Annotated in this window: 54 protein-coding genes (1 of these 54 cut by a window edge); 20 read left to right on the top strand and 34 right to left on the bottom strand. The window is 65.6% G+C overall.

The genetic code is table 11. From position 1 onward, the window contains the following. The 7 genes from G3N62_RS02455 to G3N62_RS02425 all read right to left on the bottom strand — a co-directional run. Positions 1-892: protein-glutamate O-methyltransferase CheR (locus tag G3N62_RS02455; protein ID WP_206141136.1), on the bottom strand; the 892-nt coding region annotated here is incomplete at its 3' end. Further along, positions 889-1,401 carry a chemotaxis protein CheW gene (locus tag G3N62_RS02450; RefSeq protein WP_124668799.1) on the bottom strand — a complete coding sequence of 171 codons (513 nt, stop codon included), beginning with the start codon at positions 1,399-1,401 and terminating at the stop codon, positions 889-891. The genes G3N62_RS02450 and G3N62_RS02455, both read right to left, overlap by 4 nt. After that, positions 1,398-3,074, bottom strand: a complete 1,677-nt coding sequence (locus tag G3N62_RS02445; protein ID WP_034185666.1) for a methyl-accepting chemotaxis protein — start codon at positions 3,072-3,074, stop codon at positions 1,398-1,400. Before G3N62_RS02445 ends, G3N62_RS02450 begins: the two co-directional genes overlap by 4 nt. A gap of 126 nt (positions 3,075-3,200) precedes the next feature. Next, the gene (locus G3N62_RS02440) at positions 3,201-4,334 is read right to left on the bottom strand and encodes a hybrid sensor histidine kinase/response regulator (protein WP_034185665.1); all 1,134 of its coding nucleotides are present in this window, start codon (positions 4,332-4,334) and stop codon (positions 3,201-3,203) included. A gap of 476 nt (positions 4,335-4,810) precedes the next feature. After that, positions 4,811-6,394 carry a Na+/H+ antiporter gene (locus G3N62_RS02435; RefSeq protein ID WP_034185664.1) on the bottom strand — a complete coding sequence of 528 codons (1,584 nt, stop codon included), beginning with the start codon at positions 6,392-6,394 and terminating at the stop codon, positions 4,811-4,813. Positions 6,395-6,627: 233 nt separating this feature from the next. Then, a complete protein-coding gene (locus G3N62_RS02430; RefSeq protein WP_034185663.1) occupies positions 6,628-8,061 on the bottom strand; it encodes an aldehyde dehydrogenase family protein in 1,434 nt (477 codons plus the stop codon). A 29-nt stretch (positions 8,062-8,090) separates the two neighbouring features. Beyond that, positions 8,091-9,731, bottom strand: coding sequence for an acetolactate synthase large subunit (locus G3N62_RS02425; RefSeq protein ID WP_034185662.1), 1,641 nt, complete (start codon positions 9,729-9,731; stop codon positions 8,091-8,093). A 337-nt stretch (positions 9,732-10,068) separates the two neighbouring features. Here G3N62_RS02425 and G3N62_RS02420 point away from each other — a divergent pair, with 337 nt between their 5' ends. Together G3N62_RS02420 and G3N62_RS02415 are read left to right on the top strand one after the other, a co-directional pair. Next, positions 10,069-10,407 carry a type II toxin-antitoxin system RelE/ParE family toxin gene (locus tag G3N62_RS02420; RefSeq protein ID WP_124668798.1) on the top strand — a complete coding sequence of 113 codons (339 nt, stop codon included), beginning with the start codon at positions 10,069-10,071 and terminating at the stop codon, positions 10,405-10,407. A 3-nt stretch (positions 10,408-10,410) separates the two neighbouring features. After that, the gene (locus G3N62_RS02415) at positions 10,411-10,710 is read left to right on the top strand and encodes an addiction module antidote protein (RefSeq protein ID WP_124668797.1); all 300 of its coding nucleotides are present in this window, start codon (positions 10,411-10,413) and stop codon (positions 10,708-10,710) included. Between the two features lie 83 nt (positions 10,711-10,793). Here the strand turns inward: G3N62_RS02415 and G3N62_RS02410 are convergent, their stop codons facing one another. The 5 genes from G3N62_RS02410 to andAc all read right to left on the bottom strand — a co-directional run bounded on the left by G3N62_RS02410 (position 10,794) and on the right by andAc (position 15,506). Then, the gene (locus tag G3N62_RS02410; RefSeq protein ID WP_034185659.1) at positions 10,794-12,080 is read right to left on the bottom strand and encodes a DUF445 domain-containing protein; all 1,287 of its coding nucleotides are present in this window, start codon (positions 12,078-12,080) and stop codon (positions 10,794-10,796) included. A 109-nt stretch (positions 12,081-12,189) separates the two neighbouring features. Continuing rightward, the gene (gene andAa, locus G3N62_RS02405; protein ID WP_124668796.1) at positions 12,190-13,410 is read right to left on the bottom strand and encodes an anthranilate 1,2-dioxygenase system ferredoxin--NAD(+) reductase; all 1,221 of its coding nucleotides are present in this window, start codon (positions 13,408-13,410) and stop codon (positions 12,190-12,192) included. Beyond that, positions 13,400-13,726 (bottom strand): anthranilate 1,2-dioxygenase ferredoxin subunit AndAb, encoded by a 327-nt coding sequence (gene andAb, locus G3N62_RS02400; RefSeq protein ID WP_006479527.1) that lies wholly within the window; start codon positions 13,724-13,726, stop codon positions 13,400-13,402. Before andAb ends, andAa begins: the two co-directional genes overlap by 11 nt. Before the next feature lie 17 nt (positions 13,727-13,743). Beyond that, positions 13,744-14,220: an anthranilate 1,2-dioxygenase small subunit AndAd gene (gene andAd, locus G3N62_RS02395; RefSeq protein ID WP_206141135.1), complete on the bottom strand. Its 477-nt coding sequence runs from the start codon at positions 14,218-14,220 to the stop codon at positions 13,744-13,746. A 14-nt stretch (positions 14,221-14,234) separates the two neighbouring features. After that, a complete protein-coding gene (andAc, locus tag G3N62_RS02390; RefSeq protein ID WP_049029683.1) occupies positions 14,235-15,506 on the bottom strand; it encodes an anthranilate 1,2-dioxygenase large subunit AndAc in 1,272 nt (423 codons plus the stop codon). Between the two features lie 213 nt (positions 15,507-15,719). Between andAc and andR the strand changes: the two genes are divergently transcribed. Continuing rightward, positions 15,720-16,679 (top strand): anthranilate 1,2-dioxygenase regulatory protein AndR, encoded by a 960-nt coding sequence (gene andR, locus G3N62_RS02385; protein ID WP_034185657.1) that lies wholly within the window; start codon positions 15,720-15,722, stop codon positions 16,677-16,679. Between the two features lie 129 nt (positions 16,680-16,808). On the opposite strand, the gene G3N62_RS02380 is transcribed toward andR, so the two are convergent. Then, a complete protein-coding gene (locus tag G3N62_RS02380; protein ID WP_034185656.1) occupies positions 16,809-17,702 on the bottom strand; it encodes a LysR family transcriptional regulator in 894 nt (297 codons plus the stop codon). A gap of 91 nt (positions 17,703-17,793) precedes the next feature. On the opposite strand from G3N62_RS02380, the gene G3N62_RS02375 reads away from it, so the two are divergent. Genes G3N62_RS02375 through catC form a run of 3 tightly spaced genes read left to right on the top strand, consistent with a single transcriptional unit; the run spans position 17,794 to position 20,196 of the window. Next, complete coding sequence (locus G3N62_RS02375; RefSeq protein ID WP_034185655.1) at positions 17,794-18,927, top strand: muconate/chloromuconate family cycloisomerase; 1,134 nt, start codon at positions 17,794-17,796, stop codon at positions 18,925-18,927. Positions 18,928-18,959: 32 nt separating this feature from the next. Next, positions 18,960-19,862, top strand: a complete 903-nt coding sequence (gene catA, locus G3N62_RS02370) for a catechol 1,2-dioxygenase (RefSeq protein ID WP_034185654.1) — start codon at positions 18,960-18,962, stop codon at positions 19,860-19,862. 43 nt (positions 19,863-19,905) lie between these two features. After that, positions 19,906-20,196, top strand: a complete 291-nt coding sequence (catC, locus tag G3N62_RS02365; protein WP_034185653.1) for a muconolactone Delta-isomerase — start codon at positions 19,906-19,908, stop codon at positions 20,194-20,196. 139 nt (positions 20,197-20,335) lie between these two features. On the opposite strand, the gene G3N62_RS02360 is transcribed toward catC, so the two are convergent. Continuing rightward, entirely contained in the window at positions 20,336-21,115 is a 780-nt protein-coding gene (locus tag G3N62_RS02360; RefSeq protein WP_124609058.1) for an NAD(P)H-dependent oxidoreductase, read from the bottom strand. Between the two features lie 86 nt (positions 21,116-21,201). Between G3N62_RS02360 and G3N62_RS02355 the strand changes: the two genes are divergently transcribed. Both G3N62_RS02355 and G3N62_RS02350 read left to right on the top strand, forming a co-directional pair. Then, positions 21,202-22,095 carry a LysR family transcriptional regulator gene (locus G3N62_RS02355; RefSeq protein WP_034185652.1) on the top strand — a complete coding sequence of 298 codons (894 nt, stop codon included), beginning with the start codon at positions 21,202-21,204 and terminating at the stop codon, positions 22,093-22,095. Between the two features lie 138 nt (positions 22,096-22,233). Further along, on the top strand, positions 22,234-22,644 hold the full coding sequence (locus G3N62_RS02350) for a DUF2471 family protein (protein ID WP_049036155.1): 411 nt from the start codon (positions 22,234-22,236) through the stop codon (positions 22,642-22,644). A 24-nt stretch (positions 22,645-22,668) separates the two neighbouring features. On the opposite strand, the gene G3N62_RS02345 is transcribed toward G3N62_RS02350, so the two are convergent. Beyond that, positions 22,669-24,702: an NADPH-dependent 2,4-dienoyl-CoA reductase gene (locus G3N62_RS02345; protein WP_124668795.1), complete on the bottom strand. Its 2,034-nt coding sequence runs from the start codon at positions 24,700-24,702 to the stop codon at positions 22,669-22,671. 75 nt (positions 24,703-24,777) lie between these two features. On the opposite strand from G3N62_RS02345, the gene G3N62_RS02340 reads away from it, so the two are divergent. The 3 genes from G3N62_RS02340 to G3N62_RS02330 all read left to right on the top strand — a co-directional run bounded on the left by G3N62_RS02340 (position 24,778) and on the right by G3N62_RS02330 (position 27,088). Further along, positions 24,778-25,860: an AraC family transcriptional regulator gene (locus G3N62_RS02340; RefSeq protein WP_124668794.1), complete on the top strand. Its 1,083-nt coding sequence runs from the start codon at positions 24,778-24,780 to the stop codon at positions 25,858-25,860. An 83-nt stretch (positions 25,861-25,943) separates the two neighbouring features. Next, positions 25,944-26,489 carry a hypothetical protein gene (locus G3N62_RS02335; RefSeq protein ID WP_124668793.1) on the top strand — a complete coding sequence of 182 codons (546 nt, stop codon included), beginning with the start codon at positions 25,944-25,946 and terminating at the stop codon, positions 26,487-26,489. Positions 26,490-26,605: 116 nt separating this feature from the next. After that, a complete protein-coding gene (locus tag G3N62_RS02330) occupies positions 26,606-27,088 on the top strand; it encodes a hypothetical protein (protein ID WP_226193645.1) in 483 nt (160 codons plus the stop codon). A 20-nt stretch (positions 27,089-27,108) separates the two neighbouring features. Here G3N62_RS02330 and G3N62_RS02325 read toward each other — a convergent pair whose 3' ends face one another. The 3 genes from G3N62_RS02325 to G3N62_RS02315 all read right to left on the bottom strand — a co-directional run bounded on the left by G3N62_RS02325 (position 27,109) and on the right by G3N62_RS02315 (position 29,404). Continuing rightward, the gene (locus G3N62_RS02325) at positions 27,109-27,558 is read right to left on the bottom strand and encodes a DUF126 domain-containing protein (protein ID WP_124668792.1); all 450 of its coding nucleotides are present in this window, start codon (positions 27,556-27,558) and stop codon (positions 27,109-27,111) included. Then, on the bottom strand, positions 27,551-28,798 hold the full coding sequence (locus G3N62_RS02320; RefSeq protein WP_124668791.1) for an aconitase X: 1,248 nt from the start codon (positions 28,796-28,798) through the stop codon (positions 27,551-27,553). The genes G3N62_RS02325 and G3N62_RS02320 overlap by 8 nt, the downstream gene beginning before the upstream one ends. A gap of 177 nt (positions 28,799-28,975) precedes the next feature. Beyond that, the gene (locus G3N62_RS02315) at positions 28,976-29,404 is read right to left on the bottom strand and encodes a MarR family winged helix-turn-helix transcriptional regulator (protein WP_034185645.1); all 429 of its coding nucleotides are present in this window, start codon (positions 29,402-29,404) and stop codon (positions 28,976-28,978) included. Between the two features lie 91 nt (positions 29,405-29,495). Here G3N62_RS02315 and G3N62_RS02310 point away from each other — a divergent pair, with 91 nt between their 5' ends. From G3N62_RS02310 to G3N62_RS02290, 5 genes are all read left to right on the top strand, one after another. Next, positions 29,496-30,416 carry a LysR family transcriptional regulator gene (locus G3N62_RS02310; protein WP_034185644.1) on the top strand — a complete coding sequence of 307 codons (921 nt, stop codon included), beginning with the start codon at positions 29,496-29,498 and terminating at the stop codon, positions 30,414-30,416. 107 nt (positions 30,417-30,523) lie between these two features. Then, complete coding sequence (locus G3N62_RS02305) at positions 30,524-30,955, top strand: MarR family winged helix-turn-helix transcriptional regulator (protein ID WP_034185643.1); 432 nt, start codon at positions 30,524-30,526, stop codon at positions 30,953-30,955. A gap of 68 nt (positions 30,956-31,023) precedes the next feature. Next, on the top strand, positions 31,024-32,118 hold the full coding sequence (locus tag G3N62_RS02300; protein WP_034185642.1) for an HlyD family secretion protein: 1,095 nt from the start codon (positions 31,024-31,026) through the stop codon (positions 32,116-32,118). Positions 32,119-32,131: 13 nt separating this feature from the next. Continuing rightward, positions 32,132-33,706 carry a DHA2 family efflux MFS transporter permease subunit gene (locus G3N62_RS02295; protein ID WP_034185641.1) on the top strand — a complete coding sequence of 525 codons (1,575 nt, stop codon included), beginning with the start codon at positions 32,132-32,134 and terminating at the stop codon, positions 33,704-33,706. Between the two features lie 16 nt (positions 33,707-33,722). Next, on the top strand, positions 33,723-35,153 hold the full coding sequence (locus G3N62_RS02290; protein WP_124668790.1) for an efflux transporter outer membrane subunit: 1,431 nt from the start codon (positions 33,723-33,725) through the stop codon (positions 35,151-35,153). A 145-nt stretch (positions 35,154-35,298) separates the two neighbouring features. Here the strand turns inward: G3N62_RS02290 and G3N62_RS02285 are convergent, their stop codons facing one another. The 3 genes from G3N62_RS02285 to G3N62_RS02275 all read right to left on the bottom strand — a co-directional run bounded on the left by G3N62_RS02285 (position 35,299) and on the right by G3N62_RS02275 (position 36,687). Further along, on the bottom strand, positions 35,299-35,709 hold the full coding sequence (locus G3N62_RS02285; RefSeq protein WP_034185639.1) for a TIGR02594 family protein: 411 nt from the start codon (positions 35,707-35,709) through the stop codon (positions 35,299-35,301). Between the two features lie 270 nt (positions 35,710-35,979). Next, on the bottom strand, positions 35,980-36,204 hold the full coding sequence (locus G3N62_RS02280; protein ID WP_034185638.1) for a hypothetical protein: 225 nt from the start codon (positions 36,202-36,204) through the stop codon (positions 35,980-35,982). 279 nt (positions 36,205-36,483) lie between these two features. Beyond that, the gene (locus tag G3N62_RS02275; protein ID WP_034185637.1) at positions 36,484-36,687 is read right to left on the bottom strand and encodes a cold-shock protein; all 204 of its coding nucleotides are present in this window, start codon (positions 36,685-36,687) and stop codon (positions 36,484-36,486) included. A gap of 375 nt (positions 36,688-37,062) precedes the next feature. Here G3N62_RS02275 and G3N62_RS02270 point away from each other — a divergent pair, with 375 nt between their 5' ends. The 3 genes from G3N62_RS02270 (at position 37,063) to G3N62_RS02260 (ending at position 40,676) form a co-directional block, all read left to right on the top strand. Then, positions 37,063-37,974 carry a LysR substrate-binding domain-containing protein gene (locus G3N62_RS02270; RefSeq protein ID WP_069245868.1) on the top strand — a complete coding sequence of 304 codons (912 nt, stop codon included), beginning with the start codon at positions 37,063-37,065 and terminating at the stop codon, positions 37,972-37,974. A 131-nt stretch (positions 37,975-38,105) separates the two neighbouring features. Continuing rightward, entirely contained in the window at positions 38,106-39,422 is a 1,317-nt protein-coding gene (locus G3N62_RS02265) for an MFS transporter (RefSeq protein ID WP_124668789.1), read from the top strand. 12 nt (positions 39,423-39,434) lie between these two features. Further along, on the top strand, positions 39,435-40,676 hold the full coding sequence (locus tag G3N62_RS02260) for an amidohydrolase family protein (RefSeq protein WP_124668788.1): 1,242 nt from the start codon (positions 39,435-39,437) through the stop codon (positions 40,674-40,676). 166 nt (positions 40,677-40,842) lie between these two features. Here G3N62_RS02260 and G3N62_RS02255 read toward each other — a convergent pair whose 3' ends face one another. From G3N62_RS02255 to G3N62_RS02225, 7 genes are all read right to left on the bottom strand, one after another. Next, complete coding sequence (locus tag G3N62_RS02255; RefSeq protein WP_034185633.1) at positions 40,843-42,093, bottom strand: IS256 family transposase; 1,251 nt, start codon at positions 42,091-42,093, stop codon at positions 40,843-40,845. 192 nt (positions 42,094-42,285) lie between these two features. Next, positions 42,286-43,689: a hypothetical protein gene (locus G3N62_RS02250; protein ID WP_206141134.1), complete on the bottom strand. Its 1,404-nt coding sequence runs from the start codon at positions 43,687-43,689 to the stop codon at positions 42,286-42,288. A 434-nt stretch (positions 43,690-44,123) separates the two neighbouring features. Continuing rightward, positions 44,124-45,986, bottom strand: a complete 1,863-nt coding sequence (locus G3N62_RS02245; protein WP_124668994.1) for a methyl-accepting chemotaxis protein — start codon at positions 45,984-45,986, stop codon at positions 44,124-44,126. Between the two features lie 152 nt (positions 45,987-46,138). Then, on the bottom strand, positions 46,139-46,810 hold the full coding sequence (locus G3N62_RS02240; RefSeq protein WP_124609038.1) for an OmpA family protein: 672 nt from the start codon (positions 46,808-46,810) through the stop codon (positions 46,139-46,141). Between the two features lie 57 nt (positions 46,811-46,867). Next, the gene (locus tag G3N62_RS02235) at positions 46,868-47,632 is read right to left on the bottom strand and encodes a flagellar motor protein (RefSeq protein ID WP_034185630.1); all 765 of its coding nucleotides are present in this window, start codon (positions 47,630-47,632) and stop codon (positions 46,868-46,870) included. Positions 47,633-47,645: 13 nt separating this feature from the next. Then, positions 47,646-48,896, bottom strand: coding sequence for a cyclic nucleotide-binding domain-containing protein (locus G3N62_RS02230; protein WP_034185629.1), 1,251 nt, complete (start codon positions 48,894-48,896; stop codon positions 47,646-47,648). Between the two features lie 236 nt (positions 48,897-49,132). Continuing rightward, a complete protein-coding gene (locus tag G3N62_RS02225; RefSeq protein WP_124668786.1) occupies positions 49,133-49,795 on the bottom strand; it encodes a glutathione S-transferase family protein in 663 nt (220 codons plus the stop codon). Positions 49,796-50,082: 287 nt separating this feature from the next. Between G3N62_RS02225 and phaZ the strand changes: the two genes are divergently transcribed. Further along, positions 50,083-51,438, top strand: coding sequence for a polyhydroxyalkanoate depolymerase (gene phaZ, locus G3N62_RS02220; protein WP_049035779.1), 1,356 nt, complete (start codon positions 50,083-50,085; stop codon positions 51,436-51,438). Positions 51,439-51,546: 108 nt separating this feature from the next. Here the strand turns inward: phaZ and G3N62_RS02215 are convergent, their stop codons facing one another. The 6 genes from G3N62_RS02215 to G3N62_RS02190 form a co-directional block, all read right to left on the bottom strand. Continuing rightward, on the bottom strand, positions 51,547-52,011 hold the full coding sequence (locus G3N62_RS02215) for a DUF3761 domain-containing protein (RefSeq protein WP_034185626.1): 465 nt from the start codon (positions 52,009-52,011) through the stop codon (positions 51,547-51,549). A 62-nt stretch (positions 52,012-52,073) separates the two neighbouring features. Further along, on the bottom strand, positions 52,074-52,211 hold the full coding sequence (locus G3N62_RS02210; RefSeq protein WP_006488624.1) for an HHHH-motif protein: 138 nt from the start codon (positions 52,209-52,211) through the stop codon (positions 52,074-52,076). A gap of 304 nt (positions 52,212-52,515) precedes the next feature. Continuing rightward, positions 52,516-52,950: a cupin domain-containing protein gene (locus G3N62_RS02205; protein ID WP_049035781.1), complete on the bottom strand. Its 435-nt coding sequence runs from the start codon at positions 52,948-52,950 to the stop codon at positions 52,516-52,518. A gap of 24 nt (positions 52,951-52,974) precedes the next feature. Then, complete coding sequence (locus tag G3N62_RS02200) at positions 52,975-53,133, bottom strand: hypothetical protein (RefSeq protein WP_185733030.1); 159 nt, start codon at positions 53,131-53,133, stop codon at positions 52,975-52,977. A gap of 27 nt (positions 53,134-53,160) precedes the next feature. Next, on the bottom strand, positions 53,161-54,168 hold the full coding sequence (locus tag G3N62_RS02195; protein ID WP_241012823.1) for a glycine betaine ABC transporter substrate-binding protein: 1,008 nt from the start codon (positions 54,166-54,168) through the stop codon (positions 53,161-53,163). A 143-nt stretch (positions 54,169-54,311) separates the two neighbouring features. Next, positions 54,312-54,512: the end of a LysR substrate-binding domain-containing protein gene (locus tag G3N62_RS02190; protein ID WP_124668785.1), read on the bottom strand. 717 nt of this gene lie beyond the right edge of the window; the window shows 201 of its 918 coding nt (coding positions 718-918); its start codon lies beyond the right edge, outside the window; it ends in the stop codon at positions 54,312-54,314.

The raw sequence follows: 54,512 nt of genomic DNA, 5'->3' as shown, positions 1-54,512 counted from the left end.
GCCGGTACGGCGCCGCCGCAGCCGCAGCCGCGGCCGCGTCGGCCGCCGTGCCGGCCGGCTCGCGATGAAACGCGAATGCCAGCGGCACGCGCGCCGAGCGCATTCCGTGCCGCATCGCGACGCCCGTTTCGGCCGGCCCGACGAACAGCATGCCGTCGTCGACGAGCAGCGCGTCGAGCGAGCGGATCACGCGATCCTGCGCGTCGCGGTCGAAATAGATCAGCACGTTGCGGCAGAACACGAAATCGTAGCGAATGCCCGTATCCGCGGCCGGTTCGACGAGATTCGCGTGACGAAACTGCACGCAGGCGCGCACGCGCTCGTCGAGCAGCCAGCCGTCGCTGGCCGGCGTGAAATACCGTGAACGAAACTCCGTCGCCGTGCCGCGAAACGCGTTGCGTCCGTAACAGCCGAGCCGCGCGTACTCGATCGCGCGCGCACTGAGATCGATCGCGTCGATCGTGAAGCTGGCCGGCTCGAGCCCCGCGTCGAGCAGCGCCATCGCCGCCGAATACGGCTCCTCGCCCGTCGAGCACGGCGCGCTCAGCACGCGGATCACCCGGCCGGGCAGCGCGGCAAGCCGTTCGGCCGCCAGCCGCGCGAGCGTCGCGAACGCCTCGCGGTCGCGGAAGAACCACGTCTCGGGCACGACGAACAGCTCGATCAGCGCGCGCCGCTCGTCGGCCGATGCGTTCAACTGCTGCCAGTACGCGTCGAGCGCCTCCGGCGTGACCGGCGGCCGCGCCGCCGACGGCAGCCGCTCGCCGTCCGCCTGCAGCGCATGCACGCGCTCCGTCAGCGCCCGCGTCAGAAAATCGTTGCCGAGCGAATCGGGGTCGATGCCGGTCTCGCGCAACAGCCAGCCGCGAAATCGCGATTCGGACGCTTTCATGCGAACTCCCCCCCGTGGCCCGGCAGGCCATCGAACAGATACAGGTGCGCCACGTCATCGATCAGGTCGGACACCGACACCTGCTGCACGATGCCGTCAGGCGTATTGGCGACGTGCCCGAGCCAGCGCGTGCGCGCGGTCGAGATGCCGCTCGCGTGGAACGCCGCGCGGTCGATCCGCATCGTCTGCGTCGCACGTTCGACGATCAGGCCGAGCGTGCGCTCGACGCCGGCCTCGCCCGCGCGGTAGCGGACCATCACGAGCCGCGTCGAGCGCAGCGCGTGCGCGCGCCGCCCGAGCGCCAGCATCGGCACGTCGATCACCGGCACCGGCTGGCCGGCGCGCATCAACAGCCCGGCGATCCAGTCGGGCGCGCCGGGCACGGCCTTCGTGTCCGCGAGCGGCAACACCTCGTCGATGCCGGCCGCGTCGAGCGCATAACGCTCGCCGTCGAGCTCGAACATCAGGAACAGCGCCTGCGCGCCGTTCTGCGGATCGGCGCGCGTCACGCGTCGACCTTGAAGCGCGACACACTGGTGCGCAACTGGTTCGCCACCAGCGTCAGGTCGTCGATCGCCTGCGACGACTGGCGCAGCGACTCGGCCGTCTGCTGCGCGGCCTCCGACAGTTGCGACAGCGCCTGCGTGATCTGCTCGGCGCCGTTCGCCTGCGTCTGCATCCCCTCGTTGACCATCTGGAAGCGCGGTGCGAGCGTCTGCACCTCGGCGATGATCTGCGACAGCTGCCCGCCGACCTGCTGCACGTCGAGCATCCCGCGGCGCACTTCCTCGGAGAACTTGTCCATCCCCATCACGCCCGCCGACACGGCCGACTGGATTTCCTTCACCGTCTGCTCGATGTCGTAGGTCGCGACGGCCGTCTGGTCGGCCAGACGACGGATCTCGGTCGCGACGACCGCGAAGCCGCGGCCGTACTCGCCGGCCTTCTCGGCCTCGATCGCCGCGTTCAGCGACAGCAGGTTGGTCTGGTCGGCCACCTTGGTGATGGTCGCGACCACCTGGTTGATGTTCAGCGCCTTCTCGTTGAGGATCGCGAGCTTCGCGTTCACCGAGCCGGCCGCGTCCATCACGCTGCGCATCGTCTCGCCCATCCGCGTGAGCCCGCTCTGGCTCACGCCGGCGAGCGTCGCCGACTGCTCGGCCACGCCGGCCACCTCGTTCATCGTGCGCAGCAGGTCGCGCGAGGTCGCGAAGATCTCGCGCGAGGTCGCGCCGATCTCGGTCGTCGTCGCCGCGGTTTCGTTCGCGGTCGCCTGCTGCTCGCGCGACGTCGCCGCGATCTCGGCCACCGACGTGGTCACCTGCAGCGACGACTGCTGCGCGCGCGCGACGAGTTCGGTCAGCTCGTCGGCCATCCGGTTGAAGCCCGTCTCGAGCGTGCCGAATTCGTCGCGGCGACGCAGGTCGAGGCGGCGCGTGAGGTTGCCGGTGCGCATCACGTCGTGCACTTCCACCAGGCGCGCCATCGGCACGGTCACCGAACGGTACAGCACGTAGCCGAGCCCGAGCGCGGACAGCAGCACGAACGCGAGCGCGGTCGCGAGCACGACCTCGGTGTCCTGCACGGATTCGCGGATCAGCTTCGCGGACTGCTCGGCGAACTTGCGGTTCTCCTGGACCAGGACGTTGGCGTTGCGCACGACCTCGGCCCAGGCCGGTTGCGCCTTGGTGTACGCCGCGACCGCGTCGTCGTGCGACGCGCGGGTCTTCTGAATCGCGTCGCTCAGGAGCGGCAGGTAACGATCGTATGCGCCGCGGAACGCGGCGAACCGTTGCCGGTCGTCGTCGCGAAACGTCGTGGCCTGATAGTCGACCGACAGCGCCTCGACTTCCTTCATCGCGTCGGCGATCTTCGCGAGATCGCGATGCACGCTGTCGGGGTCGGTATCGACGAACGTTGCCTGCTGCAACAGCATGAACGATTCGTTGACCGAGCCGCGCAGCGATGACGCGAGGTACACGCCGGGCAGCGAGTCGCGCTCGATGCTGATGGCTTCGGCGTTGATCGCGCGCAGTCGCTCGTAGGACACGCCGGCTGTCACCAGCATCAGCACGAACAACACGCCGAAGCTGAGCAGGATGCGATTGCCGAGCGTCAGCCGGGCAGCGCCGATCGTCGGATGCAGGCTTTCATTGGTCGCGCGGGGCGTCACGGTGGCCATGTTCGTTATGGGCTTTCTAAAATCAGCGTTGAAAAAATCCGCGCCCGCCTGCGCGCCGGTCGGCGCGCCACGAGCGCATCGGGGTCGGATGCGGACGACGCGGCGCCGGCAGGCCGCGCCGCGAAATCACCGCTCCGCTTGCGCCGGCAGCCGAAGCGCGACCATGAAGCCGCGCGCCGTATTGCGCATCAGGATCTGGCCGCGATGCCGCGCCGCCGTCGCGCGCACGAACGCAAGCCCGAGGCCGAAGCCGCCGCGCGCCGCGCCGTTCACGGTTTCGAGCTGCACGAACGACTCGGTCGCGGCCGTGCGCTGCTCGGGCGCGATGCCGGCGCCGCCATCCTCGACGCCGATCAGCCAGGCGCCGTCCTCGCTGCTCAGCGTGCAGTGCACGTCCGTACCGGCCGGGCCGTACTTCAGTCCGTTGTCGATCAGGTTCGCGACCGCGCGCGTGAGCATCATGCGGTCGCCCATCGTCACGCACTCGGTGTCGGGCACGTGCGCGACGACCCGGCAGCCGAGCCCGGCCGCTTTCTCCCACAGCTGGTCGACGGCATCGACCACGATCTCGTTGAGGCTCAAGACCTCGTGCGCGCGGCGCTCGGACTGCGCGCGGGTCAGGTGGATGAAGCCGTCGGCAAGCGCCAGCGCACGCCGCGCATGGCCGGCGATGCGCTCCATGATCGCCGGCATGTCGCCGTGTTCGGCGCGGTAGACATCGAGCAGCGCGAGGATCGACGTCTGCGGGGAACGCATGTCGTGCGACAGGAAATCGAGCGCCTCGTCGCGCTGCCGGGACATCAGGTACGAATTCGAGTGATAGCGGATGCGCGCGGTCAGCTCCATCGCGTCGGGGAGCTTCACCAGATAGTCGTTCGCGCCGGCGATGAACGCCTCGCGCTTGACGATCGGCTCCTCCTTCGCGGACAGCACGATGATCGGCACCCGCGCGGTGCCGGCGTCGGCGCGCCACGCGCGGACGAGATCGAGGCCGTCGATCTCCGGCATCACGAGGTCCTGCAGGATCACCGTCGGCTTCACGTCGCGCGCGACCGCCATCGCCCGGTGCGCGTCGGTACACACGTGCAGATCGATGTCGTGCTCGCTGCGCAGCGCGCGGCGGATCACCTCGCCGACGAACGGTTGATCGTCGACCAGAAGGACCGATAACCCCGATTCAAGGCAATCCGAGGCATTATCACTGCTCGATTCTTTCATAAATACAGTTTCAAACGCCGAATCTCCAATCGATTCTTTCATAGGAGTTGTTTATCCGACTTGGACACTATCTTATTTTGGCGGTTGAAAAACCCGCCTGATTCCGCCGATTTGGCCTGTCGGCACTGCCTTGCGGGGCTTGAGACGCCGATTCCTTCCTCATCGGCAACCGCATTACCTCCGCATTCTTTCTCTCAATAAAGATAACCGGCTGATTCTAAATGAAATTAGAACACAGCATCTATCTCCTTCCGGTTTAGTTTTGCCAAATATGCAGAAAGAGACGGAATCAGATAAATCTGATCATTTCCGGATTCGAAAGACGATAACGTTTGCGAGACCGGCGCCATAAGGCTTGCATGGTCTGCAAGGCTGTTTGCCGGTGGTATTGAGGGCCGGATTCCGACAGGTCGAATCGGCTGGTGGGCGGGAGCAACATCGCGCGGCGGGGAAGGATCGGCCGCGCGCGGTGCAGGGCCGGCAGAACGCCGGCCCGTGGGATAGCGGGTCGCGCCCGCTTACCCGCGCGCGTGCTGCGCGGACACTTCCTGCAGGTCGAGATCGCGTTCGAGCGTGTGCAGCATCTCGTCGTGGATGCGCCCCGACCGATGCAGGCGCAACAGTTCGGCACGCCCGGCCCTGATCGCGGCCAGCACGACGTCGTAGTGCGCGGTGCGCACTTCCGCCGGGTACTCGGGTTCGTTCTTCGAGCGTTCGGTCAGCTCCGCGCGATACGTGTACTGCTCGAGCAGGCGCGGATGGATCACGACGCCGTGCTCGTCGCGCACGAGCGGCTGGATCGCCGCGAGCTGCGCGGCCTCGACGTGCGCCCACGTCTGCGGCTCGGTCAGATGGTGCGCGGCGCGCTCCTCGCGCTGCGGCAGGCGCAGCAGCCGGATCAACGGCCCGATCGTCGTGCCCTGCAGCAGCACGGTGACGAGGATCACCGCGAACGACGCGACCAGGATCACGTCGCGGCCGGGCAACGCCTCGGGCAGCGACAGCGCGATCGCGAGCGTCACGACCCCGCGCATCCCGGCCCAGCTCATGATCGTCGCGGCCTTCCAGTCGGGCGCTTCGCCGCGCCGTGCGATCCCGCGCACCGGCCACTTCAGCGCCTCGACCGCGTAGATCCACACGAAGCGCGACACGATCACCGCCGCCAGCACCGCGACCACCGGCGGCACCATCGTGGCAAGCACCTGCTCGAAACCGCCGAGCCGGTGAATCGCGCCGCGCAGCGACAGCCCGATCAGCACGAACACCATCGCTTCGAGCAGGAACACGATGACCTGCCAGAATGCGGTGCCGCGCGTGCGCACGGCGGCCGAGAACACCTCGTGCTGATGCCAGCCGATGATCATGCCGGCCGTGACCGTCGCGATCACGCCCGACACCTCGACCATTTCGCCCGCGATGTACGCGATCCAGCCGGCGATCACCGCGACGGTGATCACGAGATAGTCGTCGTCGAGCAGCTTCAGGAACCACACGACGAGCCGGCCGATCACGAAGCCGACCACCACGCCGCCGAGCCCGAGTTCCGCGAAACGCACGACCGCATGCTCGAGGCTGAACGCACCGGTGAGGGCGGCCGCGACCGCGAAGCGGAACAGCACGAGGCCGGCCGCGTCGTTCAGCAGGCTCTCGCCTTCGAGCAGCACCATCAGCCGGCGCGGCAGCGCGACACGTTCGAGCACGGCTTTCGCGGCGACCGCGTCGGGCGGCGACACGATCGCGCCGAGCGCGAAGCACGCGGCCCACGGCAGCGCCGGCACGACCCAGTGCACGGCGAAACCGACCGCGAACGTCGTGAAGACGACCGCGCCGATCGCGAGCATCAGGATACCGCCGACGTTACGCTTGAACTCTTCCCATACGGAGAAGTACGCGCCGTCCATCAGCAGCGGCGGCAGGAACACCAGCAGCACCAGCTCGGGATCGAGGTTGATCGGCGGCAGGCCGGGAATAAATGCGATCCCGATACCGCCGATCAGCAGCGCGGCCGCGGGCGGCAACCGCAACCGCTTGGCGATGCATTCGAGCGCGACGATCGCCAGGAATGACAACAGAACCAGCTTGAATGCCGAGACGGGGGACATGAATCGACCTCGTGAAGAATGAATTCGCGCTTTCCGGTGCCGTGCCCCGGTCCGCAGTTTGGCGCGATTACATCACGAGGCGAGGCCCGCAGTCGAGCGCGCTGCGGGCGGCCCGCCGCGCGGCGGTACGCGCGCGATGCCGGACCGATGCGCGCGGCGCAATGAAAACGGCACGCAAGCCGGCCCGATCGCCCGCCTGCGTGCCGTTGCGGACTGACGCCGCAGCCGGCGCGTTATCGGCGCCGCACGACCATCAGCCGCGGTTCGGTCATGTCCTCGATCGCGTAGCGGACCCCTTCGCGGCCGAGGCCCGAATCCTTCACGCCGCCGTACGGCATGTTGTCGACGCGGAACGACGGCACGTCGTTGATCACGACGCCGCCGACTTCCAGTTCATCCCACGCGCGCTGCGCATGCGTGAGCGAATCGGTGAACACGCCGGCCTGAAGCCCGAAGTCGCTGTCGTTCACGCGGGCGAGCGCATCGTCGAAGCGGTCGAACTTCTCGAGGATCGCGACCGGGCCGAATGCCTCCTTCCGGTACAGGTCCTGCTCGTGCCCGACGTTTTCCAGCAGCGTCGCCTCGAACATCGCGCCGTCGACCTTGCCGCCCGCGACGATCTTCGCGCCCGCCGCGACGGCCGCGTCCATCCAGCCCGACAGCCGGCGCGACTCCGATTCGGAGATCATCGGGCCGACGAACGTCGACGGATCCTTCGGGTCGCCCATCTTCAGCGAACGCGTCTTCGCGATCAGCTTCTCGCGCAGCGCGTCGTAAAGATCGGCATGCACGAGGATCCGCTGCACGCCGATGCAGCTCTGGCCCGACTGGTAGTACGCGCCGAACGCGAGACGCTCGACCACGTAGTCGAGCCGGTCGCGCTGATCCGCATCGACGATCGCGGCCGCGTTGCCGCCCAGTTCCAGCACGACTTTCTTCTTGCCCGCCTTCTCCTTCAGCGCCCAGCCGACGGCCGGCGAACCCGTGAACGACAGCAGCTTGAAACGCTCGTCGGTCGTAAACAGGTCGGCGCCGTCGCGATGCGCGGGCAGCACGGAGAACGCGCCCTTCGGCAGGTCGGTTTCCGCGAGCACCTCGCCGATGATCAACGCGCCGATCGGCGTGCGGCTCGCGGGCTTCAGCACGAACGGGCAGCCGGCCGCGAGCGCGGGCGCGACCTTGTGCGCGGCAAGGTTCAGCGGGAAGTTGAACGGCGAGATGAACGAACACGGGCCGATCGGCACGCGCTTCACGTACCCCGTATAACCCTGCGCACGCGCGGAAATTTCGAGGTTGACGATCTCGCCGTCGATCCGCACCGATTCCTCCGCGGCGACGCGGAACGTGTCGATCAGCCGCGTCACTTCGCCCTTCGAATCGTTGATCGGCTTGCCGGCCTCGATGCACAACGCCTCGGCCAGTTCGTCGAAGCGCTCGCGAAAGCGCGCGACGCAATGGTCGAGCACGGCCTGCCGCCTGAAGGCCGGCATCTCGCGCATCGGCTTCGCGGCGGCGACCGCCGCGCCGATCGCCGCATCGATCGCCTTCGCATCGGCCAGCGCGACGCGCGTCGCGACCTTGCCGCTGAACTTGTCCGTGACCTCCAGATCGGTGTTCGCGTAGACGGCTTCGTTGGCGAGGTAGTACGGATAGGTTTCCTTCAACATGGAACGACTCCTTCCGGTGAACGGGGTATTCAGAGCTGTGCCGACAGGCGCTTGATCTCGCGGTTCAGCACGCGCTCGTTGTCCGAGTAATCGATCGGCACGTCGATCACGTGCACGCCCGGCGACGAGAAGCACTCGCGCAGCAGCGGCTCGAGATCGTCGGCCGATTCGACACGATGCCCGTGCGCGCCGTAGCTTTGCGCATACGACACGAAATCGGGGTTCTGCAGCGTCATCGCGTAATCGGGGAAATTCATGTTCTCCTGCTTCCAGCGAATCATCCCGAACGCGTCGTCGCGCAGGATCATCACGACGAGGTCGAGCTTCAGCCGCACGGCCGTCTCGAGCTCCTGCGAATTCATCATGAAGCCGCCGTCGCCGCACACGGCGATCACCTTGCGCTGCGGATGCACGATCTTCGTCGCGATCGCCGACGGCAGGCCGGCGCCCATCGACGCGAGCGCGTTGTCGAGCAGCAGCGAATTCGGCTCGTGCGCACGCCAGTAGCGCGCGAACCAGATCTTGTACATCCCGTTGTCGAGACAGACGATGCCGTCGACCGGCAGCGCGTTGTACAGGTCGTTGACGATCCGCACCGGGTACATCGGGAAGCGCGGATCGTGCTGGCCCTTCTCCAGATGGGCGTCGAAATGCTCCTTGATCATCGCGAAGCGCGCGAAATCCCAGTGCGGCTGCGGCGACATGGCCTCTTTCATTTGCCACACGGCATTCGCGATGTCGCCGACCACTTCGATCTGCGGGAAATAGACGGGATCGACCTGCGCGCCGAGGAAGTTCACGTGGATCACCGTCTTGTCGTCGGTGCGCATGAAGAACGGCGGCTTCTCGATCACGTCGTGGCCGACGTTGATGATGCAGTCCGCATGCTCGATCGCGCGATGCACGAAATCGCCGTCGGACAGCGTCGCATTGCCGAGCCACAGCGGATGGGTCTCGTCGATCACGCCCTTGCCCATCTGCGTGGTGAAGAACGGGATGCCCGTCTTGTCGACGAATTCGAGCAGCATCTTGCAGGTGGTCTTGCGGTTGCCGCCCGCGCCGATCATCAGCAGCGGATGGCGGGCGGCCTGGATCGCGTCGACCGCACGCGCGACCGCCTTCTCCTCGGCCACCGGCCGCCGGCTGTAGCTGCGCGGGATCGGCTTGCCGTCGCCCTCCTCGTGCGCGATGTCTTCCGGCAATTCGAGGTGCGCCGCGCCCGGGCGCTCCTCCTCCGCGCGGCGGAACGCCTCGCGCACGGCCGACGGGATATTGCCGATCGACACGATCTGCCGCGTGAATTTCGTGAGCGGCTGCATCATGTCCACCACGTCGACGATCTGGAAGTGGCCCTGCTTGCTCGACTTGATCGGCTTCTGCCCGGTGATCATCAGCATCGGCATGCCGCCGAGCTGCGCATACGCGGCGGCCGTGACGAAGTTCGTCGCACCCGGCCCGAGCGTCGCGAGACACACGCCGGTGCGGCCCGTCAGGCGGCCGTAGGTGGCGGCCATGAACCCGGCCGCCTGCTCGTGCCGGGTCAGCACGAGCTTGATCTTCGATCGCCGCAGCGATTCGAGCAGATCGAGGTTTTCTTCGCCGGGAATACCGAACACGTACTCGACGCCTTCGGCTTCCAGCGCCTTCACGAACAGATCCGATGCTTTCATGGGGGACTCTCGGTTATGCCGCCTGCCCGGCCTACGGGCGCGCGGCGTACATGACGCGCGCCGGCCTACGGCACGCGGACGCTCTACCTACTGGACACAGACCACGGCACTTCCCGCCGCGCGACGAACGATGCGCGGCGGCGCCCCCGGATGTCGGAGGACGAACGGACCCACCCGTGCGCGACGAGCATGCACGAGCGGCAAGGATGTGTTTGATTGTAGACGGATTCGAAAGATTTCGACTTCGGCCGAACGGCCAATCGGCACCCAAGCGAGGCGGACGGCCCTACCGCAGCAGCCGCGAAACGACTTGCCACCCCCCTTTTTTCTGTGAACCATGGTTTACATACTGCCATCGGCGCCCTACCGTGCACCTACGTTCAGTGCCCGAACCAGCGACGTCTTCGACACCTGGTTTGCCGGCCGGCAGGATCGCGTCGCGAAGCGCCGCATCCAGGCTCGCATCGACCGCCTGTCGATGGGCAACCCCGGCGACTGGAAGTCCGCCGGCTCGCCGGTCGTCGAAATGCGGATCGATCATGGCCCCGGCTATCGCGTCTACTCCGTCCGGCGCGGACCGATCCGGGTCATCCTGCGCTGCGGCGGCGATCAATCGACGCAACAGGCCGACATACGCGCCGCGCACGCGATGCTCGCGCGCCTCGACATGGAGTGATCGATGGACAAGATCCGCACCCGGCCGTGGGATTCGGCCGAACCCCTGAAAACCGCAGACGACATGGCCGACTACTTCGAGGCCTGCCTGCAGGAAGCCGGCGACGATCCGGCCTTCATCGCGCACGCGCTCGGCGTGATCACACGCGCACGCGGCATGTCGCAGGTCGCGCGCGATGCGGGCCTGTCGCGCGAAGGGTTGTACAAGGCGCTGTCGCACGACGGCAATCCGAGCTTCGGCACGATCCTGAAAGTCATCAAGGCGCTCGGCCTGCAGCTGCACGGCGCGAAAGCGCACGCATGACAAAAAAAGCGCGTGCCCGGCATCGCGCCCGTTGTGCGGTGCTCGTGGCCGCGCCGGCGCCGCCGTTCAACGGCATGGGCGCGTCAAGGCAGCCACCCCGCCGCCCAGCGCGGCACCAGCGACACCAGATACAGCCCGAGCCCGATCAGCCCGCCGACCAGCGTGCCGTTGATGCGGATGTACTGCAGATCCTTGCCGATGTTCAATTCGATCTGCCGCGACATCTCGCGCGCATCCCAGTTGCGCACCGTATCGCGAATGTGGCGCATCAGGAAATCGGCGAAATCCGGCGCCATCTCGTGCACGGCCTTCTCGACATGCTCGTTCAGCGACGCGCGCAGCGCCGGGCTCTCCGACAGCCGCGCGCCGAGCCAGCCGCCCAGCGTCGCGGCCTGCCGGTGCAGCGCCGAATCGGCGCGGGCAAGATCGGCCTTCAGCCACGCGCGCAACTGGTCCCACAAGTCGCGCGCATACTCGTTGAATGCATCGCCGTCGCGGATATAGCGCTTGATCTCCTCGCCCTTCGCGACGAACGCCGGATCGTGCTTCAGCCGCTCGGTCAGTCGCGCGACCGTCCGGTCGAAGCGCTGCCGCAGCTCGTGCTCGGGGTCGGCCGCCACGCCTTCGAGCACGCGGCTCACCGCGCTCGCGAGCATCCGCGCGCCGTTCTCGCCGAACCATTGCGTCGGCATGATCTTCTCGACCTTCGGGTATTGCGTCTTCAGCCATTCGACGATGAAGCCCGCGATCACCTCGCGGTTCTCCTCCTTGTCGAGCACGTCCACCACCTGTTCGATCGCGTCGTCGAGCAGCGCCTGGTGGCGGCCGTCCTTCGTCAGCGTATCGAGGATCGCGCCGGCCGACTGCGACAGGTCGACCCGGTCGAGCACCGCGCGGAACGCGTCGTGCACGAACGTCTGGATCCGCGCGTCGTCGGTCATGTCGAGCGCGAAACTCATCAGCCTCGTCACGTAGCCGCCGAGCGCATCGGTGTTCGCCGGCTCGCCGAGCCACGCACCGAGTTTCCGCGCCGGATCGTGCTGGCGGATCTGCGCGGCGAGCGCGTCGGGGCCGAGGAACTTCTCGCGCACGAACACCGCGAGATTGTCGGCGATCTTGTCCTTGTTCTTCGGAATGATCTCGGTATGGCGCGACACGAACGGAATCGGCACGCGGCGGAACAGCGCGACGACCGCGAACCAGTCGGCGAGCGCGCCGACCATCGCGGCTTCGGCCACGGCCTTGAAGCCGTCGACCCACGGGCCGCGCGGCAGCAGGATCGTCGTGACGAACACCGCGACGGCGGCCAGCAGCAGCCACAGCGCGCGGCGCTTGCTGCGTTTCAGTTCGAGGGCTTTGTCTGGCGTCATGGCGGACCGGCGGATCGGCGATGCCGCTAATATCCCCGATTTCGCCGCAACCGACAAACGCGCGGGCCGCGCAGGCGCATGCGGTGCACGCACACCGCGCGCGCCGCCGTTACAGGAATGTCTTCAGGTTCACCGCCGGATCGGCCAGCTTCGCCGGGTCGGGCACCGCCCCTGCCGCGATCAGCCGGCGCGATGCGCCGATGTCGCGCCCGAGGTTCGCCGCGGCCACCGCGACGATCCTGCCGTCGTCGCCAAGCCCGAACACCGTGAACGGCCCGCTCGCCGGATCGCCGCGCACGACGATCGTGCGTTCGCCGCCGAACAGCCCGAGCATCTGCAGGTTGCAGTCGTACTGATCGGACCACAGCCACGGCAGCTCGCCATAGGTTTCGTCGGCACCGAGCAGGTTCGCCGCCGCGACGGCCGGCTGGTTTTCGGCCACCTGCCACGACTCGATCCGTACGTGGCGCCCCAGCAGCGGATTGAAGTGCATCGTCACCTCGCCCGCCGCGAAGATCGCCGGATCGGCCGTACGGCAACCCGCGTCGACGCGTATCCCGTTGTCGACGTCGAGCCCCGCCGCCTGCGCAAGCTCGACGTTCGGTACCACGCCGATGCCGACCACGACGATATCGGCCGGCACGTCGCCGCGATCGGTCTCGACGATCGCGCCGCCGCCCGGCGCGCGGCGGATCGCACGCGGCAGCGTCGCCATCCGGAACGCCACGCCACGCGCGTCGTGCAACCGACGCGCATACGCACCGACCACCTCCGGCAGCGCGCGCTGCAGCAAGCGCGGCGCCGGATCGATCACCGTCACGTCGCAGCCGAGCTGGCGTGCCGCCGCCGCGACCTCGAGGCCGATGAAGCCGCCGCCGAGCACCGCCACGCGGCGGCCCGGTGCCAGTCGTGCACGCAACGCACGCGCATCGTCGACCGTGCGAACGTAGTGCGGCACGACGCCTTCGTCGACCGCACCGCCGAACGTGCGCACGCGCGACCCCGTCGCGAGCACGAGCCGCGCGTATGGCAGCGTCGTGCCGTCGTCGAGCCGTACGCGCCGCGCCTCACGCTCGATCGCGTCGACGCGCGTGCCGAGCCGCAGCTCGATGCGCTGCGCGTCGTACCACGCCGCGTCGCGCACGAACGCACGCTGCTCGCCGCCGTCCGTCAGCAGCGCATCCTTCGACAGCGCCGGCCGGTCGTACGGCAGCGCGCGCTCCGCGCCGATCATCACGATGCGCGCCGCCGCATCGCGTTCGCGCAGCGCTTCGGCCGTGCGCCGCGCCGCATGGCCGGCGCCGACGATCACGAACGGATCAGCCGACATTGACTTCCACCTGCCCGTCGACGATCCGGATCGGATAGGTCCTTACCGGCTCGGTGATCGGCGCGCATTTCGGCGCACCGGTGCGGATGTCGATCAGCCCCTGGTGCAGCGGGCACTCGACGCAGCCGTCCTCCACGTAACCTTCGGACAGCCGCGCATGGCCGTGCGTGCAGAGGTCGTGCATCGCGAACAGTTCGTCGCCGATCCGGAACACGGCGATCGGCTTCTGGCCGGCGACGCGCGCCGCCGGTTCGTCTTCGGAGAATTCGTCGAAAGCGCCGAGCGGATGCCACTCGGCCAGCGTTGCTTCGGTCATGTCGTTTCCTTGCTTCGTCAGATCGGCGTCGCGAGCAGCGTCTGCACGCGCGACGTGTCGTAGATCACCCGCTTGGTCTTGTAGCGCAGCCCGTCGGGCGTGCGCACGACCGTGTCGTAGTACTTGCCGGCCTGGTACACGTTCGACTCGCCGTTGCTGCGCGTCTGCACGACGACGTAGTTGCTCTCGGTGTCGATCTCGCCGTCGCGTTCCGCGACGATCGTCAGGCCCGACGTCATGTGCCGGTACGTGTGCTCCTCGTAGATGTTCGCGTGCCGCAGCGACACCACGCGATCGCGCAGCATCCGCTGGTTCGTGCAGTGGACGATCCCGACCGGCAGCCCGAGATCGGCGTTCTCCTTCGGCACGATCTCGTACGTGCAGTCCTCGGTGAACATCTCCGGCCAGTGTTCGAGCCGGTCGTTGTCGAGGTGCCCGATATAGCGGTTCTGGAGTATGTAAATCTCGAACCAGGTCTTCATGTCTTCCGTCATTTTTCGCTCCCGCCTCAATAGCCCATCAGCTTCTGGTAGCCGACCCAGAACTTGCGGATCAGGCTTTCGGTGATCACCGTGTCCTGCTGGTCCGGATTGCCGCGCGACATCTCGATCACCGACGTCGCATCGGCATCGCGTATCGTGCCGCGCTGCACGAGTTCAGTCGCTTCGGTGTCTTCCATCGAGATGTAGCCGGCCGGCCCGACGAGGTTCGCCTGCTTGATGCGCAATGCGCGCAGCTCGGGCGTGTCGTCCGCGTACCCGAAGAAGTGAAAGATCAGCTCGAAGTTGTCGGGACCCTTCGGCAGGATCTGCCGCGCGACCAGCGTGTTGTGGATCTGCTGGATCACGAGCTGCGGGAAGATCGGCTGGATATGGTTGGTGCAGTCCTCGTCGTATTCCGACACGAGATCGAGGATCGATTCGTCCTCGAGATGGAAACCCTCGTCGAACGACCGGATGTTCTGCTGCTTGTACGCGGCCGACGTGTCGTCGTTCGTCTTCGTCACGGTGATGATGCTGTGCAGCCCGTGGTTCGCGTCCGGAATCGAACGCGCCTTCATCCCGACGCGGAAGATGTTGAAGGTCGTATGGAACAGGTGCAGCATGCTCGCGTGATACGGGTCCTTCACGTTCTCCATGTACAGCTTCCAGTTCGACTTCGAATACTGGCGCGTGCAGCCGAGATACTCGATCGGCTTGTGGAAGATCCGGTCGATCCACGGGCGCATCTGCTCGCCGAGATACTCGGGCAGCGGCGCGACGGCGTCGCTGAAGGTCGCGAACACGAGCCCGCGATAGCTGTCGACGCGCAGCTTGCGCAGCCCGTGCTGCTTCGGGTCGAAGTCGGCCGGCATCCCGGTCATCCCCTTCTGGCCGCGCCGGAACGGCACGCCGAGCAGGTTGCCCTGGCTGTCGAAGCTCCACTGGTGATACACGCACGTGTGCGAACTCGCGTTGCCGCGCGACTTGCGGCACACCTGCGCGCCGCGATGCGCGCAGCGGTTCACCCACGCCGAGAGCGTGCCGTCCTCGGCGCGCGTGACGACCACCGGCGTGTCGCCGACGAACGTGCTCTTGAAGTCGCCGGCCTTCGGGATTTCCGCTTCGAGCGCGACAAAGTTCCATGTCGGTCCGCGGAAGATGCGCTCCTGCTCGCGATCGTAGACCGCACGCGAGCTGAACACCTTGTACGGCACGCGCGAGCCGTCGTCGTGCGGAAAGGTCACATCGGATGCGTCGCCGCGCTCGGCGAAAACGACGGGCGATTCTGTCTGCTCCATGTCGGACTCCTTGTCGATCGATTTCGTTGAATGCATGGAGCCGATTTTTGAAAAGCTAATATTCGTCGTCTATCCGGAAAGTGCGATTGCGGCGGCGCAATATCCACTTTCGGCGGATTTCTGCGCTAGCATGACGGCACACGCGACCCGGCGCACGATCGCGACCCATTCGTCGGATCGAAGCGCGCGTCGCCCATACCAAGGCTGAGGCCCATGTCCCCAACGTCGTTCGAGCCGTCCGCGCTGCGCGCGCACCGGCTGTTCGAATCCCGCGATCTCGACGAGACGCGCGAGCGCATCTCGCGCGTGATGCAGCCGCATGCACTGCTGCCGAACGGCCGCGTGCACGGCGCGTCGCACATGGATTTCGTCAAGCTGGGCGGGCTCGGGATCGGCACGATCGCATTCGGCGACGCGATGCGCGTGCAGGTCGACGCGGTCGACGGCTATTACCTGCTGATGTTCTGCCTGTCCGGCCAGGCCGAGGTGCGCGCGATGGGGCGGCAGCTCGGCGTCGACGGCCAGACCGGCGTGCTGTGCGCGCCCGGCGAGCGCTTCGACGCGGTGCTGTCGGCCGATTGCGAGCAGTTCGTGCTGCGCATCGACGCGGCGACCGTCGGCGCACTGACCGGCGACCCGCGCGCGACGCTCGACCCCGTGCTGCACATCAGCGACGCCGCGCTTTCCGCGTGGCGCCAGCAACTGATGCTTGTCGCGCGATCGCCCGAACTGCTCGAGCGCGCGAACGCGAACCCGCGTGTCGCGTCGCAGCTCGAGCATTTGCTGATCGACCTGCTGATCGAAGGCCATCCGCCGTCGGTGCTGCGCGCGACGCACCGCGACCCCGCGCCGGGCTTCGTGCGGCGCGCGCAGGAGTTCGTGAACGCGCACTATGCGCAGCCGCTGCAGCTCGCCGATATCGTCCAGGCCGCCAACGTGCCCGAACGGACGCTGCGCGACGCTTTCCTGCAGTTCCGCGGCATGAGCCCGATGCAATACCTGCGCGCGACGCGGCTCGACCATGCGCGCGAGCTGCTGCGCGGCGCGGCGGCCGGCCGGCGGATCGCCGAAGTCGCGCTCGATTGCGGGTTTACGCACCTCGGACGCTTCGCGATCGCGTATCGGGAAAAGTTCGGCGAATCGCCGTCGGAGACGCTCGACGCGAAGCGGTAGCCGCGACCGCCAGGCTGGCCGGCCGGCTGTCGCGCGAGCCGCAACGGCATCGCGCCGCACCGCCCTCGCCCCATTCGGCGGCGCCCGCCCAAACAGACCGTTAGTTGCGATTCATCGCACCCACGGCGGTCATTGCGCCGCCGGCGCGATCATCTCCCGCGCAATCGCGCAGAACGCCGCCGTGGCCGCGCTTTCGCCGTGCAGCCGGCGACTCATGATGATCGGCGACGTCGCGGCCGGCTCCGGCAGCCGCCGGTAGACGACGCCCCGCACGCGCACGCCCTCCACACTCTCCGGCACCAGCGACACGCCGACCTGCGCGGCGACGAGCCCGAGCGCCGTCTGCAACTCGCGTACCTCGTGAACGGCCGCCGGCACGACCGCGCCGTCGCGCAGCGCGGACAGCTGCTGATCGGCGAAGCTCGGCCGCGGCGTGCTCGGGTAGACGATCATCGTCTCGTTCGCGATATCCGCGAGCGTCAGCGGCCGGGCCGGATCGGCGAGCGGATGCCCGACCGGCAGCGCCGCGATCAGCTTTTCCTCGATCAGCGCCTCGCGCACCAGCTGGTCGTCGTCGAAGCGCAGGCGGCCGAACCCGACGTCGATCCGCCCGCCCTTCAGCGCGCCGAGCTGTTCGAGCGTGAACATTTCGATCAGCGACAGCTCGACGTCCGGCTGCGCCTCGCGAAACGCGCGGATCACGTCCGGCAGCGCGCCGTACAGCGTCGACGGCACGAAGCCGATCACGATCCGCTCCGACAGCTGCGCAAGCCGCCGCGTCAGCGGGCCGAGCTCGTCGGCCTGGTCGACGAGGCGCTTCGCCTGCGCATAGAACACGCGCCCCGCATCGGTCAGCTTCAGCGGCCGCGCGCCGCGCTCGAACAGCGGCAACCCGATTTCGTCCTCGATCGCCTGGAGCTGGCGGCTCAGCGGCGGCTGCGTCATGTGCAGCCGCTCCGCCGCCCGCGTGATGTTCATTTCCTCGGCGACGGCGATGAAGTAGCGGAGCTGACGCAATTCCATTTCATGCCTCAAAGGTATGGAAGTAGTCGGAAAGAGTGTTGGACGACGCGGGGCGGGAATTCCTACCATGTGCACCAACAGGAGGAATCGCATGATAGCAACTGCCGCCACCATCGAACGCATCGACACGCTGCTCGTCGACGTGCCGACGATCCGGCCCCACAAACTGTCGGTCGCGACGATGAATTGCCAGACCCTCGTGCTGGTCCGGGTTCGATGCACGGACGGTATCGAAGGCGTCGGCGAGGCGACGACCATCGGCGGCCTCGCCTACGGCGAGGAGAGCCCCGAAAGCATCAAGGTCAACATCGACACCTACTTCGCGCCGCTGCTGCAGGGCATGGACGCGACACGCCCCGGCGCCGCGCTGGCGCGTGCGCGCAAGCTGTTCCAGGGCAACCGTTTCGCGAAGTGCGCGATCGAGACCGCGCTGTTCGACGCGCAGGCGCGGCGCCTCGGCGTGCCGCTGTCCGAGCTGTTCGGCGGCCGCCGGACCGATGCGGTCGATGTCGCCTGGACGCTCGCGAGCGGCGACACGCAGCGCGACATCGCGGAGGCCGAAGCGATGCTCGACGCGCGCCGCCATCGTGCGTTCAAGCTGAAGATCGGCTCGAACGCGGTTGCCGACGACGTGGCGCACGTGGTCGCGATCAAGCGTGCGCTCGGCGAGCGCGGCGACGTGCGCGTCGACGTGAACCAGGCCTGGAGCGAAACCGATGCGATCTGGGCCGGCGCGCGGCTGGCCGAAGCCGGCGTGAGCCTCGTCGAGCAGCCGATCGCCGCGACCAACCGCGCGGGGCTCAAACGCCTCACGCAGCTCGCGCAGGTGCCGATCATGGCCGACGAGGCGCTGCACGGCCCGGTCGACGCGTTCGCACTCGCGCAGGACCGCGCGGCCGACGTGTTCGCGGTGAAGATCGCGCAGTCGGGCGGCCTGCAGGGCGCGGCGAGCGTCGCGTCGATCGCCGCGGCGGCCGGCATCGAGCTGTACGGCGGCACGATGCTCGAAGGCGCGGCCGGCACGATGGCGTCCGCGCAGCTGTTCAGCACGTTCGATTCGCTGAAATGGGGCACCGAACTGTTCGGCCCGCTGCTGCTCACCGAGGAAATCCTCGTCGAGCCGCTGCGCTATCAGGATTTCAAGCTGCATCTGCCGGCCGCGCCCGGCCTCGGCATCACCTTCGACTGGGCCCGCATCGAACGGATGCGACGCGACGCCCGCTGATCCCCACACGACAACCGAAACCGGAGACACAGATGAACAAGCAAGCCATCGACGCACTGCTGAAGACCTTCGACGACGCCGCCGAGAAACCCGGCAACCCGCGCGTGCGCGCGATCGTCAACCGGATCGTGAAGGATATCTGCTACACGATCGAGGACTTCGACGTGCAGCCGAGCGAGTTCTGGACCGCGCTGAACTACCTGAACGAAGCCGGCCGCGAATTCGGGCTGATCGCCGCGGGCCTCGGCCTCGAGCGCTTCCTCGACGTGCGGATGGACGAGGCCGAGGAAAAGGCCGGCATCCAGGGCGGCACGCCGCGCACGATCGAAGGGCCGCTGTACGTCGCCGGTGCGCCGGAATCGGTCGGCCACGCGCGTCTCGACGACGGCACCGATCCGGGCCAGACGCTGATCATGCGCGGCCGGGTGCTCGGCGAGAACGGCGCGCCGCTCGCGAACGCGCTCGTCGAGGTGTGGCACGCGAACCATCTGGGCAACTACTCGTACTTCGATCAGTCGCAGCCCGCGTTCAACCTGCGCCGCTCGATCCGGACCGACGCCGACGGCCGCTACAGCTTCCGCAGCGTGCTGCCGGTCGGCTACAGCGTGCCGCCGGGCAGCAAGACCGAGCAGCTGCTCGACCAGCTCGGCCGCCACGGCCACCGTCCGGCGCACATTCACTTCTTCGTTTCGGCCGACGGTTATCGTAAGCTGACGACGCAGATCAACATCGACGGCGATCCGCATCTGTGGGACGACTTCGCGTTCGCGACGCGCGACGGGCTGATCCCGCCGGTCAAGCAGGCCGAAGGCGCGGAAGGCAAGCCGTATGGCGTCGACGGGCAGTTCGCGCTGATCGACTTCGATTTCTCGCTGCTCAAGGACAAGCAGCACGTGCCGGGCAGCGAAGTCGAGCGCGCACGCGCACAGGCCTGAGCGCGCGCCGCGTTCGACGCATCGATCATTCAAGGAGTGCAGGATGCTGTTTCATGTGGAAATGACCGTTCGTCTGCCGGCGGACATGGATCCGGTCAAGGCGGCCACGCTGAAGGCGGAAGAAAAGGCGATGTGCCAGCGGCTGATGAACGAAGGCGTCTGGCGGCATCTGTGGCGGATCGCCGGGCAGTACGCGAACGTCAGCATCTTCGACGTTGAAAGCGTGCAGCAGCTGCATGACCTGCTGAGCCAGTTGCCGCTGTTCCCGTACATGGAGATGGACGTGCGGGCGCTGTGCCGGCACCCTTCGTCGATCCGGGACGACGATCGCTGAGCCACGATGAATCGCGGCCGTGCCCCACGGCCGCGCGATCTACGACACGAGCGGCCGGTGAAGTCTCGCGGGCCGCTCGTGTCGCTTTGCGTTTGGGAACGGTCGTCCGTGTCGCCGCGCACGCGATGCGCGGCTGCCGTCATGCGGCCAGATGAACCGCGAATCCCGCCTGCCCCGGCGCGATGTCGTCCTTCAGCGTCAGCGCCGGAATCGCGTATTCCCCCGCGTTCTGCCGACGGAACGGAATCGGCGGCGTGGTCCACAGATCGTCGAGACGCCGGCCGAGCGCCGCGCGCGTTTCGTCGAAGCGCGCGTCGTTCATCTTCCCCGTCCGGTAGATCACGAACGGCGGCAGCACGTCGAACCCCGGGTAATACAGCACGCCGTGATGGATCGGGAACAGCACGTCGTCGATCGGCCCGTTGATGCCGCGCGGGCTGTAGTGCGACTCCCACCCGCCCGTCGTGACGACCACCATCGCCCGCTTGCCGGTCATCCTGCCTTCGCCGTAGCGATCGCCCCAGTGCGTATCGGAATGCTCGCCGACCCCGTACGCAAAGCCGTATGCATACACGCGCTCGAACCAGCCCTTCATGATCGCCGGCATCGAGAACCACCACAGCGGAAACTGCAGGATCACCGCGTCGGCCCACTTCAGCTTCTCCTGCTCGCGCGCGATGTCGTCGCTTTGCGTGCCCGCCGCGAATGCGCGCTTCGAATCGAGCGACGGATCGAAACGCGCGCCGGGCGCACGGTCGGTCACGTCGTTCGCATCGAATGCCGCCTTCCAGTTCATCGCGTACAGGTCGCTCACCTGCACCGCGTGGCCGGCCGCCTCGAGATGCCCGACGGCAAAGTCGCGCAACGCGCCGTTCAGAGACCGCGGTTCGGGATGGGCATACACGATCAGCACATTCATGTTCGTCACTCCGTCGATTGAATGACTGCAGGATGCGCCTGCCGAAGGTATATTTGAAATGAATTCCTGATATTCCAGGTATAGCCATGGACAATCTCAGACGGCTCGATCTGAACCTGCTCGTCACGCTGGACGTGCTGCTGGCCGAGCACAACGTCACGCGCGCGGCCGGGAAGCTGAACATGTCGCAGCCGTCGGTCAGCGTGCAGCTGCAGAAGCTGCGCGACCTGTTCGGCGATCCGCTGCTGCTGCCGGGGCCGCGCGGGATGCGGCCGACCGCGCGTGCGGAAGCGCTGCGCGAGCCGTTGCGCGATGCGCTCGAAGCGATCGAGCGCGCGGTGGTGCCGGCCACGCCGTTCGATCCCGCGACCGCGACGAACACGTGGCGCGTGGCCGCGACCGACTACGGCGAATCGACGATCGTGCTGCCCGCGCTGAATACGCTGCGCTCGGCCGCGCCCGGTACGCGGCTCGCCGTGGTCGAACTCGTACCGCCGCGCATCGAGCAGGATACCGAACGAAACGGCATCGACCTCGTGTTCCATACGAGCGACGGGTCGCCGGCCGGCATGCGGCGCCTGCCGCTGTTCGTCGAACGCTACGTGCTCATCGGCCGCGCCGGGCATCCGAAGCTGAAGCGGCGCCCGACGCTCGCGCAGTTCGGCACGCTCGAACACGTGATCGTGTCGCCCGACGGCGGCGGCTTCTTCGGCGTGACGGACGAAGTGCTCGCGAGGGTCGGCGCCACGCGGCGCGTCGTGCTGTCGGTGCCGCACTTCCTGTTCGTGATGTCGGCCGTCGCGAGCACCGATCTCGTCGCGATGCTGCCCGAGCGGCTGGTGCGCGACGTGCCCGCGTTGCGCGTGGTGGACGCACCGGTCGAGGTGCCCGGCTATGAAATGTCGATGCTGTGGCATGAACGCGTGCATCGCGACCCGGCGCATCGGTGGCTGCGGGAGACGATCGCGGCGGCGGTCTGAACCGGCCCGGTTGCCGGACGGCTGCCGCCTGCTGTCATCGGGGGCTTGAAAGTGCGCCGATCACTGTATATATTTACAGTGTTTCTGCGTCATTTGACCCGAATTCCGTCACCCGAGACGGTCTTTAGTGAGGCGACCATGTTCCAGTCATCCGCATTCGATCCCGAGCAACCCGGCTTCAATCCCGTCCACTTCGAGCGCGCCGCGCGGCAGGCGGTCGTCGATCTTCAGCGTGTCGTCGGCGGCCCCGCGCAGCGGGCGCTCGGCTTGCGGCGCCGCAGCCATCCGGCCGCCGTCCGCACGATGAGCTGGCAGGCGCTGCTGAATGTCGAGGAGCTGGCGTTCTCGAACACCGGCTTCCTGAACCGCAACGATCCGGCCGTCGTCGATGCCTTCATCCGGCTGCGCGACAGCCGGATGGTCGCCGCGGACATCGAGGAAGCCGTCGACTGGAAACGCGACGACGACGATCTGCCCGCCGTCTACCTGATCGTCAAGGCGATGCTGGAAGCGGAAGAGCGCGAGGCGCAACGCGTCGAGATGGAGTGACCGCCGCGACGCGCGGCCGTCCCGTTACAGCCGCGCCGCGAGCCGCGCGCCCTGATCGATCGCACGCTTCGCATCGAGTTCGGCGGCCAGCTCCGCGCCGCCGATCAGGTGCACCGGGCGCCCGGCCGCCTGCAACGGCGCGAGCAGCGCGCGCTGCGGCTCCTGCCCCGTGCAGAGCACGATCGTGTCGGCTTCGATCAGTTCGTGATCGGTGCGCTGCTCGCCGTACGACACGTGCAGCCCGCGCGCGTCGATCAATTCGTAGTTCACGCCGCCGATCATCTTCACCTGCTTCATCTTCAGCGTCGCGCGGTGAATCCAGCCGGTCGTCTTGCCGAGCCCCTTGCCGAGCGGCGCGGCCTTGCGCTGCAGCAGCGTCACTTCACGCGCGGGCGCCAGGACCTGCGCGCGCGTCACGCCGCCGCGCGTCGCGGCCGGGTCGGTCACGCCCCACTCGGCCTTCCACGCCGGCAGATCGAGCGCCGGCGATTCGCCGTCCTGCACCAGGTATTCGGCCACGTCGAAGCCGATCCCGCCCGCGCCGACCACCGCGACGCGCCGCCCGACCGGCTGCTTGCCCGCGAGCACGTCGATATAGCTGAGCACGTTCGGCCCGTCCTGCCCCGGAATCTTCGGGTCGCGCGGCGCGACGCCGGTCGCGAGCACGATCTCGTCGTAGCCGCCCGCGATCAGGTCGCTCGCGTCGACGCGGCGGTTCAGGTGCAGGTTCACGCCGGTCAGCTCGACCTGGCGGCCGAAGTAGCGCAGCGCCTCATGAAACTCCTCCTTGCCCGGCACCTGCTTCGCCATGTTGAACTGACCGCCGATCTCGGCCGCGCCGTCGAACAGGTCGACGTGATGGCCGCGCTGCGCGAGCACGGTCGAGCATGCGAGCCCGGCCGGCCCGGCGCCCACCACCGCGATGCGCTTCGGCTGCGGTGCGGGCGTGTATTTCAGCTCCGTCTCGTGGCACGCGCGCGGATTCAGCAGGCACGACGCGATCTTGTTCCTGAACGCGTGATCGAGACACGCCTGGTTGCAGCCGATGCAGGTGTTGATCTCGTCGGCGCGGCCCTGCGCGGCCTTGACGACGAATTCGGCATCGGCGAGCAGCGGGCGCGCCATCGACACCATGTCCGCGCAGCCGTCCGCGAGAATCTGCTCGGCCACTTCGGGCCGGTTGATCCGGTTGGTCGTCACGAGCGGAATGCCGACCTCGCCCTTCATCTTCTTCGTCACCCACGCGAACGCGCCGCGCGGCACCGACGTCGCGATCGTCGGCACACGCGCCTCGTGCCAGCCGATCCCCGTGTTGATGATCGTCGCGCCCGCGCGCTCGACGGCCTTCGCGAGCTGCACGGTTTCGCTCCAGTCGCTGCCGTCCGGAATCAGGTCGAGCATCGACAGCCGGTAGATCAGGATGAAATCGCGGCCGACCGCTTCGCGCGTGCGCTCGATGATCTCGATCGGCAGGCGGATGCGGTTCTCGTACGAACCGCCCCACTGATCGGTGCGCTTGTTCGTATGCATCGAAATGAACTGGTTGATCAGGTAGCCCTCGGAGCCCATGATCTCGACGCCGTCGTAACCGGCCTCGCGCGCGAGCTTCGCGCAGCGCACGAACGCGCGGATCTGCCGCTCGACGCCGCGCGCGCTCAGCTCGTGCGGCGCGAACGGCGAGATCGGCGACTTGATCTTCGACGGCGCGACCGCGAACGGGTGATAACCGTAGCGGCCCGTATGCAGGATCTGCAGCGCGATCTTGCCGTCCTCCGCATGCACGGCCTCCGTGATCTCGCGGTGCCGCCGCGCGGCGGCCGACGTCATCAGCGTGCCGCCGAACGGCTTGGTCCAGCCGGCCACGTTCGGCGCGAAACCGCCCGTCACGATCAGGCCGACGCCGCCGCGCGCCCGTTCGGCGAAATATTCGGCGAGGCGCGGCAACGTCTTGCGGCTGTCTTCGAGGCCGGTGTGCATCGAGCCCATCAGCACGCGGTTCTTCAGCGTCGTGAAGCCCAGGTCGAGCGGCGCGAGCAGGTGGGGAAAGGAGGTGGTCATGATGGTCGAGCCTATAAGCGATGCTTGCCATCGTAGGCGCGCGCCGCCTTGAGCGTGAGGGGGCAAACAGCCATAATGCTTGTCATTTCCGGCCAAACAGACATGACCTCCGCTCTCGCCAAAGACCGCCTCGGGCTGCGCCGGCCGACGATTCCGGTTGCCTATACGCGCCTGTTGCTGCAGGCGCTGGCCGCGCGCGGCGTCGACCTGGCCGCCGTGCGCGCCGGCACGGGCCTGCGCGACGCCGTGTTGGCCGAACCGGACGCGCGCGTCGCGCCGTCGCAATGGGGGCGGCTGGTGCTCAATGCGATCGAGATCGGCGGGGATCCCGGCATCGGACTCGCGTTCGGGCTGCTGCTGAAGCCGACCGTGCACGGCTTTCTCGGCTACGCGACGCTGACCGCGCGGGACATCCGCGAAGCATTGTCGGTCACGCAGCGCTACTTCCGGATGCGCAACCGCCAGTACCGGCTGACCTATGCGGAAGACGATCGTGGCGCGACGCTCGAACTGCATGGCGTGCAGGCGAGCCCCGTGCTGCAGCATCACGTGATGTTCGAATTCGTGCTGACGGGGCTCGCGCAGAACATCTCGCAATGGGCCGGGCGCGCATCGCCGCCGATCGAGCTGCGGTTCGCGTGGCCGGAGCCTGCGTATTTCGCGCGCTATCGCGACCAGTTGCCGCCGGTGGAATTCGGCTGTGCGGCGAACGCGCTATGGATCGCGCGCGACGTGCTCGACTGGCCGCTGCCGCTCGCCGATGAAGTCGCGCACCGGCAGGCGCTCGTGCAGGTCGAGCGCGAGTATGCGCAGGTGCGGCAGGAAGAAGGCGACCTGGTCGGGCGCGTGCGCGCGGAGCTGGCGCGCGCAGCCGGCGACTACCCGGGGCCGGACACGCTCGCCCACGCGTTGCTCGTGTCGACGCGCACGCTGCGGCGCCGGCTGGAGGAAGCCGGGTCGAGCTACCGGCAGTTGCTCGATGAAGCGCGGTTTCGCGACGCGAAGCAGTTGCTCACGGCGTCGGATCTCGACCTGAAGACGATCGCCGAACGGCTGCAATTCACCGACCCGGCGAACTTCACGCGCGCGTTCCGGCGCTGGGCCGGGCAGACACCGAGCGCGTACCGGGAAGCGGCGGCGGGTGCGGCGCGCGACTGATGCCGGGCCCCGGCACGAGGTGCCGGCCCGCGATTTCATCGGTATGATCAATGCCAAGCCAAAGCGGCGCACTCTCCCGCCCCATGTCCAATCACACCACGCTGATCGAGTCGACGATCGACCGTATCGATACGAACCTCGTCCGGGTCGAGGCCAGTATCGCGAAGGTGCCGCTTTACCGGCTCACGATGCAGAACGTCTGCTACTTCATCGGCGCCGGCGATATCGACGCGGCGGCCTTCACGCAGATCGATCGATTGAAGCCCGGGATGGCCGTGCGCGCGTGCGTCTTCGACGATCGCGGCCGCCACCGGATCGCGTGGCTCAGAAGCGGCGATCTGGCGATCGCGCCTTACGATGCGCTCGGACAAAAGCGCCGCAACCTGTCGCTGCTGGCATGGGCGTCGTGCCTGTTCATGCTGAGCCTGCTGATCGGCGCGGCTGCGTTCAAAGCGGGCTGGGCGCTCGTCATCGCGCTGGCCGTGCTCGTGAGCATCATCAGCCTGCTGGGCACCCTGCTCGCGATCGCCGGCCTGTCCGAACGGGTCTTCCGGCCCCAGCGGCGCGAGGCCCAGGAAAAGTGGCGAGACGAACCCGCCGGATTCAAGGCGGAACGGAGCAACGGATGACCGATCGTGTGATGCAGATCGCGACCGGCGCCGTGACGTCCGTGAGCCAGAATACGATCCGTACGAAAGTCTGGAGCAACAACCTCGGCTGGACCACGCAAGGCATCGAGGAAATCGTGCTGCAACTCGACACGTTCGACGCACCGCTCACGGTCAGGACGGACAGCGCGCGAAGCCTGTTCATCGGCGCCGGCGACCGGCTGAATGTTGCGTACGTCCGAAGCCCGGATCGCGCCGCCATCTACGGCATTCGCAACGTCACTGACGGTTCGGTGTATCTCGTTCGCACCGCCGAAGTCGCCGGTGCCCGCACCGACGTATTCGTGACGATCGCCATTCTGGTCGCCATGGCCTTCGTCACCGGCATCATGTCCGCACTGCAACGCAGCACGGACGGCATGCTCGACATGGTGGCGTGGTTCGGCAGCACCGCGATTGGCCTCTTCGTGCTGAGTACGATCCTGCGCACCATGTTCGGCGTGATCGCGTGGCCGGAAATCCGGCGGCTCACGCAGCCCGGCGGCAAACGCGAGATGAATGCCGCCCGGCACGCGCTGTCGCTCACGCATGACGATACGCCGAACATCCGCTTTCTCTGACACGATACGCGCACGACGCGTCAGCCCCCGACGACGATCCGCGCGCCCCCTTCCCCGTCGCCCGCCTCGATCCGCACCTCCCCGGTCGCGGCGGCGATCGCGTCGTACACGTCGTCGCTCACGCACACCACCGGCACCGCGATCGCATACAGTTCGGCCGCCACGATCGCACCGATCGAGAGGATCAAGTCACGCTCCTTCAGCACGATCCCGACCGGCCCCGTGCCGTTGCGCACGGCTTCCACGAGCACGCTGCTGCTCGAACTCGAGCCCTTCGCATGCGGCATCACCATCACCTTGCCGGCGAGGCTCGCGCCGGCCTGCGGATGGCCGCGATCGACGATCCTGCCCGCGCCCGAGTCGTAGCCGCCCCAGAAGCTGAGCGGCTTGTCGAGCACGAACGGGCGCGCGCACGCGCTGCCCGGCACGAGCGTGTCGCCCGTCAGACCCTTGCCCGCTGCTTCAGTCATCGAATCGCACCTTTCCTTCGTAAGCCGAGCGCACGCATTCGCGCATGCTGCCGTACGCGACCGTCACGCCGATGTTCGCGGGCGCATACGACGCCCATTTCCCCGAATTGGTCATCACGAGCCCGGACATCTGCTTCATCACGGGCGTGATGTACGTGCAGGTATCGACGACGATCTGGATGCCGCGCGCGGCGAACTTGCGCGCGAGGCCGGCCTCCTCCAGCTCCCACAGGATGAAGCGGCTCGTGTTCACGTAGAAATCGCACGCCGGCGTGCCGTCGAACGCGTCGAGCAACGTGTCGAGCGTGCGGAATTCGGCCAGCGAGAAATGCGGCGTGCCGAGCGCGACCGCGACGAGGGGATCGCCGGCCGCGCCGTGGTTCAGCGTGCGGCGAATCGCGTCGAGATCGGTCATCGCGACGTCGACCGTGCGTTGCGCCGCTTGCCCGTGCAACGCGGCGTCGAGCGTCGGCGCTTCCGGCGTGATGCCCACCGCATGAAACAGCGCGACGGCACCGCTCGACGCGGCGGCCGCGCCGAGCGCCTTGAGTTCGTCCTCGGTGGTGTCCGCCGGCAACCCGACGATCGCCGGCACGACCGCGCCCGCGATCCGGCCGATCAGCAGACCCAGCGCGGCAAAGTAGATGTCGCGCGACGGCAGGCCGGTGAAATCCGGCGCGTTGAACACCAGCCGCGCCGCGCGGTTCGCTTCGACATGGAGCCCCGCATACGGCGCGCGCCCGGTGATCGCGGCCGCCAGGTCGAGAAAATCGCCGTACCGGCTGGTGCGCGCGCCGAGCACCGAGTTCGCGAACACGATCGCATTCGATTCGGCCCACGCAATCTGCTCGCCCTTCGCGGGACGATGCTTCAGCTGATACGGCGCGCACGTGAAGCTCGATTCGCAGCCGAGCTGCAGATGCGCATCCATCAGGCGCTGCGCGTCGCGCTGGATCGCGCGGTCGCCGTGGTACAGCTCGGGATGGATCAGGTCGAGCGACCCGACGTTCAGCGTGGTGGGCACCGCGACCTTCGTGCCGGTGTCGACGAAATACTCGACGAAATCGAGGCTCGTCCGGCCGTGGTAAAGACAGCCGTCGATGTGGGCGGACGTGATGTCGATCAGGTGCGGCGCGGACATCACGTGCGCGGTACGCACGACGATCCGCATCGCGCGCGCGACGCCGTCGCCGAAATCCCCGCGCAACATCGCGTCGTCGCGGTCGCTCAACTGCAGCATCGGTTGCTCCTCGTGACTCGCACCCGGCAGTGTGCCGGTTCATGTGATCCGTCAGAGGACTGTACAACTGGAAACAAAAACTGTCCAGATCGGGATTAATCCGGACAGTTTAAAAACCACTTTTCGCAGAAAACGACCACCAGCGCCATCGTTGGCTCGAAATCCGCTCCAGTTCGCCTAGCGTTCCGCCGTCAGGCCGAACAGCTCGTCGCGCAAGGCATTCGCGCGATCGCGGCCGACCTGCGCCTCGTATTCGTCCTGCGCGGCCTGCCACGCGACCCGCGCGCGTGCGAACGTGCGCTCGCCGAGCTTCGTCAGGTGCAGCACATGCGCGCGCGCATCGTGCTCGGATGCGGTCGTCATGACGAAACCGTCGCGCTGCAGCGGTTTCAGTCCGCGCAGCAGGGTCGTCCGATCCATCACGAGCGTCTCGGCGAGTTCGCTCATCAGCAGGCCGGGCCGGCGCGTGAGATTCGCCATGATCGAGAACTGCGCGGGCGTGACGCCAACCGGGGCCAGATGGCGTTCGTACAGTTGCGTGACGAAGCGCGCCGCCTGACGCAGCGCGAGGCAGTGGCACGCCTGGGCAATCGAGGTGTCGTTCATGCTCCGCAATTTATATGTGCATATGCATAAAGTCAATGTACACTCCGCCGTAACGCGGCCGGCTGCCGGCCCTCGCGTCAAGGAGACGGACATGGACTACATCGACAAGCTGCGGATTTTCCGGTCGGTGGTGGAGATGCGCAGCTTCACGCGCGCCGCCGACATGCACGGTCTCGCGCGGCCGGTCGTGTCGCGCGCGGTCGCGGATCTGGAAGCGCGTTTCGGCAGCCGGCTACTGCACCGGACCACGCGCCAGGTGTCGCTGACCGAAACGGCCGAGCGCATCTACGAACGCTGCGCGGCCGTGCTCGACGAACTCGACGCGCTCGAGGTCGAAGCGCAGACGCAGAACCGCGAACCCGAAGGCCTGCTGCGCCTCGTCGCGCACACGACGGCCGCGCTGAACCGCCTCGTGCCGCTGATCGCCGGCTTCAAGAGCGCGCATCCGAAGGTGCGCCTCGACGTCACGCTGACCGAGCGCCCGGTCGATCTCGTCGGCGAAGGCTACGACATCGGCATCGTCGTGCCGTACATGCTGACGAGCGAATCGACCGTCGTGCGGCTGATCGAGCGCATTCCGGTCGTGATCGTCGCGACGCCCGCGTATCTGCAAGCGCATGCGCGCCCCGAAACGCCGGCCGACCTGGCCGATCATCCGTTCGTGCCGATCTCGCCTTCGCTGCGCCGCCCCGCCCTGTCGTTTCGCGTCGACGGCGACCTGCTGACCGTGCCGTTCCGCTTCGACATCTCGTCGAACAGCCCCGTCTTCAACCGCGAAATGGTGATGAACGACTTCGGCATCGGCGTCGTCCCGAAAACGCTCGTCCAGGCCGAACTCGCGTCGGGCGCGCTCGTGCAACTGCTGCCCGACGCCGACCTCGTCGACGCATCCGTCGAGATCAAGCTCGCGTACGCGAACCGCGTGCTGCTGCCCGCGAAGGTGAAGGCATTCATCGACTACACGGCGGCCTATTGCGACCGCGAAGGCTGGATCGTTCCCGCCGCGGCCTGACCGGGCGCGCGAACGCGCCATGTTGCAGTCGATTGGTACAGCCACGACACCAATCTGATCCCGCCCCGCCCATCGCTTCACGCGATCCTCCGCCCTAACATGTGCACATGCACAAGACCACGCTCACCGACGACGATTGCTTTGCGGTCCGCCAGGCCGCCCGGCGAATCTCGCAGTTCTACGAGCGCTATCTGTCGCGCGCGGGCGTCACGCCGTCGCAGTACAGCATTCTCGCGCTGCTGCGCGACCAGCCCGGCCTCACGATGGCAACCTTGTCGAGCGTGCTGGTGATCGAACGCACCGCGCTGCTGCGCGCGCTCAAGCCGCTCGTCGGCGCGGCGCTGGTGACGGGCCGGATCGAGCCGCCGTGCCGCGGCCAGACGTTCGCGCTCACCGCGCACGGCGAAACCAAGGTCGCCGATGCGCACGTGCACTGGCTCGCCGCGCAGGAAGCATTCGAGCGGTGTTTCGGGTCGGCACAGGCGGCCCGCCTCAGAGACGAATTGTTCCGGATCACGCACAACCTGCCGGAACGCTGATCGACGACTTCCCCGACGGACGGCACGCCGTCTTTCGTTTTGATAAGTGCATATACATAGGTGAATCGATGGAAACGACCCAAACCGCTGCCGCGTCACGCGAAGCAGCCACAACCGAGCAGCCCGCGAAGCAGCAACGCCGCGTGCCGTGGATGCGGATCGCGGTAGGCGCCGTCGTCGTTGTCGTGGCCGCGGCCGCGCTCGACTGGCTGTTCGTGCTGCGCTTCCAGGAGAGCACCGACGATGCGTACGTCGGCGGCGACGTGACCGTGCTCGCGCCGAAGGTCAGCGGTTTCGTCGACAAGATCCTCGTGACCGACAACCAGCGCGTGAAGGCCGGCGACGTGCTCGTGCAGCTCGACGCACGCGACTACGACGCGAAGCTCGCGCAAGCGAGCGCCGAAGTCGACAGCGCGCGCTCCGCCGTCACCGAACTCGAAGCGAAGCAGCAACTGCAATTCGCGGTGATCGGCCAGCACGCGGCGGACAAGAACGCGTCGTCGGCCGAACTGACGCGTGCCGCATCGGACCGCGTGCGCTACCGCGAACTCGTCAAATCCGACGCCGTATCGAACCAGATCGTCGAGCGCGCCGACGCCGATTACTCGAAAGCCGGCGCGGCCGTCGAACGCAGCGACGCCGCGCTGCTCGCCTCGAAGCGACAGCTCGACGTGCTCGGCGCGCAGCTCGCCGATGCACGGGCCCGCGTGAACACCGCGCTGGCCGCGCAGCGCGTCGCGGCGCTCAACGTCGAATACACGACGATCCGCTCGCCCGTCGACGGCTACGTCGGCAACCGCACGGGCCGCGTCGGCATGCTCGCGAACGTCGGCGTGCCGCTGCTGACCGTCGTGCCGGCTTCCGGACTGTGGGTCGATGCGAACTTCAAGGAAGACCAGCTGCGCAAGATGCGCGCGGGCGATCGCGTCGACGTGTCGCTCGATGCGTCGAGCACGAAACTGCATGGCCGCGTCGACAGCCTCGCGCCCGCGACCGGCGCGACCTTCAGCGTGCTGCCGCCCGAGAACGCGACCGGAAACTTCACGAAGATCGTCCAGCGCGTGCCCGTGCGCGTGCATCTCGATCCGCAACCCGGTATCGATCACGTGCTGCGCCCCGGCCTCTCCGCGGTCGTGACCGTGCACACCGACCACGCGAACTGAGCGGGAGCCGACGATGACCACCGCGTTTTCCGGCGACCCCGCGTCGCAACCGACGAAGCAGCGCGTATTCGCGTTCGCGCTGATGTGCGTCGGCTTCTTCATGGCGACGCTCGACATCCAGATCGTCGCGTCGTCGCTGCGCGACATCGGCGGCGGGCTTTCCGCGAGCCAGGACGAACTGTCGTGGGTGCAGACGGCCTACCTGATCGCCGAGATCATCGTGATCCCGATGTCGGGCTGGCTGTCGAAGGTGATGTCGACGCGCTGGCTGTTCGTTGCGTCGGCCGTCGGCTTCACGATCACCAGCATGCTGTGCGGGCTCGCGTGGGACATCAACTCGATGATCCTGTTTCGCGGGCTGCAAGGCGCGCTCGGCGCCGCGATGATCCCGACCGTGTTCACCACCGCGTTCGTGCTGTTCCCCGGCAAGCAGCGGCTGATCGCGTCGACGACCATCGGCGCGCTTGCATCACTCGCCCCGGCGATCGGCCCGGTGATCGGCGGCTGGATCACCGACCAATGGTCGTGGCACTGGCTGTTCTACCTGAACCTCGTGCCGGGCATCGCGGTGGCCGTGCTCGTGCCGCGCTACGTGCATATCGACGAGCCCGACCTGAGCCTCATCAAGCGCGGCGACTATCTCGGCATCGTGCTGATGTCCGGCTTTCTCGGCTGCCTCGAATACGTGCTCGAGGAAGGCCCGCGCAAGAACTGGTTCGGGGACGACGTGATCATCATCTGCGCATGGATCTCCGGCATCTGCGGCTTCCTGTTCCTCGTGCATGCGCTGACCGCGAAGGATCCGATCGTCGACCTGCGTGCGCTCGCCGTGCGCAACTTCGGCATCGGCAGCCTGCTGTCGTTCGTGACCGGTATCGGGATCTTCGTGACCGTGTTCCTGACGCCGCTGTTTCTTGCGCAGGTGCGCGCATTCAGCTCGCTGCAGATCGGCATCGCGCTGCTGTCGGTCGGGGCGTTCCAGCTGGTCGCGCTCTGCGCCTATGCGTTCGCCGCGCGCTTCTTCAGCCTGCGCGCGCTGCTCGTGTTCGGGCTGATCTGTTTCGGCCTCGGCTGCTACCTGTACACGCCGATCACGCACGACTGGGGCTGGCGCGAATTGCTGCTGCCGCAAGCGCTGCGCGGCATCGGCCAGCAGTTCAGCGTGCCGCCGATCGTGACGATGGCGCTCGGCTCGCTGCCGCAGTCGCGGCTCAAATCGGCGAGCGGCCTGTTCAACCTGATGCGCAACCTCGGCGGCGCGATCGGCATCGCGGTGAGCGCGACGATGCTCAACGACCGGCTGAATTTTCACTATCTGCGCCTGAACGAGCACGTGAGCGCCGGCGAACCGCAGATCGCGTCGCTGCTCGATCGACAGGCCGCGTACTGGGGCTCCGTCGCAGGCAATACGCTGAATACCGCGCAGGCCGGGCTCGCGAACCTGCATCGGCTGATCTATCGCGAAGCGCTGACGCTCACTTATGCGGATGCGTATTACGCGCTGTCGCTGTGTTTCGTCGTCGCGCTGCTCGCCGTCGTGTTTTCCAAACCCATTACGTTGAACGCGCCGCCGCCGGACGCGCACTGAGGCCAAGGTCATCATCATGAAAAAGCTACTCGTCGCGCTGGCCGTCAGCGCATTCGCCGCCGGGTGCGCGGTGCAGCCCGCGCAGCATCCGGCGCTGTCCGAATCCGTCCAGACGTTCGCGCCCACCGCATGGGATACCGACGTGCCGCGCGCGGACATCGACGCCGCCGGCTGGTGGGCGCAATTCCACGATCCCGTGCTCGATCAACTGATCGCGACCGTGCTCGACGGCAACCTCGATCTGCAGGCCGCGGCCGAACGCGTGAAGCAGGCACAGGCGCTGACCGTGCAGAAACGTGCGGTGCTGCTGCCCGAACTCGACGCGACCGCGCACGCGTCCGACGCGCGGCAGAACACGCCGCCGCCGCTCGGCTACGTGCGGCAGGCAGGTGCCGGGCTCGCGCTGAGCTGGTCGCCCGACGTGTTCGGCGGCGAACGCCTCGACCTGCTCGCCGCGCAAGCGGAACTCGTCGGGCAGAAGCATGCGGAAGACGCGATGCGGCTCGCGCTGGCGGCCGATGCGGCATCCGCGTATGTCGATCTGCGCTGGGCGCAGCAGGAACTGAAGATCCTGCAGGACAACGCGAGGATTCGCCAGCATGCGCTCGAACTCACGCGCAAGCGGCAGGCGTTCGGGTTGTCGACCGAACTCGACGTGACCCGCGCGCAGAACCAGCTCGATGCGCTCGAAGCGCGAATTCCGCCGACGCAGGCGCAGATCTCGCATCAGCTCAACCTGATTGCCGTGTATTCGGGGCGCACGCCGGAAGCGGTCGACCGGCTCGTGCTGGCGCAGGCCGGGGAGATCCCGGCGCCGCCGGTCGGGGCGCCGGGGACGCTGCCTTCGCAGGCGTTGTTGCGGCGGCCGGACGTGCTGACCGCCTATGCTCAGGTCGAACGGCGTGCGGCGCAAGTCGGTGTGGCGAAGGCCGAGCGGTATCCGAAGTTTTCGTTGAACCTGACGGACGGGATCCTGGCCGCGTCCTATCTCGGGTTGCCGACGTTGACCGACAACCTGTTCAGCGCGGCGCTGAGTGCGACGAGCCCGATTTTCAATGCGGGGCGGATTACCGCGGATATCTCGCAGAGCGAAAGCCGGATGCGCGAGTCGGAACTCGGGTTGCGGCAGACGATGCTGCAAGCATTGCGGGAAGTCGAGGATGCGCGCGCGAATCTCGTCAGCTCCGACGAGGCGACACGGAAGCTCGGTAGCGCGCTTTCCGCGTCGGACAAGGCGCTCGGATTGGCGAATCAGCTCTACAAGGGCGGTGCGACGGATTTTCTGGATGTGTTGTCGGCGCAGGAGGTGTATCTGCGGGATTCGGATTCGCTCAACCAGGTCAAGCGTGAGCATGCGCTGGCGGCGGTGGCGTTGTATCGGTCGCTGGGGGGTGGGTGGAGCAGGAATGACGCGGCCGGGGAGGTGGAGGCGGTGGCGAAGAACTAGGCGCGATCGCGATACGGTGCCGGCCGCTACATTGGCCGGCGCGCCGTGCATCAGCAGCACGATTCCGGACACTTGATCGACGACAACCCGATCGAGTCAACCGCCATCACGCGATTGCGAATTCGCACATGCCACCGCGACGCGGTCATCCCGCATCGGGCCAACGATAACCGATCACTTCGTTCAGCGGATACGCAAGCTCGCGCACCTCTTCCAGCTGATTGCCGCCGAACAGATGCACGTATTCGTCGTCGTGACGCAGATAGAACCCGACATGCCCTTTCCAGCTCGCCGGATCGTCGCGCGTCAGGATCGCGATGCAGCCATAGACCGGACGCTCCAGCGGGCGGCCCCATTCGAGCCATGAGCGCGCCAGTGCGGAGCCGGTGCCGCGGAATCCCGCGTGCGTCATGCACCAGTTGACGAAGGACGAACACCAGGAAATCTTGTCGTCGTAGCCGACCAGGTTCGTGTGGTTGTTGTACTCGACGATGCGCGGGTTGATGCTGCCGGGCGGATGGCGGCGGATACCGAGTTCGGCCAGCGCGACGGCCATCCATGGCGGATGGGCGGCCTCCGGGCTGCGCTCAGGATTGGACAGGGTCACGTCGTTCTCGGGCGAGTGTGATGTGCGTGCAATCTTCGCACGAATCCGAAGGTTGGCAGCGCCACTCACCGACGACGTCGAAAAAGGAAAATCCGGCAGCCCGAACCGGGCGCGCGGATGCAATCGGAAGGTAGAGAATCGATCACACGCGAGGTTCGGGCGCGCGCTGTTGCGCGCCCGGGTAACTACATGCGCCGGGTGGGCACCACGGCGTTGTGGTTAGCCGCGCGTATCGACCCAGTTGCGTGCCCAGTGTGCCGAGTGCCGCAGTGCCTGCGCTTCACTCTCGAAGTAGTCGAGCGAATAGAACCGGTAGCGGCCTTCCGCGGACGCGCTATCGACGCGCTCGAGCAGCAGGTTGGCTGAAAAACTGCCGTCGGGCAGACGATGCGCCGAGGGCTGGACGGCATAGCCGTTATATCGATGATTTTGTATGTTTTGCATTTCTAATTTTAATAATGTTCGACTGCGCGCGTGCCGTGCGATATGTGCACGGATGCGCCGATTCAACGCCATTGCGCGCTGAATCTCAAGCAGTCGGAAAGCGAAAATAAGGCGCTGCGGCCGGAGGGGGAATGAAGTGCAACGAGACGTGTGACGCCGGGTTGGCCGCTGAATGAACAGAAGCAGCCACGAACACGCGCGCCAACTTTAGGAGACCAGGCTCCGTGAGGATGTCGCTGCGACCCGGCGCCCATCGTGGGAGGCCGGGCCCTTCAAACTTTACAGCGGCTGGATGTTGGCCGCTTGCAGACCCTTCGGGCCTTGCTTCGTCTCGAAGCTCACTTTCTGGTTTTCAGCCAGCGTCTTGAAGCCGTCGGCACGAATTTCCGAGAAATGAGCGAACAGGTCGTCGCCGCCGTTGTCCGGCGTGATGAAGCCAAAGCCTTTGCTGTCGTTGAACCACTTGACGATACCGGTATCCATGAAGATTCCTTGAGAAAAAAATAGAGAGATTTGCTCTGTTGAAGAGCGCGTGAAGCGTCAAGGAGGGAGAGGACAACGAATACCGCTGTGGAGAGCGAGCAATTGATGAACAGCAATCGGACTTCTTGGACTTCGATGCACACACTAACCGCCGGGCAGGTGCGCGTCAACAGATAACTTGTAACTGTTTCATCTCGCGATCCGCTTTTCGGGCGAATCGATGTGGCCCCAACCGGCTGCGCGCCTTGGCTGGCCTGGCGCGAATGGCACACGGTCCCCACGCGAATACGCCGATCGGCAACACCCTTCCCGCCGGATGATTTCCGCTCGATCCAACCGTATCATGTCGGTAGCCGCCTCCGATTCCCGCCTGCCATGCGCATCACGCCTCTCCCCCCACTGCAATGCCTCGTCGCGTTCGAAGCCGCCGTGCGGCATGCGAGCTTCACCAAAGCCGCCGCCGAACTGCACCTGACCCAAAGCGCGATCAGCCGCCAGATTCAACAACTCGAGGAATTCCTCGGCCGCTCGCTGTTCGTGCGCGAGCACCGCTCGCTGCGGCTGACGATCGCCGGCGAGCAATACGCGGCACAGGTCCACCACCTGCTCACGCAATGTGCGGAAGCCACGCACGACGTGATGAAGCCGTACGGCGATCTCGAACTGACGATCGCGTGCTCGTCCGGCGTCGCGGTGCTGTGGCTGACGCCGCGGCTACCGCACTTTCGCGCCGCGTATCCGAACATCAAGCTGCGCCTGATCGTGCGCGATGCGCTCGCATCGATGTCGCCGGCGGAATTCGACGTCGGCGTCTACTACGTGCGTCAGCAGACGCCGGCCGAATACACCGCGCGCCGGCTGTTCGACGAGGAAGTGTTTCCCGTCTGCGCGCCGGGCTATCTGGCCGGCCGCACGCTGGACGCGGCCGATCTCGCGAACGAAACGCTGCTGCGCCTCGAGGACGGCCAGCGCCAATGGATGTCGTGGTCCGAATGGTTCGACATGAACGACGTCGACCGGCAGAAGGCGCAACCGCAGGACATCACGATCAACTCCTATCCGCAGATCGTGCAGATGACGATTCTCGGCCAGGGCGTGTCGCTCGGCTGGCGCTACATGATCGACGCATGCATCGAAGCGGGCCTGCTCGTGCGCGTGACGGAAGCGTCCGCGAGCCATGGCGGCGGCTATTACGTGATCTCGCCGAACGACCGCGTGCAGAACCAGGCCGCCCGCCTGTTCACGCGCTGGCTGTTCGAACAGGCGGAGCAGCAGACCGCGCCCTGACGCTCCGGGCGCGATGCATGCGTACAGCGCATGCGTGCATGCGAATCTTTCGTTTCAGAAAAAAATCCGGCTGTCCGTAGCATGGGATTCACGCGGGGCAGTCGTCCCGGCTTCTGACAAAGGAAAAGACCATGCAAGGAACGCTTTCCCCGCGCGCCGCGCCTGCCGTCGATGCGGCCGTGCAGCAACGCCGCCGCGCCATCGTCGCGACCGTGATCGGCAACGGCCTCGAATGGTTCGACTTCACCGTCTACAGCTTCTTCGCGGTGATCATCGCGAAGCTGTTCTTCCCGACCGGCAACGAACTGACGTCCGTGCTGCTGACCGTCGCGACGTTCGGCGTCGGCTTCTTCATGCGGCCGGTGGGCGGGATCGTCCTCGGCGTGTATGCGGACAAGGTCGGACGCAAGGCCGCGCTGTCGCTCACGATCCTGCTGATGGCGGCCGGCACGGCGCTCATCGGGATCGCGCCGACCTACGAACAGGCCGGCATCGCCGCGCCGCTCCTGATCGTCGTCGCGCGGCTGCTGCAAGGTTTCTCGGCCGGCGGCGAGATGGGCGGCGCCACCGCGTTCCTTACCGAATACGCGCCGCCGGAGAAGCGCGCGTATTACTCCAGCTGGATCCAGTCGAGCATCGGCTTCGCGGTGCTGCTCGGCGCGGCGACCGGCACGTTCGTCACGACATCGCTCGACACGCAGGCACTGCACAGCTGGGGCTGGCGGTTGCCGTTCCTGCTCGGAATCATCGTCGGGCCGGTCGGTTACTTCATCCGCAGCCACATCGACGAGACGCCCGCGTTCAGCGCCGTCGAATCGCAGGCGAAGGAAAGCTCGCCGCTGAAGGAGGTGCTGTCCACCTACCCGCGCGAGACGTTCGCGAGTTTCTCGATGGTCATCCTGTGGACCGTCTGCACCTACGTGCTGCTGTTCTACATGCCGACCTATTCCGTGCGCACGCTGCATCTGCCGCAATCGACCGGCTTCGTGGCCGGCATGATCGGCGGGCTGATGATCATGTGCTGCTCGCCGATCGTCGGCCGGCTCGCCGATGTGTGGGGACGGCGCGTGTTCCTGTCCGGCTCGGCGCTCGCGATCCTCGTGCTCGCGTGGCCGATGTTCGCGTGGATCAACCATGCGCCCGGGTTCGCGTCGCTGATCGTGTTCCAGGCCGTGTTCGGCGTGCTGATCGCGACCTATACGGGGCCGATCCTCGCGGCGTTCGCTGAGCTGTTTCCGACCAAGGTGCTGTCGACCGGGCTCTCCGTTGCGTACAACTTCGCGGTGACGATCTTCGGCGGGTTCGCGCCGTTCCTGATCACGTGGCTCATCGCCCGCACGGGCAGCAACATGGCGCCGGCGTTCTACGTGATGCTCGCGGCGGCCGTCAGTTTCGTCGGCACGCGCTTCGTGAAGGATGCGAAGCGTGCGGCCTCCACGACTCGATAAGGATTTTTCCATATGACCATTACCGTGCTGCAAGGCGGCGACGTGCTCGACCTCGAACGAGGCGTGTTGCTCGAACATCATCATGTCGTGATCGAAGGCGAACGGATCGTCGAAATCACCGATCGGCCGGTGGATTTGCCGAATGCGCAGGTGATCGACGTGCGCGGCAAAACCGTGATGCCGGGGTTCATCGATTGCCATGTGCATGTGCTGGCTTCGAATGCGAATCTTGGCGCGAATGCGACGCAGCCGAATATTCTTGCGGCGATCCGGTCGCTGCCGATTCTCGATGCGATGTTGTCGCGCGGGTTTACCAGCGTGCGGGATGCCGGGGGCGCGGACTGGAGTTTGATGCAGGCGGTCGAGACGGGGCTGATTCCGGGGCCGCGGATTTTTCCGTCGGGGAAGGCGTTGTCGCAGACCGGCGGGCATGGGGATTTTCGGCCTCGGGGGGATTTGCTGGAGCCCTGCTCCTGCTGTTTCAGGACGGGGGCGATTGCGCGGGTCGTCGATGGGGTTGAAGGTGTACGGCTTGCCGTGCGTGAGGAGATTCAGAAAGGCGCGACGCAGATCAAGATCATGGCGTCAGGCGGCGTGGCTTCGCCGACCGATCCGATTGCGAACACACAGTATTCGGAGGACGAGATTCGGGCGATCGTCGACGAGGCCGAGGCCGCGAATACGTATGTGATGGCGCATGCCTATACGGGGCGAGCGATTGCGCGGGCCGTGCGATGCGGCGTGCGGACGATCGAACATGGGAATCTCGTCGATGAAGCGGCCGCGAAGATCATGCATGAGCATGGGGCGTTCGTGGTGCCGACGCTCGTCACTTATGACGCGCTGGCCAAACATGGGGCGGAGTTCGGGATGCCGGCGGATTCCATCGCGAAGGTGGCTTCCGTGCAGCAGAAGGGACGCGAGTCGCTTGAGATTTATGCGAAGGCCGGCGTGAAGATGGGGTTCGGGTCGGACCTGCTTGGCGAGATGCATGCGTTTCAGTCCGGCGAGTTTCGGATTAGGGCAGACGTGCTCGGGAATCTGGAAGCGCTCAGGTCGGCGACGACGGTGGCGGCGGAGATTGTGAATATGCAGGGGCAGCTTGGGGTGGTTGCCGTGGGGGCGATCGCCGACCTCGTCGTGCTGGATGGGAATCCGCTTGAGGATATTGGGGTCGTGGCTGATGAAGGCGCGCGGGTCGAGTATGTGTTGCAGCGGGGGGCCGTTGTGAAGCGGCGTGCCGGCGGGTGTTGATGTGAATTCATGCCGCGACTTCGGCAGGCGCGGTGCTGCCTCACGGACCACGCGGTCGTGACAGTTATCGAAGGTCGCTGTGAGCGTCAGTGCGGCGTTCGCGGCTTGGCCGGGGCGGTGTCGCCCGGGGGTGTCAGGATTTCCGTGTTCAAGGCGGGTTGAGTAATTACACGGAAGGCCGGACGAATCGATCTGCGTAAAGGATAGCGAATTGGTTCATGGCGGTCTTCCAGTCATGAGCTGCACTATCCCAATTTGCCGTGATGTTGCGCAGGGCCAGCCAGATGAGTTTCGTGGCTGCCTCGTCGGTCGGGAAGTGCCCGCGGGTTTTGATGATCTTGCGCAACTGCGAGTTGATATTTTCAATCGCGTTTGTCGTATAGATGATCTTGCGAACGCCCGGGCGAAAGGCAAAGAACGGGATCACGCGATCCCAGGCGTTGCGCCACGCGCTACTGACAGTTGGGAATTTCTGACCCCACGGACCATCGGCAAACGCATCGAGTTCGGCCTGGGCCGCTTCCGCGCTGGGCGCTGCGTAGATCGATTTGATCGCGGCAGCCAACCCTCGGCGGTCTTTCCAACTGGCGTAATCGAGGCTGTTGCGGATCAGATGGACGATACAGGTTTGCAGTGTGGTCGCCGGAAACACCACCGCCAAGGCTTCGGACATACCCTTGAGACCGTCGGTGACAGCAATCAGGATGTCGTGAACGCCGCGCGTCTTCAGATCATCGAACACCTTCATCCAGAACTTGGCGCCCTCGGTGTTCTCGATCCATAGGCCCAGAATGTCACGGGTGCCGTCGGGCAGCACGCCCAGCGCCAGGTACACCGCCTTGTTGCGCACGACGGCGTCTTCGCGAATCTTGACCCGAAGAGCGTCGAAGAACACGACCGGATACATCGGCTCAAGCGGTCGACCCTGCCAGGCAGTCACTTCGGTCATTACCTCGTCGGTCACGGAACTGATGAAGTCGGGCGAGACCTCGGTGCCGTATTGCTCCAGCAGGAAGCCCTGAATCTCGCGCACGGTCATGCCTCGGGCATACATGGCAACGATCTTGTCGTCGAAGCCGGTGAAGCGCCGTTCGTGCTTGGGTATCAGGATGGGTTCGAAGCTGCCCTCGCGGTCGCGAGGCACCTCGATGCGAATCGGGCCGTCTTCGGTCAGGACAGTCTTGGCACCCCGGCCGTTGCGCTGATTCGTGGCGTTGGCCGGCTTGGCTGCCCCGGTGGGGTAGCCGAGATGATAATTCATCTCGCCGCTTAGCGCTCGCTCGATCAGCGCCTTCTTGAGCGCCAGCGTCGCGGCATTGATGGCTTCTGCTGTCATCGGACCGTTGCCAAACTGCTCAAGCAGTTCGACCGGAATCGCCGGCAGCTCCACCGGCTGGGTTTTCGGTTTGCGGGGCATACACTCTCCTTGAGAGCATGTTATGCCTTAAACACGAAATTCCTGACAGACCCACCTCACGTGGCGAACGCGAGCAACTGGTCAACAATCCGACACTGATAGAGCCATCCAACTCGCACGTAATCCGCGTCGCGCCACGTGCGAGTTCCTCAATTTCAATTTATAATAAAAAACCGGAAGTCAATCGCAACTTCAAAAGAGAACGTTGTTAATGTCACTTGCCGTATTTCTTCCAGCCCGGTGATCGCTACTAGTTCTTGGAATAGCAAATGTGTACCGACCATCCCCTTGAAATATGGCTTTATAGTGCTTCCCATCTTCCGTTATTTCAAACCCCATCTTCACCAAGGCACCCTTCATTCGAGAGTCCATATCACGATAAGACTTAAACAAACTCTTTATCTCCCCCTCAATCCTACGACCATTTCCAGATGATTTATTAACACTCAGGAGGTCATTTAAAATATGCTGGCGCCGACTATTATCCCTTACCGCACGCAAAGCTTCTTCAAGCGCAGAAATAACGACATCCGATATTTCGTGATCAAACAAATCCTGCTCTTTACCCGAAACCACTAGGCCGCGCCCCGATGGTTGACCAATTGACGAAACACGCTTCAATTCCGCATTAAGTCGTAAAATTTCCTGCTCAGCCTCTGCAATCTTTAGATCCTTTGCTGCCTGATCGGCATCAAATACCTGAATATATGCCTGCAATTCCGTCGACCCCTGCGCCTTCAGCAAATCATAGCGCCTTCTCGACATCGTTTCCATCAGGTGATTCCAAGTACAATTCGTTCTAACCCTTCTATTGGAAAGAGCCAAACGAATATCTTTCGCAATATCAATCTGAATAGCGCGCTGACTTGGTGTATCCTCATCAAGAAAATAGGCACTTCGCCGGTTACTCTCAGGCCAATAAACACCAACAGTACCACCGAAGACATTGCTTGAATTGGTAAGAGTTTTTACTTTAAACGAGAAAGCCCTACTCGGCTCAACCACGACATGAGCCATACCAGACACAAACTTAGCCAGCTCATCTGGGTTAATCAAATAATCGCCATCGAAACCTGCACTGACATACACAATCGGAAGCTTGTTATTCGCAATCCCCATCATCAAGGCAGCCGCTACGCCAGAGTCATCCTCGCCCAAACGAAACGGTTTCTCTGTCACTGGAATCTCGCCATCCATCCCCCCACCGAGTTCTGCGAGCACCTGCCGAATAAAATAGGGCTTTTTGGGCGGTGGCAACCTCACTGTTGTGCTTAGCGCTTCACAATAAATCTGGATACTCAATAGATTTCTATCAGTTGTCTTAAGCGAAACAATAGATGTCACCCACTCCAAACCTTTATCAACATTAACATAACGAAGGCCACCGATATCATACTCCTCACCTTTAGCGGCAGCTATCGTCACTCGCTCGTTACCATTCGAGTAATTCCACTCGGAATCCACAGAAACATTGGAAAGCACATTGCGCGGTATTTTAGAATGAGGACTCCCAGCGATCCATTTACACGCCAAATTGATTACATCCTCAACTCCATTACGAGGATCGATCGGAAATTCAGTAGAAAAATTAGCCATATTATTTTATTAAATCATTCGTTAAAAATAAAAATCACGCTTTCCAAATAGATATCAGTCAGTCAAATGCACGTCGTCCAGCAACTTGAATCCAGAGACCACAAATTTGCTAACTGCGCTTGATCGAAATCATAAACTCACCGATGTATCCGGCGTCTCATGTCTAGCGCCAGCAGAGCAGAACCAGCCTCATCATCATATCGGCAATCTTCCGCTCAATCTTTAGTGTGGCAAAGCGGCACATTGCGATACACTCCCGAACACAACCGTAGGACGCGCCAATACAGAGTTGACTGCTGCGAGCTCTCACCTCAGCTCTCGATATGAAATTGAGTCTCGTTTTTATTAATGTCATGAGTCTCGTCCGCCAAGCAAAAACGGCTGCCGTGACCCCACGGCAGCCGCCCCTCACACCCCAAACCGCAAATCACCCCCTACTCATCCACCTTAAAAGCCGAAACCAGCCTGGTCAATTCTGCCGCCTGCTGCTTCAAACTCTCCGCCGCTGCCGCGCTTTCCTCGACCAAAGCCGCATTCTGCTGCGTCATCTGATCGAGCGACTGCACCGCATCCCCGATCTGATCGATCCCAGCACTCTGCTCCAGGCTAGCCTCGGCAATCTCGCTCATCATCGCGCTCACGCCTTGGACCTGCGAGACAACGTCACTCATCACCTTCCCCGCCTCACTCACCAGCCGCGACCCGGTATTCACCGTCCCCGCGCTATGCTCGATCAGCGCCTTGATCTCCTTCGCCGCCTGCGCACTGCGCTGCGCCAGATTCCGCACCTCCGACGCAACAACAGCAAACCCGCGCCCCTGCTCCCCCGCCCGCGCCGCCTCCACAGCGGCATTCAGCGCCAGAATATTCGTCTGAAACGAAATACTGTCGATCATCACGATGATCTCGGAGATACGCTGCGACGCGTTGCTGATCTGCTCCATCGTCGTCACGACCTCGCCCACCACCTGCCCGCCGCGCGCCGCCGTATCCGATGCGCCGTTGATCATCTTCGCGGCCGTCGCAGCCGTCTCGGTGTTGTTGCGCACCACGGCCGTGATCTCTTCCATCGACGAAGCCGTCCGCTCCAGGTTGCTCGACTGCCCTTCGGTACGCTCGCTCAGATCCGCATTCCCCGAAGCAATCTGCGCCGACCCGGTCGCAATCGACGCCGACGCCGCGCGAATCCGGTGAACGAGCGTCGACAGCGACGACACGAACCGGTTGAACGCATCCGACAACTGCCCGATCTCGTCCTGGCTCTCGACAGTCATCCGGCGCGTCAAATCGCCCTGACCACTGGCGATCTCCGACAGCAGCGTCGCCGCCCGACGAATCGGCGCGGCAATCGCACGGCCCACCAGCCAGATCACCAGCAGCGCAACCGCGAGGCCCACCACCGCCGCAACCAGCGCCGCGCTGCGAATGGCCCGCGTCACCGGCCCGAGCAATTCAGCCTGCGGTACTTCGACGACCACATACGCATTCAGCTCCGGAATGAACGACGTCGCGATGAAGCGCGCGCCGCCGTCGCCGTCGTAACTGAGGTACGCGTACGGCTTGCCGGCGAGCAGCGTCGACGACGCATCGCCCGGCAGCCCTGGCTGATCCTTCAGGAAATGCTTGCCGTCGATCAGCGACGTGTCGCGATGCATCATGAACGCGCCGTCGGGACGCACGAGATACGCGAACCCGGTCTGGCCGATCCGGTAGGCCGAGATGCCCTTCGCAAGCGCATCCACGGACAAGCTCATGCTCGCCGCACCGATCGGCACGCCGTCGAGTTCCACACGGCTGTTGATGAACATCATGTAGCCGCCGACGGTCACCTCGCGATCCATGTTCACGTCGAACGCCTTGCCCGACGACAGGAAACTCGTCAGCCACTGATCCTTGTCGGTCACCTTCCGCTGCAGGCCGGCTTCGTTGTAGTAGTTGCCGCTCTTCACCGACACCCACTGCACGGACGCGGCCTTCTGCTCGTCCTTCACGTTCTTCGCGAGCTGGATCCAGTTGCGCGTGCCGGCGTCGGGTTCGCCGTCGGCTTCCCATTGCAGCAGGAACGCATCGCGCGCGAGAATGCGCGACGCGGCGATCGGGCCGGCCATCTGGCGCTGCACGTCGGCACGAATGCCGTTCACGGCGGTCGGCAACTCTTCACGGACGACGCGATCGCGCACCGCGTTGCCGATCAGACGAACGCTGAGCCCGCTCGAAATCGCGACAAACACGAGCAGGCAACTCGTCATGCTGAGAATCAGCTTGTTCTGAATGGAAAGCTTGCGCCAGAAGTGCATGGGGAACCCTCGGTAACCGCTCGGTCTGAGCCAGTTTGGGTTATCGGCATGCACGCGCGGAATCGCATCGCTGATTTCAGATATCGACCATGCGAGATTCGTTATGTTGATGACGGGCGGACATAAGCGTCGACCCATACGCAAGGATCGGATCAGTACGCAACGAAAATCGTGACGCGCCGATTCCTTGCCCTTGATGCGGCGTCGTCCCCCACAACGAGCGGCTGCGTATCGGCCCGCCCGATCGCCGCCAGCCGATGCGGCGCCACACCGCGCTCCGTCAGGTAGCGCACCACACTCCCCGCACGCGCCGACGATAGCTCCCAGTTCGATTCGTATTTCGCGTTGGCAATCGGCACATTGTCCGTGTGGCCTTCGACGAGGATGTCGCCGGTTGCGTGCGCGCTCAGTGCCTGCGCGATCTGGTTCAGCACCGGCGACGAATCGGGCAGCAGGCGCGCATCGCCGACATTGAACAGGATCTTCGCATCGATGCCGATCTCGACGCCGTGCGGCGCCTTCACCAGCGAGATCCGGCCATTCGACTTCAACGAATCGAGCAGCGCGAGCCACGGCGGCGCTGGCTCGGACTTGGCGGCATCGACGGAAGCAGTCGCAGCACCGCCAGCCTGCCGCGCAAGCGTCTGATACCGCGCATCGAGCGCGTTGTATTTCGCGAGCTGCAGCACGTACAGCGCGAGAAACAGCACCATCAGCGTCGTGATGAGATCCGCGTACGAAATCAGCCAGCGCCCGGATTGCGCGCCTTCGAGTTCGTCATCGTCGCGATCGGCCGCGGATGCGCCGTCAGTTCGAGCTGTCATGCGGTCGAGAATCCCGGTTCGTCATATAGCGCTGGCACCTGAACGCGCACACATCCATCAAGCAAGCGATTCCGCCGCCCGCCCGCGCACATCGCCGGTCAGGCGCGTTTCGATAGTGTGCGGCGACTCCCTGCGCGAAATCGCGAGCAAGCCGTCGAGATACAGCTTGCGGAACCGCATCTCGCTGTCGATCTGCGCGCGCAGCTTGCCGTACAGCGGCAGAAACACGAGGTTTGCAAACGCGAGCCCGTAGAGCGTCGCGACGAACGCCACCGCGATGCCCGGCCCAAGCTGCGCGGGTTCGAGAATATGGCTCGTCACCTGCACGAGCCCGAGCACCGAGCCGAGAATGCCGAACGTCGGCGCATAGCCGCCGGCCTGCTGCCACACGCGCACGGCGGCGAGGCGGCTGCGCTCGTACGCATCGAGTTCGCGCTGCAACGCATCCTCGAGCACGGCGGTCGACACGCCGTTCGCCAGCAGTTCCAGCCCGCGGCGCGCGAACGGATGAATGCCGCTTACGTCCATCGATTCGAACGCGAGCAGCCCGTCGAGCTTCGCGCGGTCGCCCCATTCGAGCAGGTCGGACAGGTTCTTGCGATCGACCTCGCGCGCGCGCACGAACGCGAGCCGCAGCTGCTTCACCGCATCGAAGAAGCGTGCCCACGTGTTCTGGATCATCACCGCGCCGAGCGTGCCGCCGAGCACGATCACGAGCGCCTCGAACTGAAACAGCATCGAGAAATGACCGCCTTCCAGCGCGAAACCGAACACGATCGCCGCGCCGCCGAGCACCACACCGGCCAGGGTCAACAGATCCATACGCCTCCCCGTCTCATGCATCCGACGACGACGTCGACGCCACCGGCGCCACGCCCGCCGCAGGCGCCTTCGCCGCACGCACGGCATCCAGCACGCGCTGCTCGATTTCCTCGACCTCGATCGGGTCGAGCTTGATCTCGCGACGCATCACCCATGACACCTCGTTGCGCCGCGCCTCGGTCATCACGGAAAACAGCTTGTCGGCCACCGCGCGATCGTCGAGGTTCGCGATCAGCTTCGCGAGATCGTACGTGTCGAACGCGCTGATCACGTCGAACAACGTGCGCTGGTCGACCCACACGAGATCCTCCAGCGCGCGCACGTCGCCGCCGCGCCGCGCGTTGCGCCGCGAGAAGTACGCAACGCCCTTCTGCTCGACGTAACTGAGCACCTTCGATTTGCGGAACGCGAACACTTCGTCGGCGATCTCGCCGTTCGACAGCTTGTTGAGCAGCAGCGTCTTGTCGACGCCGATCAGCGATTCGAGATCGGCCAGTTCGATGAGTTCGAGTTCGCTGTTGATCGACAGGTCGAGATCGTGATCGGCGACCTGCTGCGCGCGATCGATGATGCGCGCGGCGTCGAACGTGACGACCTGACGCGCGTCCGACGAAGCCGCGTAGTCGACGGCACCGCCGGCACCGTCGGATTGCGCGGCTTCGATCGTGACGAGATTGAGTTTCTCCATGCGGCGCAGCATCGCGAGCACGTGCGGGCGCGAGTGGCCGGCAATCGCGCGGCATTTGCGGATCACCTCGGCGAGCGGCACGGAAGCTTCGGCGGCATGCGCCTGCATCGGCCGGCGCGCCCATGTATCGCCCGCGTCGCGCGTGTCGGCGCCCGCCATCAGCGACAGCACGTGCGCATACGACAGCACGCCCGGCATGAAGTCGGCATGCGTGTAAGTCGCAAGCTGGTCGTCCTTGCGCTTCACGCGGCGGATCATGGTTCGCACGATATGGCGCAGCAGCGCGGACACGCGCTCGATTTCATCGTCAAGCATGCCGGCCGGCACGACCGTGAGCTGACAGAACGACAGCGCCTTCGCGGTATGCGCGCGCGGCTCGGCCGCGAGCAGCGCCGATTCGCCGAAGAACTCGCCGCGGCCGAGCGTCGCGACGATCACGCGCTTGTCGTCGCAGCGCGTGGACAGCTCGACCTTGCCGTCGGTAATGAGGAAGATGACGGGCTCGCCGGCGAAGCCCTCGGAATAAATGATTTCTCCGGGCGCCGCCGTACGCGTCCACGATTGCTGACGATTCAAGTCGATTCCCCTGCTGCGCTGGTTGTTGCGGACTGCGCGTCGCCCGTCGAAAGCGCGCGATCGCGAGTCGTCCCCGTGACTCGTTTACGTCATTGGGCTCAACATCCTTTAGGGAATTCGTCCTCGTTTCCGACCGAAATCAAGGTAAAACGTTTGCGAGTGGCGCAAGCGCGTCGAATGTTCGTTTCGCCGCTTGCGCGTGTAGTGAAATTGAAAGCGTACGGCGGCCGTGTGCGTCAGAACTCCATGTCGAGTTCGTCGATGTCTTCATGCTCGGCCTTCGCCGCATCGATCCATTCCGCGACGAACGGCTGCGCGAGCACGCGCATGCAGTATTCGGCGATGTCCGGCTCGAGCTTGACGTCGTAGGTCAGGAAGCGCGTGACGACCGGCGCGTACATCGCATCGGCGATCCCGATCTGCGCGCCGAACAGCCAGGGGCCCCCGTACGCGGCGAGGCACTCGCGCCAGATCGTGACGATCCGCTCGATATCGTGCTGCGCGCGTGACCAGATCCGGAAGCCGGGAAAATGCGCGCGCAGGTTCATCGGCAGCGCGGAGCGCAACGCGCTGAAGCCGGAATGCATCTCACCGCAGATCGAGCGGCAATGCGCGCGCGCATGCCGGTCGTCGGGCAGCAGCCGCGCCTGCGGCCGGATCTCGTTCAGGTACTCGGCGATCGCGAGCGTATCCCATACCTTGCTGCTGTCGTGCGTCAGGCACGGCACGAGGATCGACGGCGACAGCAACAGCAGTTCCGCGCGCGACGCCGCATCGATCGGCACACTGACCGTCTCGAACGCGAGGCCGCTCAGCTTCGCGAGCAGCCAGCCGCGCATCGACCACGACGAGTAATTGCGGCTGCTGATGGTCAGCGTCGTCAGTCCGGTGGATTCCATGTTGCTCCCTGCTGGTTGCCGTTCGTGCCCCTGCACCGAAACGGATGCATCACGCCGTGATCCGCACCACGCCTGTGCGACCCATTCGCCGAACTGGCGCAGCGCCGCACGGTGTCGCGACACGCATCGCACGCCGGAGCGGTGCGGCCACGCATCGACCGCACCTGCCCGTCGTCTTGCGCCGCCCGCGCCGCCGCGTTTCCGAACCGCGTGCAACGCGCGTGCCAGCCGCATGCTGGCACACGGCTTGCCTCGTTCCTTGCAACGCGGCGCAACGAGCGACGGCCATGAACCTGCTTGCCTATCCGTTTTACCAATGGTCTGCCGAATGCGTGCGCCCGGCGCGCGCATGGGCGGCCGCCACCCGTGCGACGATGTCGCTGTGGCCGCCCTCGACGTCGACGCCGACCGGCCGCATGCTCGACGCGCTGTGCGAACTGCTCGAATGCTGCGCATTCTCGCACCGGCGTCCGCCGTTCGGAATCGAATCGATCGCCGTCGACGGCGACACGGTGCCGATCGTCGAGGAAGCGGCGGCCGTCACGCCCTTCGCGACGCTGCTGCACTTCCGCAAGGCGCGGCCCGTCGCACGCCAGCCGCGCGTGCTGATCGTCGCGCCGATGTCCGGACACTTCGCGACGCTGTTGCGCGGCACCGTGCAGACGATGCTGGCCGATCACGACGTGTACATCACCGACTGGCACAACCCGCGCGACATCCCGCTGACGGCCGGGCGCTTCGGCTTCGACGAATACGTGGCTCACGTAATCGACTTCATCCGCCAGATCGGCCCGGACGCGCACGTGCTCGCGATCTGCCAGCCGACGGTCGCCGCGCTCGCGGCGGTTTCGCTGATGGCGGCCGGCGGCGATCCGGCGCAGCCCGCGAGCCTGACGCTGATGGCCGGCCCGATCGACTGCCGCGTGAATCCGACGAAGGTCAACGCGCTCGCGACGAGCCAGCCGATCGAATGGTTCGCGCGCAACCTGATCAGCGTCGTGCCGGCGGGCTTCGTCGGCGCGCAGCGGTGCGTGTATCCGGGCTTCGTGCAGGTCGGCGCGTTCATGTCGATGAACCCGGACCGGCACGCGGCGTCGTTCGCCGATCTGTACTACCAGCGCGCGAAAGGCGACCCGGCGAAAGCCGACACGCTGCGGCATTTCTACGACGAATATTTCGCGACGGCCGACCTCACCGCGGAGTTCTATCTGGAAACGGTCGAGAAGGTGTTCCAGCAATACGCGCTCGCGCGCGGGGAGCTGACGGTCGGCGACCGGCTCGTCGAACCGGCGGCGATTCATCGCACCGCGCTGTTGACGGTCGAAGGCGAGAAGGACGATATCTGCGCGGTGGGCCAGACGGTGGCCGCGCAGGAACTGTGTTCGGGGTTACCGTCGTATCTGAAGACGCACCACGTTCAGACGGGTGTGGGGCACTACGGCGTGTTCAACGGCAGCCGGTGGGAAACGCAGATCTATCCGATCGTGCGGGCGACGATCCATGACAACGAGCCGTACGATCGCACCGCGAATGCGGAAGGCGACCCAAGCGGCACCCACTACGTCACGCTGCGCGCCCTGCTCGATGCGCGCGCAACCGGGAGCGACGCAACGACGGAAACACGATCGCATCACGCGCACTGAGCGTGCGCGTCGCCGCAAACGAATCGCCCCGCCGAAGAGGCGGGGCGACGTTTGCTGCGGCGTTCGGATGACGCGCGAGCAAAGGCACTCGCGCGCCGGCACCGCGCGTTACGAGCAGGCCTTGCCGTGCGACGCGTGGTAGCCCTTCGCCTTCGCGTCGGCTTCCGACATGTAGCTGCCGTGCTTCGTCTTGCCGTAGTACTTGTCGGTCGAGCAGTGGTAGACCTTCGTGCTGTCGTTCGCCCACACCTTGCCCGCACCGCCGCCCGGCGCGGCTGCCGTCGTCGCGGCGGCGCTCTTCGCGGGTGCCGTGCCCGATGCCGGCGCGGCGGACGCCGCCGTGGCCGGCGCCGCGGCCGGTGCGCTCGCCGCGGCGGCGGCCGATGCGCCGTACCACGTCTTCACACCCTTGTGGCCCGCACAGGCGCCCTTCTTCGATGCGCCCGAGTAGAACGAGCCGTCCTTGCACAGCCCGGTCGTGCCGGCCGGCGCGCTGGCCGGAACCTGCGCGAACGCACCGATCGACACACCCATGCCGGCGACCAGCGCGGCGATCAACATCGTTTTTTTCATGGTCCTCTCCTGATTTGCCTGAATGATGAAAACGTCCCGGGCATCCCCGGGCAAAGCCGCGGTTACCGCACCCAGCGGCACACGCGATGGTGGTGATGATCGAAATGGCACACGCGGTGCGAATGCGCTTCGGCCAGTGCCGGCACGAGCACGGCGCAAGCCAGTGCGGTTGCCGTCAGGATCTTCGCGATGCGGTTCATGGTGAAACTCTCCCGGATAAATCAGCCGGTGATCCGGCTGGTCACTCCTTAACGCCGGTCGTCGACCGGCCGTGCACCGCGCGGCCGCGCAATTGACGATCTTTGACATCGCGTCGCGAATCGGCGCTCGAAGCTGACGAATGTCTTTCTTTTCTTTCCGGATCTTCAGCGCCGCAACGGTTTGGAATTCGAAGCAACGTTCCGAAGCGGGAGGCGGGTCGCAGCAGTCCACAGCTCAATAAAAAACCGCCCGAAGGCGGTTGGTCTCGAGCATGCGCCCGGCGCGCGCCGGAAACCCGGCAAGCTATGCGCCCGCCTCGCCCCACGGCGTCGGCGCGGGTACCGCGCACGGCCCGTCGACGTCGATCGACTTGAAATCGGCGGGCCCGACGATCTCCAGGTACTCCATGTCCGGCGAATAGTCGAACAGGTAGTGGACGATCCCCGGCGCCTGGTGCACGCAGTCGCCGGCGGCTACCAGCGTTTCCTGTTCGCCATACATGAAGCGAGCCCAGCCCTTCAGCATGATCACGATATGGAACTCGGCCTCGTGACGGTGCCAGCCGGTGCCCGCCTCCGGTGCATGGTTTGCCCTGACGAGTTGCGCGACGACCTTGCCGTTCGTCGCGGCCGCGATGCCGAGATCGCGGTACAGGAAGAAGTCGCGCAGGCCCTCGCCTTGATAGGCGGTGTCCTGCGGCTTCACGTGGGAAAAAGCGGTGGTGGTCTGCTCGCTCATCGCTGTGCTCCTTCATCGAAAGGATCACGCGTGACAAGCATTTAGCGTTCCAGTTTGCAGCGGCGCGACGCCCGCGTGCGCAGCCCTGCCCGTCAGCAGCGTTTGCGCGATCATCGCCGCGCCGACATTCATGGCGCGTTTCTCAAACTGGGTTGCCGCCTGATCCGCAGGAATACCCGGCATGCAAAGCAGTCTTCGAGAAACCTGCTCTTAGCGTAGCCATTCACCCACCCGGGCGCGATTCGACGCGATCCATCGCGCGACACCCTTCTGCGGATCGGATTCACCGGCGGCACGGATATCGTTCATCAGCGAGCCGAGCGTCTGGTCGTCCATCTTCCATGCACCGAGCCAGCGCGCGACATCCGGACGTGTCTGACTGAAGCCGGCCTTCGCGATTGCATAGATCGCATCGGGTTGACCGAACACCTGCTTCGGGTCTTTCAGGTAGTGCATCGGATACTTCGCCCACACCCAATGCGGATTCCACAGCGTGACGACGATCGGCTGGCGACGCTTTGCCGCGCGATCCAGCGCGAGCAACATCGCAGCCTCCGATGACGGCAACACAGTCGCGTCGAGCGCATAAGCGGTGCGCGCCTCGCCCGTCAGTTTCATCAGGCCGCTGCCGGGTTCGATGCCGAAAATCGTCGGCTTGCCGTCGTGGCTGAACTGGGCGGCATGTGCGTTCAACTGGTCGATGCTGTCGATCGCGACGTAATCGGGCACCGCGAGGCCCAGCTGAGCGCGGGGAAACCACGGGCCGATCTTCTCGACGCGCGACTTGATCGCATCGTACGGCGGGCCGTCCGCGGATGGCAGCCAGACTTCGAACGTCAGATCGAGCTTGCCCTGCGCGACGCCGTTATAGATGATCGCCTTGTCGCCCGACTGCAGCGTGACGTCGTAGCCTTTTTCCGCAAGCAGCGCCTTCCACAGATTCGCGACCGCGATATTCTCGGCCCAGTTGTTCACTCCGATCACCACCGTTCCGTTGCCGGCGGCGTGCGCCGACGCCGAAACCGATAGCACGAAGAAAAGCATGAACCGCCCGAGTACCGGGCGACGCATGGTGACAATAAACAGGCGGGCAAGCAACGACAGGATCATGAGAAGGGCTCCTATTGAATGGGGAAGGCACTGAGGCAAGGCATAACGCGGCCGATGGAACCGGGCGGGAGCGATCGCGCGGACACCGGCATCCGTGGCAACGGTCATCCGTTCGCTCACAGATATATTTATTGCGCCAATTTCGTTTTGACAGCGAGGAATTCCGATAGGGACCATCGGAGAGGCCGAACGATCGCGTCGTTGCGTTGGGCCCGGCTCCCGCGAGGCTACGGGATGCGATGCACGATCATTCAGGCCGGCGACGGCGCGCTCGCCGCGCGGCGACGCTCCTCGACCATCGTCTCGATCAGCAGCGCCAGATCGTCGGCTGCAGGATTGCGACTGCCGGGTGAGCGCAGCAGCTCGAGATCTGCGGGCGGCAGCGCCGGCAAGCCGTCTTCCATGTCCAGCACGCGCCAGTTCGCGGGCAGCGTGCAGCGGTCGATGATCGT

This window comes from Burkholderia sp. Tr-20355, from assembly GCF_017104685.1.
Lineage (GTDB): Bacteria > Pseudomonadota > Gammaproteobacteria > Burkholderiales > Burkholderiaceae > Burkholderia > Burkholderia seminalis.
This window is presented reverse-complemented; position numbering and strand designations above follow the sequence as displayed.

Excerpts from the sequence above, each read along its gene's own strand:
- G3N62_RS02445 (WP_034185666.1), bottom strand. The coding sequence starts at position 3,074 with ATGGCCACCGTGACGCCCCGCGCGACCAATGAAAGCCTGCATCCGACG.
- G3N62_RS02440 (WP_034185665.1), bottom strand. The coding sequence starts at position 4,334 with ATGAAAGAATCGATTGGAGATTCGGCGTTTGAAACTGTATTTATGAAA.
- G3N62_RS02435 (WP_034185664.1), bottom strand. The coding sequence starts at position 6,394 with ATGTCCCCCGTCTCGGCATTCAAGCTGGTTCTGTTGTCATTCCTGGCG.
- G3N62_RS02430 (WP_034185663.1), bottom strand. The coding sequence starts at position 8,061 with ATGTTGAAGGAAACCTATCCGTACTACCTCGCCAACGAAGCCGTCTAC.
- G3N62_RS02425 (WP_034185662.1), bottom strand. The coding sequence starts at position 9,731 with ATGAAAGCATCGGATCTGTTCGTGAAGGCGCTGGAAGCCGAAGGCGTC.
- G3N62_RS02420 (WP_124668798.1), top strand. The coding sequence starts at position 10,069 with ATGGTTTACATACTGCCATCGGCGCCCTACCGTGCACCTACGTTCAGT.
- G3N62_RS02415 (WP_124668797.1), top strand. The coding sequence starts at position 10,411 with ATGGACAAGATCCGCACCCGGCCGTGGGATTCGGCCGAACCCCTGAAA.
- G3N62_RS02410 (WP_034185659.1), bottom strand. The coding sequence starts at position 12,080 with ATGACGCCAGACAAAGCCCTCGAACTGAAACGCAGCAAGCGCCGCGCG.
- andAa (WP_124668796.1), bottom strand. The coding sequence starts at position 13,410 with ATGTCGGCTGATCCGTTCGTGATCGTCGGCGCCGGCCATGCGGCGCGG.
- andAb (WP_006479527.1), bottom strand. The coding sequence starts at position 13,726 with ATGACCGAAGCAACGCTGGCCGAGTGGCATCCGCTCGGCGCTTTCGAC.
- andAd (WP_206141135.1), bottom strand. The coding sequence starts at position 14,220 with ATGACGGAAGACATGAAGACCTGGTTCGAGATTTACATACTCCAGAAC.
- andAc (WP_049029683.1), bottom strand. The coding sequence starts at position 15,506 with ATGGAGCAGACAGAATCGCCCGTCGTTTTCGCCGAGCGCGGCGACGCA.
- andR (WP_034185657.1), top strand. The coding sequence starts at position 15,720 with ATGTCCCCAACGTCGTTCGAGCCGTCCGCGCTGCGCGCGCACCGGCTG.
- G3N62_RS02380 (WP_034185656.1), bottom strand. The coding sequence starts at position 17,702 with ATGGAATTGCGTCAGCTCCGCTACTTCATCGCCGTCGCCGAGGAAATG.
- G3N62_RS02375 (WP_034185655.1), top strand. The coding sequence starts at position 17,794 with ATGATAGCAACTGCCGCCACCATCGAACGCATCGACACGCTGCTCGTC.
- catA (WP_034185654.1), top strand. The coding sequence starts at position 18,960 with ATGAACAAGCAAGCCATCGACGCACTGCTGAAGACCTTCGACGACGCC.
- catC (WP_034185653.1), top strand. The coding sequence starts at position 19,906 with ATGCTGTTTCATGTGGAAATGACCGTTCGTCTGCCGGCGGACATGGAT.
- G3N62_RS02360 (WP_124609058.1), bottom strand. The coding sequence starts at position 21,115 with ATGAATGTGCTGATCGTGTATGCCCATCCCGAACCGCGGTCTCTGAAC.
- G3N62_RS02355 (WP_034185652.1), top strand. The coding sequence starts at position 21,202 with ATGGACAATCTCAGACGGCTCGATCTGAACCTGCTCGTCACGCTGGAC.
- G3N62_RS02350 (WP_049036155.1), top strand. The coding sequence starts at position 22,234 with ATGTTCCAGTCATCCGCATTCGATCCCGAGCAACCCGGCTTCAATCCC.
- G3N62_RS02345 (WP_124668795.1), bottom strand. The coding sequence starts at position 24,702 with ATGACCACCTCCTTTCCCCACCTGCTCGCGCCGCTCGACCTGGGCTTC.
- G3N62_RS02340 (WP_124668794.1), top strand. The coding sequence starts at position 24,778 with ATGCTTGTCATTTCCGGCCAAACAGACATGACCTCCGCTCTCGCCAAA.
- G3N62_RS02335 (WP_124668793.1), top strand. The coding sequence starts at position 25,944 with ATGTCCAATCACACCACGCTGATCGAGTCGACGATCGACCGTATCGAT.
- G3N62_RS02325 (WP_124668792.1), bottom strand. The coding sequence starts at position 27,558 with ATGACTGAAGCAGCGGGCAAGGGTCTGACGGGCGACACGCTCGTGCCG.
- G3N62_RS02320 (WP_124668791.1), bottom strand. The coding sequence starts at position 28,798 with ATGCTGCAGTTGAGCGACCGCGACGACGCGATGTTGCGCGGGGATTTC.
- G3N62_RS02315 (WP_034185645.1), bottom strand. The coding sequence starts at position 29,404 with ATGAACGACACCTCGATTGCCCAGGCGTGCCACTGCCTCGCGCTGCGT.
- G3N62_RS02310 (WP_034185644.1), top strand. The coding sequence starts at position 29,496 with ATGGACTACATCGACAAGCTGCGGATTTTCCGGTCGGTGGTGGAGATG.
- G3N62_RS02305 (WP_034185643.1), top strand. The coding sequence starts at position 30,524 with ATGCACAAGACCACGCTCACCGACGACGATTGCTTTGCGGTCCGCCAG.
- G3N62_RS02300 (WP_034185642.1), top strand. The coding sequence starts at position 31,024 with ATGGAAACGACCCAAACCGCTGCCGCGTCACGCGAAGCAGCCACAACC.
- G3N62_RS02295 (WP_034185641.1), top strand. The coding sequence starts at position 32,132 with ATGACCACCGCGTTTTCCGGCGACCCCGCGTCGCAACCGACGAAGCAG.
- G3N62_RS02290 (WP_124668790.1), top strand. The coding sequence starts at position 33,723 with ATGAAAAAGCTACTCGTCGCGCTGGCCGTCAGCGCATTCGCCGCCGGG.
- G3N62_RS02285 (WP_034185639.1), bottom strand. The coding sequence starts at position 35,709 with ATGGCCGTCGCGCTGGCCGAACTCGGTATCCGCCGCCATCCGCCCGGC.
- G3N62_RS02280 (WP_034185638.1), bottom strand. The coding sequence starts at position 36,204 with ATGCAAAACATACAAAATCATCGATATAACGGCTATGCCGTCCAGCCC.
- G3N62_RS02275 (WP_034185637.1), bottom strand. The coding sequence starts at position 36,687 with ATGGATACCGGTATCGTCAAGTGGTTCAACGACAGCAAAGGCTTTGGC.
- G3N62_RS02270 (WP_069245868.1), top strand. The coding sequence starts at position 37,063 with ATGCGCATCACGCCTCTCCCCCCACTGCAATGCCTCGTCGCGTTCGAA.
- G3N62_RS02265 (WP_124668789.1), top strand. The coding sequence starts at position 38,106 with ATGCAAGGAACGCTTTCCCCGCGCGCCGCGCCTGCCGTCGATGCGGCC.
- G3N62_RS02260 (WP_124668788.1), top strand. The coding sequence starts at position 39,435 with ATGACCATTACCGTGCTGCAAGGCGGCGACGTGCTCGACCTCGAACGA.
- G3N62_RS02255 (WP_034185633.1), bottom strand. The coding sequence starts at position 42,093 with ATGCCCCGCAAACCGAAAACCCAGCCGGTGGAGCTGCCGGCGATTCCG.
- G3N62_RS02250 (WP_206141134.1), bottom strand. The coding sequence starts at position 43,689 with ATGGCTAATTTTTCTACTGAATTTCCGATCGATCCTCGTAATGGAGTT.
- G3N62_RS02245 (WP_124668994.1), bottom strand. The coding sequence starts at position 45,986 with ATGCACTTCTGGCGCAAGCTTTCCATTCAGAACAAGCTGATTCTCAGC.
- G3N62_RS02240 (WP_124609038.1), bottom strand. The coding sequence starts at position 46,810 with ATGACAGCTCGAACTGACGGCGCATCCGCGGCCGATCGCGACGATGAC.
- G3N62_RS02235 (WP_034185630.1), bottom strand. The coding sequence starts at position 47,632 with ATGGATCTGTTGACCCTGGCCGGTGTGGTGCTCGGCGGCGCGGCGATC.
- G3N62_RS02225 (WP_124668786.1), bottom strand. The coding sequence starts at position 49,795 with ATGGAATCCACCGGACTGACGACGCTGACCATCAGCAGCCGCAATTAC.
- phaZ (WP_049035779.1), top strand. The coding sequence starts at position 50,083 with ATGAACCTGCTTGCCTATCCGTTTTACCAATGGTCTGCCGAATGCGTG.
- G3N62_RS02215 (WP_034185626.1), bottom strand. The coding sequence starts at position 52,011 with ATGAAAAAAACGATGTTGATCGCCGCGCTGGTCGCCGGCATGGGTGTG.
- G3N62_RS02210 (WP_006488624.1), bottom strand. The coding sequence starts at position 52,211 with ATGAACCGCATCGCGAAGATCCTGACGGCAACCGCACTGGCTTGCGCC.
- G3N62_RS02205 (WP_049035781.1), bottom strand. The coding sequence starts at position 52,950 with ATGAGCGAGCAGACCACCACCGCTTTTTCCCACGTGAAGCCGCAGGAC.
- G3N62_RS02200 (WP_185733030.1), bottom strand. The coding sequence starts at position 53,133 with ATGCCGGGTATTCCTGCGGATCAGGCGGCAACCCAGTTTGAGAAACGC.
- G3N62_RS02195 (WP_241012823.1), bottom strand. The coding sequence starts at position 54,168 with ATGACCGTTGCCACGGATGCCGGTGTCCGCGCGATCGCTCCCGCCCGG.